Source organism: Corynebacterium sp., assembly GCF_043426755.1.
Classification (GTDB): Bacteria; Actinomycetota; Actinomycetes; order Mycobacteriales; family Mycobacteriaceae; genus Corynebacterium.
In genome coordinates, this window is record NZ_JBHWRP010000046.1 from 1 (window position 1) to 44,591 (window position 44,591).

General features: G+C 61.6%; 43 protein-coding genes and 1 pseudogene. 22 read left to right on the forward strand and 22 right to left on the reverse strand.

Annotated features, from left to right (window positions below):
* Positions 1–941: four-carbon acid sugar kinase family protein (locus tag ACHFGA_RS04560; RefSeq protein ID WP_394281244.1), on the reverse strand; the 941-nt coding region annotated here is incomplete at its 3' end.
* Positions 942–1,095: 154 nt separating this feature from the next.
* The gene (locus ACHFGA_RS04565; protein WP_394281245.1) at positions 1,096–1,818 is read right to left on the reverse strand and encodes a FadR/GntR family transcriptional regulator; all 723 of its coding nucleotides are present in this window, start codon (positions 1,816–1,818) and stop codon (positions 1,096–1,098) included.
* A 256-nt stretch (positions 1,819–2,074) separates the two neighbouring features.
* On the opposite strand from ACHFGA_RS04565, the gene ACHFGA_RS04570 reads away from it, so the two are divergent.
* Entirely contained in the window at positions 2,075–2,935 is an 861-nt protein-coding gene (locus ACHFGA_RS04570) for a hypothetical protein (RefSeq protein ID WP_394281246.1), read from the forward strand.
* Between the two features lie 173 nt (positions 2,936–3,108).
* A complete protein-coding gene (locus ACHFGA_RS04575; RefSeq protein WP_394281247.1) occupies positions 3,109–3,597 on the forward strand; it encodes a hypothetical protein in 489 nt (162 codons plus the stop codon).
* A 417-nt stretch (positions 3,598–4,014) separates the two neighbouring features.
* Here ACHFGA_RS04575 and ACHFGA_RS04580 read toward each other — a convergent pair whose 3' ends face one another.
* Together ACHFGA_RS04580 and ACHFGA_RS04585 are read right to left on the reverse strand one after the other, a co-directional pair.
* A complete protein-coding gene (locus tag ACHFGA_RS04580; protein ID WP_394281248.1) occupies positions 4,015–4,764 on the reverse strand; it encodes an SDR family oxidoreductase in 750 nt (249 codons plus the stop codon).
* Between the two features lie 124 nt (positions 4,765–4,888).
* Positions 4,889–5,092 carry a cold-shock protein gene (locus ACHFGA_RS04585; RefSeq protein WP_394281249.1) on the reverse strand — a complete coding sequence of 68 codons (204 nt, stop codon included), beginning with the start codon at positions 5,090–5,092 and terminating at the stop codon, positions 4,889–4,891.
* A 328-nt stretch (positions 5,093–5,420) separates the two neighbouring features.
* Between ACHFGA_RS04585 and ACHFGA_RS04590 the strand changes: the two genes are divergently transcribed.
* The gene (locus ACHFGA_RS04590) at positions 5,421–6,548 is read left to right on the forward strand and encodes a hypothetical protein (RefSeq protein ID WP_394281250.1); all 1,128 of its coding nucleotides are present in this window, start codon (positions 5,421–5,423) and stop codon (positions 6,546–6,548) included.
* Between the two features lie 71 nt (positions 6,549–6,619).
* The gene (gene leuS / locus ACHFGA_RS04595; RefSeq protein WP_394281251.1) at positions 6,620–9,463 is read left to right on the forward strand and encodes a leucine--tRNA ligase; all 2,844 of its coding nucleotides are present in this window, start codon (positions 6,620–6,622) and stop codon (positions 9,461–9,463) included.
* 7 nt (positions 9,464–9,470) lie between these two features.
* Here the strand turns inward: leuS and ACHFGA_RS04600 are convergent, their stop codons facing one another.
* From ACHFGA_RS04600 to ACHFGA_RS04615, 4 genes are all read right to left on the reverse strand, one after another.
* Positions 9,471–10,646, reverse strand: coding sequence for a YeiH family protein (locus ACHFGA_RS04600; protein WP_394281252.1), 1,176 nt, complete (start codon positions 10,644–10,646; stop codon positions 9,471–9,473).
* Positions 10,646–10,837 (reverse strand): hypothetical protein, encoded by a 192-nt coding sequence (locus tag ACHFGA_RS04605; RefSeq protein WP_394281253.1) that lies wholly within the window; start codon positions 10,835–10,837, stop codon positions 10,646–10,648. Before ACHFGA_RS04605 ends, ACHFGA_RS04600 begins: the two co-directional genes overlap by 1 nt.
* Positions 10,838–10,948: 111 nt before the next feature.
* Entirely contained in the window at positions 10,949–11,914 is a 966-nt protein-coding gene (locus ACHFGA_RS04610; protein ID WP_394281254.1) for an MDR family oxidoreductase, read from the reverse strand.
* A gap of 18 nt (positions 11,915–11,932) precedes the next feature.
* The gene (locus tag ACHFGA_RS04615) at positions 11,933–12,880 is read right to left on the reverse strand and encodes a hypothetical protein (protein ID WP_394281255.1); all 948 of its coding nucleotides are present in this window, start codon (positions 12,878–12,880) and stop codon (positions 11,933–11,935) included.
* A 58-nt stretch (positions 12,881–12,938) separates the two neighbouring features.
* On the opposite strand from ACHFGA_RS04615, the gene ACHFGA_RS04620 reads away from it, so the two are divergent.
* Genes ACHFGA_RS04620 through ACHFGA_RS04630 form a run of 3 tightly spaced genes read left to right on the forward strand, consistent with a single transcriptional unit; the run spans position 12,939 to position 14,217 of the window.
* The gene (locus ACHFGA_RS04620) at positions 12,939–13,478 is read left to right on the forward strand and encodes a VanZ family protein (RefSeq protein WP_394281256.1); all 540 of its coding nucleotides are present in this window, start codon (positions 12,939–12,941) and stop codon (positions 13,476–13,478) included.
* A 5-nt stretch (positions 13,479–13,483) separates the two neighbouring features.
* Entirely contained in the window at positions 13,484–13,858 is a 375-nt protein-coding gene (locus ACHFGA_RS04625) for a YidH family protein (RefSeq protein WP_394281257.1), read from the forward strand.
* On the forward strand, positions 13,855–14,217 hold the full coding sequence (locus ACHFGA_RS04630) for a DUF202 domain-containing protein (RefSeq protein ID WP_394281258.1): 363 nt from the start codon (positions 13,855–13,857) through the stop codon (positions 14,215–14,217). Before ACHFGA_RS04625 ends, ACHFGA_RS04630 begins: the two co-directional genes overlap by 4 nt.
* On the opposite strand, the gene ACHFGA_RS04635 is transcribed toward ACHFGA_RS04630, so the two are convergent.
* Positions 14,191–15,468, reverse strand: a complete 1,278-nt coding sequence (locus tag ACHFGA_RS04635; protein ID WP_394281259.1) for a hypothetical protein — start codon at positions 15,466–15,468, stop codon at positions 14,191–14,193. The two genes, ACHFGA_RS04630 and ACHFGA_RS04635, sit on opposite strands and share 27 nt — an antisense overlap.
* 129 nt (positions 15,469–15,597) lie before the next feature.
* Between ACHFGA_RS04635 and ACHFGA_RS04640 the strand changes: the two genes are divergently transcribed.
* The 6 genes and pseudogenes from ACHFGA_RS04640 (at position 15,598) to ACHFGA_RS04665 (ending at position 21,865) form a co-directional block, all read left to right on the forward strand.
* Positions 15,598–17,097: a gluconokinase gene (locus ACHFGA_RS04640; protein ID WP_026254287.1), complete on the forward strand. Its 1,500-nt coding sequence runs from the start codon at positions 15,598–15,600 to the stop codon at positions 17,095–17,097.
* Positions 17,098–17,381: 284 nt separating this feature from the next.
* A complete protein-coding gene (locus ACHFGA_RS04645) occupies positions 17,382–19,133 on the forward strand; it encodes a S8 family peptidase (protein ID WP_081618001.1) in 1,752 nt (583 codons plus the stop codon).
* 72 nt (positions 19,134–19,205) lie between these two features.
* Positions 19,206–20,021, forward strand: coding sequence for a 3-methyl-2-oxobutanoate hydroxymethyltransferase (gene panB, locus ACHFGA_RS04650; protein ID WP_394281260.1), 816 nt, complete (start codon positions 19,206–19,208; stop codon positions 20,019–20,021).
* 2 nt (positions 20,022–20,023) lie between these two features.
* Positions 20,024–20,911, forward strand: a complete 888-nt coding sequence (gene panC, locus ACHFGA_RS04655) for a pantoate--beta-alanine ligase (RefSeq protein WP_018581221.1) — start codon at positions 20,024–20,026, stop codon at positions 20,909–20,911.
* A gap of 13 nt (positions 20,912–20,924) precedes the next feature.
* Positions 20,925–21,199, forward strand: a pseudogene (locus tag ACHFGA_RS04660) (IS3 family transposase); the annotation flags it as partial.
* A 363-nt stretch (positions 21,200–21,562) separates the two neighbouring features.
* Positions 21,563–21,865, forward strand: a complete 303-nt coding sequence (locus ACHFGA_RS04665; RefSeq protein ID WP_394281261.1) for an IS3 family transposase — start codon at positions 21,563–21,565, stop codon at positions 21,863–21,865.
* A gap of 16 nt (positions 21,866–21,881) precedes the next feature.
* On the opposite strand, the gene ACHFGA_RS04670 is transcribed toward ACHFGA_RS04665, so the two are convergent.
* The 6 genes from ACHFGA_RS04670 to ACHFGA_RS04695 form a co-directional block, all read right to left on the reverse strand.
* Complete coding sequence (locus tag ACHFGA_RS04670; RefSeq protein WP_394281262.1) at positions 21,882–22,940, reverse strand: LLM class flavin-dependent oxidoreductase; 1,059 nt, start codon at positions 22,938–22,940, stop codon at positions 21,882–21,884.
* A gap of 1 nt (position 22,941) precedes the next feature.
* Positions 22,942–23,601, reverse strand: coding sequence for an NADPH-dependent F420 reductase (locus tag ACHFGA_RS04675; RefSeq protein ID WP_018581218.1), 660 nt, complete (start codon positions 23,599–23,601; stop codon positions 22,942–22,944).
* A 68-nt stretch (positions 23,602–23,669) separates the two neighbouring features.
* Positions 23,670–24,791, reverse strand: coding sequence for an MFS transporter (locus ACHFGA_RS04680; protein WP_394281280.1), 1,122 nt, complete (start codon positions 24,789–24,791; stop codon positions 23,670–23,672).
* Positions 24,792–24,882: 91 nt separating this feature from the next.
* Positions 24,883–25,884, reverse strand: coding sequence for an FAD-dependent oxidoreductase (locus tag ACHFGA_RS04685; RefSeq protein WP_394281263.1), 1,002 nt, complete (start codon positions 25,882–25,884; stop codon positions 24,883–24,885).
* A gap of 10 nt (positions 25,885–25,894) precedes the next feature.
* The gene (locus ACHFGA_RS04690; RefSeq protein ID WP_394281264.1) at positions 25,895–26,500 is read right to left on the reverse strand and encodes a response regulator; all 606 of its coding nucleotides are present in this window, start codon (positions 26,498–26,500) and stop codon (positions 25,895–25,897) included.
* Positions 26,497–27,621, reverse strand: a complete 1,125-nt coding sequence (locus ACHFGA_RS04695) for a sensor histidine kinase (protein WP_394281265.1) — start codon at positions 27,619–27,621, stop codon at positions 26,497–26,499. Before ACHFGA_RS04695 ends, ACHFGA_RS04690 begins: the two co-directional genes overlap by 4 nt.
* 110 nt (positions 27,622–27,731) lie before the next feature.
* On the opposite strand from ACHFGA_RS04695, the gene ACHFGA_RS04700 reads away from it, so the two are divergent.
* The 3 genes from ACHFGA_RS04700 (at position 27,732) to ACHFGA_RS04710 (ending at position 30,273) form a co-directional block, all read left to right on the forward strand.
* A complete protein-coding gene (locus ACHFGA_RS04700; protein ID WP_394281266.1) occupies positions 27,732–28,718 on the forward strand; it encodes an ABC transporter permease in 987 nt (328 codons plus the stop codon).
* Positions 28,715–29,395 carry an ABC transporter ATP-binding protein gene (locus ACHFGA_RS04705; protein WP_394281267.1) on the forward strand — a complete coding sequence of 227 codons (681 nt, stop codon included), beginning with the start codon at positions 28,715–28,717 and terminating at the stop codon, positions 29,393–29,395. Before ACHFGA_RS04700 ends, ACHFGA_RS04705 begins: the two co-directional genes overlap by 4 nt.
* 152 nt (positions 29,396–29,547) lie before the next feature.
* Complete coding sequence (locus tag ACHFGA_RS04710) at positions 29,548–30,273, forward strand: TIGR02206 family membrane protein (protein ID WP_394281268.1); 726 nt, start codon at positions 29,548–29,550, stop codon at positions 30,271–30,273.
* Here the strand turns inward: ACHFGA_RS04710 and ACHFGA_RS04715 are convergent.
* Together ACHFGA_RS04715 and ACHFGA_RS04720 are read right to left on the reverse strand one after the other, a co-directional pair.
* Entirely contained in the window at positions 30,270–31,781 is a 1,512-nt protein-coding gene (locus ACHFGA_RS04715) for a bifunctional ADP-dependent NAD(P)H-hydrate dehydratase/NAD(P)H-hydrate epimerase (RefSeq protein ID WP_394281269.1), read from the reverse strand. The two genes, ACHFGA_RS04710 and ACHFGA_RS04715, sit on opposite strands and share 4 nt — an antisense overlap.
* A gap of 43 nt (positions 31,782–31,824) precedes the next feature.
* Entirely contained in the window at positions 31,825–32,637 is an 813-nt protein-coding gene (locus tag ACHFGA_RS04720; RefSeq protein WP_394281270.1) for an Fpg/Nei family DNA glycosylase, read from the reverse strand.
* A gap of 70 nt (positions 32,638–32,707) precedes the next feature.
* On the opposite strand from ACHFGA_RS04720, the gene ACHFGA_RS04725 reads away from it, so the two are divergent.
* From ACHFGA_RS04725 to ACHFGA_RS04735, 3 genes are read left to right on the forward strand one after another with little or no spacing between them, the layout of a single operon-like run.
* Positions 32,708–34,201 carry a DUF1846 domain-containing protein gene (locus ACHFGA_RS04725; RefSeq protein ID WP_394281271.1) on the forward strand — a complete coding sequence of 498 codons (1,494 nt, stop codon included), beginning with the start codon at positions 32,708–32,710 and terminating at the stop codon, positions 34,199–34,201.
* Positions 34,202–34,210: 9 nt separating this feature from the next.
* On the forward strand, positions 34,211–34,543 hold the full coding sequence (locus tag ACHFGA_RS04730; protein ID WP_394281272.1) for an Imm51 family immunity protein: 333 nt from the start codon (positions 34,211–34,213) through the stop codon (positions 34,541–34,543).
* 43 nt (positions 34,544–34,586) lie between these two features.
* The gene (locus ACHFGA_RS04735) at positions 34,587–35,486 is read left to right on the forward strand and encodes a rhodanese-related sulfurtransferase (RefSeq protein WP_394281273.1); all 900 of its coding nucleotides are present in this window, start codon (positions 34,587–34,589) and stop codon (positions 35,484–35,486) included.
* Here the strand turns inward: ACHFGA_RS04735 and ACHFGA_RS04740 are convergent.
* The 5 genes from ACHFGA_RS04740 to ACHFGA_RS04760 all read right to left on the reverse strand — a co-directional run bounded on the left by ACHFGA_RS04740 (position 35,483) and on the right by ACHFGA_RS04760 (position 40,372).
* Entirely contained in the window at positions 35,483–37,126 is a 1,644-nt protein-coding gene (locus ACHFGA_RS04740) for an AbgT family transporter (protein WP_394281274.1), read from the reverse strand. The genes ACHFGA_RS04735 and ACHFGA_RS04740 overlap by 4 nt on opposite strands.
* A 114-nt stretch (positions 37,127–37,240) precedes the next feature.
* Entirely contained in the window at positions 37,241–37,708 is a 468-nt protein-coding gene (locus ACHFGA_RS04745; protein WP_394281275.1) for a hypothetical protein, read from the reverse strand.
* Between the two features lie 10 nt (positions 37,709–37,718).
* On the reverse strand, positions 37,719–38,696 hold the full coding sequence (locus tag ACHFGA_RS04750; protein ID WP_394281276.1) for a universal stress protein: 978 nt from the start codon (positions 38,694–38,696) through the stop codon (positions 37,719–37,721).
* 58 nt (positions 38,697–38,754) lie between these two features.
* Positions 38,755–39,225: a MarR family winged helix-turn-helix transcriptional regulator gene (locus ACHFGA_RS04755; protein ID WP_394281277.1), complete on the reverse strand. Its 471-nt coding sequence runs from the start codon at positions 39,223–39,225 to the stop codon at positions 38,755–38,757.
* 55 nt (positions 39,226–39,280) lie between these two features.
* Positions 39,281–40,372 (reverse strand): inositol-3-phosphate synthase, encoded by a 1,092-nt coding sequence (locus ACHFGA_RS04760; protein WP_018581201.1) that lies wholly within the window; start codon positions 40,370–40,372, stop codon positions 39,281–39,283.
* Between the two features lie 145 nt (positions 40,373–40,517).
* Here ACHFGA_RS04760 and ACHFGA_RS04765 point away from each other — a divergent pair, with 145 nt between their 5' ends.
* From ACHFGA_RS04765 to ACHFGA_RS04775, 3 genes are all read left to right on the forward strand, one after another.
* The gene (locus tag ACHFGA_RS04765) at positions 40,518–40,880 is read left to right on the forward strand and encodes a DUF5318 family protein (protein WP_394281278.1); all 363 of its coding nucleotides are present in this window, start codon (positions 40,518–40,520) and stop codon (positions 40,878–40,880) included.
* A gap of 86 nt (positions 40,881–40,966) precedes the next feature.
* Positions 40,967–43,312, forward strand: a complete 2,346-nt coding sequence (locus tag ACHFGA_RS04770; RefSeq protein ID WP_394281279.1) for a transglycosylase domain-containing protein — start codon at positions 40,967–40,969, stop codon at positions 43,310–43,312.
* 5 nt (positions 43,313–43,317) lie between these two features.
* On the forward strand, positions 43,318–44,591 hold a 1,274-nt coding region (locus ACHFGA_RS04775), incomplete at its 3' end, for a glycosyltransferase family 87 protein (RefSeq protein ID WP_394281281.1).

The following is a 44,591-nucleotide window of genomic DNA, read 5'->3' on the forward strand; positions in this document are numbered from 1 at the left end:
TCTAACAGGGCATTGAGCTGACGGGTGGTCGTCGGAACGTGCGAGCCAACGACGATCAACCCGCCCTTGACGTGGTCCTTTGTTACACCGGCGCTGGTCAGTGCAGCAGCGTCAACGACAGACGGGATATCTTGGCCGATGATGGCGCGGACGAATGGTGGTCCAACGCGGTAAATGAAATTCTTACCAGCTTCCTCTGCCTCGTGGAGGGCGATGGCGAGGAGGCGTAAATCATCTTCGGTGACGATATCGACGGCGATTGGTTGTCGGTTTCGTGCGGTTTGAAGTTTCTCTAGCGCAGTTCCACCTCGGAGATCATTCAAGGAAATCTCGATGACGTGGTCAGCGGGGGTTGCACCCTGGGTTTTCTCCTCCACCCAATCCGCGAGGCGGGAGTGCGAATAGCCAAACGTAGCGTCCTGGGCGAACTCGGTTTCTGCCACGGGGGTGAAGCCATCGGTTTCGTTGCCGGCATAGTGGACGCCATTGACTGTGATGCGCCCTGCATCGCCAAAGGCTGGGACGATCAGATAGCCATCAATATCTTGTCCGGCGGCGCTGGCGACATCGGCCAATGTGTCGGGTTCAAGTGGGAAATGTCCACGCAAAGTGGAATCGGACCGAGAGACGAAGGTAAGCGCTCGGTTGCCTGCGGCTTCTAATGCCGCGCGGGCTACGTCGCGGTTGATCTGCTCCGCATCAGCAGGGGACAGAGACCGCGAGTTGGTCATGATGTAGATCGCCGGTGCGTCTTGGTCTAGTGCCCAACGCAAATCTTCAGGTTCCCAGCGTGTGAGGACGGGAAGGTTCGCGACCGATTGAGTGCCAGTTGGGTCATCGTCGAGAACGATCAATGTGTCTGGTCGTTTCGGGACTTCGCTCGCAGCACAAGCAACTGGTGCAAGCATCCCTTCGGTTAGCTGTTCGAGAGAATATGGCATTTTCCATTCCCTTTCTGTCATATGTGTCGCCTAACCCCAGACCTCTGTTGCCAGACCTCTGAGGACCTAGGTTAAAGTTAACGATAAGGAAGTGGAAATGTAAATGGCGGGGGTATTAAAGCAGGTAAAAGCCCACTTAAAGCAACTGCCGGGGTTAGTGAAGTGGGGGACGATAAGGGTCTGAACCGTCGATGAACGCGCTGATGTCGTCGAAAGTCTGGCTCATATGTCCGCGCATCGCATTTTTTGCTCCCTCCGCGTCCCCGGTCTCGATTGCGCGAAGGATGTTGGTGTGGTGCTGAATCGCGCGAGCGCGAATTTCAGATATTGAGTTCGTCTCAATCCTGGAATGAGCAAGGGCACCTTTGAGAGGCATGACCATAGCGCGGACGAACGGATTGCCCGAAGCGTCCAGAATGGCATCGTGGAAATCTACGTCCGCAATGTTAGCCTTTTCTGCATCGTCGGCCGCATCTGCTTCGATGTAGCGGCGCAGGCTGTCTTGCATTATTTCGATTTCTTCTTGGGTTGCATTTTGTGCGGCTAGGCCCGCGGATCCGACCTCGATCATGCGTCGCAACTGGGTAAGGTACATGCCAACTTGTTTGTTATCTAGTTGCTGCGACAGGGCATACACCACGGTCTGCACATCGGTCCACCGATCCTGATCGGTGACAAAAGTCCCCCGGCCGTGAACGACCTCAAGAACGCCCCGGTTCGCTAGAGTGCGAACGATTTCTCGCATCGTTGGCCGGGATACGTTGAGATACTCTGCAAGTTTGATTTCGTTGGGGAGCGCGTTACCCGGCTGGAACTCACCGCTGATAATGGCGTCGAGAAGGTGCTGAACGCCTTCGGTTACTAGGTCTTTACGCATTTCCTGCCCTACAGTTCAAATATCAACGTATTTAGAGTAGCTGGTGCACAACCCCTATAGCGAGGCCACGACGGTTCTGGATAGGTCTTGACACTACCAAGGTCGCTCAAATTCTATCGAAAAGTAGAAGCGGCGCCGACCTGAGCCTTCGGCCCAACGTGCTGAACAGAGACTCGCTTTTCGACGATAGTTTCTGCGGTAATGTTTGCTGGGACGATAGTTTGAACTCTTCAACATCAAGGATGCTCGGAAAACCATGAAAAAGCTCATTGTTGCTCTGGCCGCGTTGGCCCTAGGCACCGCAGGCTGTACGAATTCGGAGAGCTCAACTGAGCCGACGGCTGAAGAGTCCTCGACATCCAGCGCGTCGTCGACTTCGGTTCGCGAGAATGTGGTGCTGGGCGAAGGAGATAGCTTCGAAGTCCCCTGTTCAACGTTGGGTTCGACGAGCTGCATGACAGTTGACATTGTCTCCATCAATGCACAAGCGACCTGCGCAACCTATGAGGGCGCCGAGCCTGGCCGCTTCGTCGCCCTTGAATTCACCGCGTCGATGCCAGAAGACGCAGACACAGATTTCACTTCGCCTTTCCGTTCAATGCCTTGGAGCGTGTCGACGACCGACGGTGAAATTAGTCGGGTCGACACAGAAATACAATGCGATGGAGCCGGTAGCTACCTCAATTTGATGGACGAATTCCCCGGCTATTCGGCCACCGGTACGGCATACCTGCCAGTGCCTGATAACGCTGACTTGGTCCATTTCGAGATCGCCGAGGGCGATAAGGTGAAGATTGCTGTACCGGCCGACGAAGGTGGTGCCCAAAACGACGAGGCTGGGCAACCTGCGGAAAGCATCGGCGAACCGGTGCCCGCGGCTCCGCAACCCCCTGTTCCTAGCCAAGCGCCCGCCCCAGCCCAAGCCCCTGCGCCAGCACCTGCCCCGCAACAAGAGCCGGTGATCGGCTTTACAGAAGCGCCCGGCCAAGTTGCACCGCACCCGCTGGACAAGCAGATCGCATCATGCGGTGACCCGAGCATCCACGAAATCGGCACCACGTTCTTTACTGATGGCACCTCTGGGTGGACGCAGCAGTGCTCGAACCAAATGATGTAGCAGCTAGCGGTGGCTCGTGTCTTCTAAGCATCATTGGGAAAGTTGGAATGGCTCATTGCAAGTTTCCAATGAGCGTTTTCCAATGAGGCCTTGTCATTGGAAATCCCATGCCCAGTTAAAAGCTTTTTACAGAAAGCTAACACTGCAGTGCTTTCCCAGTTAAAGTACAGCACATGAAACGACTTATCCTACCCGCTGCTTTAATTCTTCCCATGACCCTGGCTGCTTGTGGGGATGCGAGCGACGAGCCGGAAACGCTTGCAGAGCCCACCTTGGAAACTTCAACAGTTACCTCGGAGGAAACTGCCAGTTCAGAGAGTTCTTCCAGCGAAGAGAGCTCAGAGGAGCCGATGTCAGAAGAGCCTGCTCCTGAGGAGCCCGCCTCTGAAGAGCCTGAACCAAACTTGGGTCCATGTGATCCGGGCGCCTTCAACTTGGAGGGTCCGACCGAAACCGTGGTCCCTTACTGCGATGGGCAGTGGGCTCACGCGGCTAAAATGCAGACCGACTACTCGGTGAAGGTGAGGTGGGATGGCTCCCAGTGGGTCCGGATAGATCCTCAGGGCGAGCTCAATAGTGGTGCATGGTGCTATGACCATGGTTACTGGCTTGACCAGGGTGCACCGGCCGAGTTCGTCGCAGAATTGACGGAGTGCTACTAGTCTGACCGCTCAAATTCGCCGGTTTGGCTGGATCTGTCAAAGACGCGGCCATCTTGCACCAGGTGGGGTGCGCGACGACCTGCAGCTTTGTAGTGGATCGGTGCAAGATGGCGCCATCCTGCACCGGTCCATTTTAAAGTGCCTGGTCGTCGGGGAGGGGACCTGGTGCAAGATTGCCCTGTTATGCCCAAGTGTCGCCGTGGCGCGCGCTAGTCTCCTGCGGGACATGTGAAAGAAAGCCTTAATCCCAAACTCCCAATCATCATTGGGAAAGTTGGAATGGCTCATTGTAAATTCTCAATGAGGAGTTTCCAATGAACGCCTCTCATTGGAAATGTGCAGGTCAGAAAAGTGCAAATCATGTTGCCTTTTAAAGTATGACTTAAAATGACGTGGATTGCCGCCGGCCCAACCCCCTCACCCCGCCAGGATGCGGGTGACCAACCGGCGCAGCCGGTCCGGCGCGATCTTGCCGGCGACGTAGAGAATCTTGTCCAGCGCTGAAACCCCGTAGTGCAGTTTTCCGCGGTTCCACCGGCCGGTCGCGGTCGCGGCGGTGAAGACGGTGTCAGCGACCTGCTCCGGGGTGATGTTTACCCCGAGGCGGCGGACGCTGGCGGCGTCGACGTCGGCAAGCGATGTTTTCGCCCATAGCGGCCACACGTCGACGACGCGGATGCCGTCGCCCCGCCATTCCAGGCTCAGGGCCTCCGTCAGTGTCCCCACATAAGACTTGGTGGCTGAGTACACGGCGATTGAGGGCTGCCCAAAGATCGCCGACGCACTGGCGATGTTGATCAGCGTGCCGCGCGTGGCCGCGAGGTACGGGTGCGCGGCCCGTGCGCCGAGAGTGACCCCCACGGCGTTGACCTCGACGAGCGAACGAACACGGTCCGGATCGGTCTCAGCCAGCGGCCCAGAGGTGATGATGCCGGCGTTGTTGTCCACCACGTCGATGCCGCCGTCGGTGCGCCCGGCGAAGTCAGCCAGCGCGGCTTCCCACTGCGCAGAGTCGGTCACGTCTAGGCGGCCGGTGACCAGGTTCGGGTGCTCGAGCGGGACCTCGGCGATGTCGTAGGCGCCGACCAGCCAGCCCTCATCAAGAAATTTCCGGGCCGTGGCCAGGCCGATTCCGTTGGCAGCCCCTGTAATAAAAATCGATCGCATAAGGTCGATCTTAGGAGCTTGACCCACCTCGCGGCACCAACCACAGACAAAGGAAACTGCCCGCACAAACATTACGTCTGTGCGGGCAGTCTCGATTAAGCGGTTATGCGCTTACTGCAGCGAACTACAGTGCGCGGACCTGCTGTGCCTGTGGGCCTTTGGCGCCTTCGCCGACCTCGAACTCTACGCTCTGGCCTTCTTCCAGGTTGCGGAAGCCGCTGCCCTGGATTTCGGAGAAGTGCACGAACAGGTCGTCGGACCCGTCGTTAGGAGCGATGAAGCCGTAGCCCTTGTCGCCGTTGAACCATTTCACAGTACCCTGTGCCATACATATACCTATTTCTTGCGATGGTGTACGCACATCAGCATGCTTCACTGATGGGCGAGTCGTTTGAACTCCACTGGGACGACTCACTCGAATCATCAGTAGGGCCCGCGTAAAAATTTCCTGCGAGCGAGTAAACCAAATTAAACACTGTGCAATAAAACCGCGACTGGGGCCAATTGTGGCACACATTGGCACGTTCGTCGCATGCGGGTGTGAAAGGGATTCCTTTCGGCTACCCCCGACCGCCCATCGCTGCAGGCAAAAGCCGTGTCTCATCCCTGCACTTGTTTTAGTCTTGAGGCGGAAATCCCAACCAAAGGAGAAGCGAATGGCGGGCCTGGTTCTGGAAATTCAGCAGAATGGCGGGGGAGATCCGTGCGTGATCCTGGTCGATGCCTCCTGGACGATCGAAGATCTGCACGAAGCAGTTCAGATCGTCCATGATTGGCCCGGCGAGCTTCTCTTCGCGCCCGAGATTGAGCAGGATCCGTACGCTATCTTGGAAGATATTTTCGTCGAAAAGCACCAGATCACGGCCGCTTTTCAACCACCTCGCGCATCGCGGATCACGGTGACACTGCGCGAACGCATCGCCTCCGATGTCCAATTCCCCAGTCTGCTCAGCAGTAGTAACACCCTCCCGGTCCCGGCCGCTTTCATCCACAATGAGCTGGCAGGGCTCGCCGAGCCCATTTTAACCCCAGTCCCGCGTTCTTTCGTCGAGGCGATGTGTCATGTCAGCCCTACATTCCGCACGCTTTACGACGAGTCCCTCGTGGAACCACACCAGGTGGACGCCCCGGAGCTATCCGATGTTGTGACAGACGCGATCGCGCCCCGGCTACGCACAGCTCTGGCGGTCTTCGCGGACGGTGAGATTGAGGTGCCCGAAGTCCCCGAAGACGATATTGATCCGCGCTTAACGACGATGCTTCTGGACCTTGGGATGGACATTGTGGAATCCCCGGAGCTCGTCCTGATTAGTACTGCGGTGGACTGTTTGGAAAGCGCGGAGCTGATTCATGATCCCACCCATTACTCCGTATATAGCCTGACCAGGGACGGGGAGGAGGCCCTCGAGAATCCAGAACTGTTCTTGGATTATGTATTGAAAGAGCTGATCACGGGCTATTCGCCTGATGAGGTGACGGTGGCGTTGATGGACGCGATGGCGTCGTTGATTGGTCGGGAGACGGCCGCGGAACTGATCGATACGCCGGTGGGCATGCTCGACATTACGCTGAGCACGAATCCTGAACTGCCTCCGATGGGCACTGAGGCAGAAACCATTCCCGTGCGCGCTAACGCGTTGCGCGACATGTGGGGCCTGCAGGAGCCGAGTCAGGTCAATGGTGCGCCGCCGGAGCTCAACTACGCCGGGGCAGAAGCGCTGCGTTACGCAGTGGGCCGCGCGTTGGGGGCGATTGAGGAGCACATCCAAGATGACAGCGGATAATTACGCCAGCCCCTGCTAACTCAACGCCCTGCACCCGCTCATGTCCGGAGGGTCTACTACACTGTTCAACCATGACGAACGCGCAACAGGGACCCGCCTTCCGCTACTCGGCGGAGCTGGCGAATACGATCGAAACCAAGTGGCAAAAGTACTGGTCTGACCACGGCACTTTCCATGCCCCGAACCCGGTCGGCGATCTTGCCACCGCTGGTGAGCTGCCGAAGGAAAAGCTCAATGTGCAGGACATGTTCCCGTACCCCTCGGGCGCGGGCCTGCACGTGGGGCACCCGCTTGGATATATCGCCACGGACGTGTTCGCGCGCTACTACCGAATGCGGGGCAAGAATGTGCTGCACACGCTGGGTTATGACGCGTTCGGCCTGCCGGCGGAGCAGTACGCGATCCAGACGGGCACGCACCCGCGCACAACCACCATGGCCAATATTGAGAACATGGAGCGTCAGCTGGGCTCCCTGGGCCTGGGCCACGATAAGCGTCGTGCGGTGGCGACGACAGATCCAGAGTTCTACAAGTGGACCCAGTGGATCTTCCTGCAGATTTACAACGCCTGGTTCGATGAGGAGCAGCAGAAGGCACGCCCCATCGCGGAGCTTATCGACGAATTATCCTCCGGTGCTCGCACCACGAAAGATGGGCGCGAGTACTCGTCGTTAAGTGCCGATGAGCAACGCGCGGCTGTCGACGAGTTCCGCCTGGTGTACCTGAGTGAGTCGATGGTGAACTGGTGCCCGGGGCTGGGCACCGTGCTGGCGAATGAGGAGGTCACGGCGGATGGTAAGTCTGAGCGTGGCAATTTCCCGGTGTTTAGGAAGCGTCTGCGTCAGTGGATGATGCGGATTACGGCGTACTCGGATCGTCTGTTGGATGATCTGGAGCTGCTGGATTGGCCGGAGAAGGTCAAGGCGATGCAGCGTAATTGGATTGGCCGTTCGCGTGGCGCGGAGGTCGGTTTCACAGCTGTTTCCCCTGGTAACGGCGAGGAACACACCATCCACGTGTTCACTACTCGTGCCGATACCCTGTTCGGCGCCACCTATGTGTCCTTGGCGCCGGAGCACGCGCTTGTCGCGGCGCTGACCGCCAACGAATTCCCTGAGGGCACGAACCCGAAGTGGACCTACGGGTGTGACAACCCGGCGGAGGCGGTGCAGAAGTACCTGCGCGATATCGCGGCGAAGTCGGATCTGGAGCGCCAGGAGAACAAGGAAAAGACTGGCGTTTTCCTGGGCACGTACGCCACTAACCCGGTGTCGGGCGAGCAGGTGCCTATCTTCATCGCGGACTACGTGCTCACCGGCTACGGCACGGGCGCGATTATGGCGGTGCCGGCCCACGACGAGCGCGACTATGAGTTCGCCACGGAGTTTGAGCTGCCGATCGTCGCTGTGCTTGACGGCGACATCTCTGAGACCGCTTTCACCGAGGACGCGACCCACATCAACTCTGCCAATGACCGCGGCCTGGACCTCAACGGTCAGGGCAAGGAGGAGGCGATCTCCACCACCATCGACTGGTTGGTTGCCGAAGGCGCTGGTGAGGAGAAGATTCAGTACAAGCTGCGCGATTGGCTGTTCGCCCGCCAGCGTTACTGGGGCGAGCCTTTCCCGATCGTCTACGACGAGGATGGCCACGCCCACCCGCTGCCCGAGTCTATGCTGCCGGTCGAGCTGCCGGAGGTCGAGGACTACAAGCCAGTCAGCTTCGACCCGGACGACATTGATTCCGAACCTTCCCCGCCGCTGGCCAAGGCCACCGAGTGGGTCAACGTCACCCTGGATCTGGGCGATGGCCCGAAGGAGTACAAGCGCGACACGAACGTGATGCCGCAGTGGGCGGGTTCGTCCTGGTACCAGCTGCGTTATATCGATCCGACGAACAATGAGGCCTTCGTCGACATCGAGAATGAGCGCTACTGGACCGGCCCCCGCGGTGAGAACGATCCCGGCGGCGTCGACCTGTACGTCGGCGGTGTTGAGCACGCCGTGCTGCACCTGCTCTACTCCCGGTTCTGGCACAAGGTCCTCTATGACTTGGGTCATGTGACCTCGAAGGAGCCCTACCGCCGCCTGTACAACCAGGGCTATATCCAGGCCTATGCCTACACCGATGCCCGCGGCGTGTACGTGCCCGCCGCCGAGGTGGAGGAGCGCGACGGCAAGTTCTACTACCAGGGCGAGGAAGTCACCCAGGAGTACGGCAAGATGGGCAAGTCGCTGAAGAACTCGGTGAGCCCGGATGAGATCGCCGATGAGTTCGGCGCGGATACCCTGCGCGTCTATGAGATGTCGATGGGCCCGCTGGACACCTCACGCCCATGGGCGACGAAGGATGTCGTCGGCGCGTACCGCTTCCTGCAGCGCTTGTGGCGTTTGCTTATCGACGAAGAGACCGGCGAACTCTTGGCCTCCGACGATGAGCTGACCGATGATGACAATAAGCAGCTGCACCGCACCATCGCGGGCGTGATCGATGATTATGAGAACCTGCGCGATAATACGGTGGTGGCCAAGCTCATTGAGTACGTCAACTACCTGACTAAGACGTACCCGAATGCTGTGCCGAAGGCCGCGGTTGTTCCGCTGGTGCAGATGGTGTCCCCGCTGGCCCCGCACATCGCTGAGGAACTGTGGGAGCGTCTGGGCAACACGGACACGATTACGTTTGAGCCTTTCCCGACTTTTGAGGAGAAGTGGCTTGTCGACGATTCCGTGGAGCTTCCCGTCCAGATCAATGGCAAGGTGCGCTCCCACATTGAGGTAGCTACCGATGCCTCGAAGGATGAGGTTGAGGCGGCCGCGCGTGCCGACGAGAAGGTTGTCGAATTCGTCGGCGACGGCAACATCGTGAAGGTGATTGTAGTCCCAGGCCGGATGGTCAACCTGGTGGTGAAGTAGGCGCGGGCTAGTTAAATAGGCCAGCGAAGATCACGCCGAAGAGAACCCAGCTGAGCGCAAGGCCGACCAGCAGGTTCACGGCGGTGCCGAAGGTGAACACCAGCAGGGGCTTCCACCCGGCTTCGCGCAGGGAGCTGAAGCGGAATTCCAAACCGATGGACACGAACGCCAACGTGAACAGGAAGGTTTGCAGTGACTTCGCGGCGTCGAGGCCGGAGTCCAGCCAGCCACCATCAGCGGCTGCGGGGAATGCGGCCGCGAGGACGGTCACCAGCAGTGATGCTGCGATGAAGCCCAGGACGAACTTGGGGAAGCGGGTCCACACTTCACCCCAGCTTGGCTTGGCGGTCGTCGCACTGCGGTCCACCTTCAGGGTGAAGTAAAGGGACAGCGCGACGGCGACGAAGCCGATCAGCGCGTTCTGCGTCATCTTCACGATCGCGGCGTACTGTAGCACTTCCTCGCCAGCCACGGCGCCGGCGGCGGTGACAGCCGCCGTGGTGTCGATATTGCCGCCGATCCACGCGCCGGTCACCGGGGCGGAAAGTCCAAGCACCCCGGCAAGCCATGGCAAGAGGAAAATGGATGGTACTGCGAAAACGATGACCAAGCCCGCGGTATAGGCCAGCTGCTCCTTGCGCGCGTTCACAGCGCCTGCCGCGGCCACGGCGGCGGAGACGCCACAGATCGACAACGCGGAGGCAAGCAGTGCGCGAAGGTGGTTGTCCACCCCGAGCAGGCCCGCGAACCACCAAGTCAGCATGAAGACCGTGGCGATCAATAAGAGTGCCTGGATCACCGCAGGAGCTGCAGCAGACGCGATCACGCCTAGATTTACGGTTGAGCCCAGCAGGACTAGGCCTGTCTTAATGAACAGCTCGGTCCGGAAAGCGGCGGCCATCTTCTCGGACCAGCCGAGAAGCGAGAGGATGCCGTTGACGGCGAAGCCAAGGATGATGGCATAAATCGGGAACTCGATGCTCTTCGCAAAAGTGCCGAACCAGGTGTTCGCGGTCCATTCGGGCACGCGGGACACCAGCACCGAGACTAAAATCGCAAGGCCGAAGACAAGTACTAGGCCTGCCAGGGTCCACAGCGGGTGGGCCTTGGCTGATTCCTGGTCAGTTTGCTCGGTGGCCTGCGTTGTGTCGGGGGAGGTGTTCTGTGTTGTGACGTGTGACATTAGAACCACTCTCCGATGTTAGGGACGATCCCTGCGAGGCAAGCGATAAGAAGTACGAGGCCGGCGATCGTTGCCGTCCAGTCCTCGCTGAGTGAGAATTTGCCGTGCGAATCCGGTTGCGAAGTCGCAGGTGACGACGGAGTGGGGGCCGCGGGGGACCCAGGCGAATCCGTCGAGTGTGCTGTCGTCATGGTGCACCTTTCACGATACAAGTAGACTAAGGGGTCTACTGCCTTTTTGTTAATGGTAGACTTAGCGGTCTACGCTAAAGCTACGGCAGAGACCCAGCGCATTGCACTTTATTATTCAGACGCAACGTCCTGCACTTCAACGACGGTGCGGCCGCTACCAGTGCCGGACAGCAGCGCAGCACCAGTCTCGATCGCACCGTTCAGGTCCACCGTCCGGGTATGCGCGCGCAGCTTCGCCACGTCAAGGTCCTGGGCGAGTAGCTCCCACGCTTCTTCCCGCAGCTCGGCTGGTGCGTCCACCGAGTTCACCCCTGCCAGGTTCACGCCACGCAAGATGAAGGGCAGGACGCTGGCGGGGAGATCGGCACCCGCGGCCATGCCGCACGCCGCCACGGTGCCGCCCCAGGTCACCTGCGCCAACACATTCGCCAGCGGGGTAGAGGCCAGCGTGTCCACCGCTCCAGCAAACCGCGCCTTCTGCAGAGGCTTGCCGGCTTCCGTGAATTCGGTGCGGTCAATAATCTCGGCCGCGCCCAATTCGCGCAGCCAGTCACTGTGCTCGTCGATACGCCCAGTAGCCGCTACAACTTCAACCCCGCGGGAGGCCAGCAGTTGCACCGCGACCGAACCCACGCCGCCGGTAGCGCCGGTGACCAGCACGGGGCCGTCGACCTCGCCGAGGGCCAGCACGCACAGCGCAGCGGTGTAGCCTGCGGTGCCGATCGCGGCGGCGGTCCACGCATCGAAAACGTCGGGCACCGGGGTGACGTACTTCGCGTCGATTCTCATCTGCGGGGTATAACCGCCGTGGCGGCGCTCGCCGATGCCATGGCCGTTGACCGTGACTAGGGTGCCGGCCTCAAGCGCGGGGGAGTCCACCACGGTTCCCACTGCGTCGATTCCCGGCACCAGCGGCAGGGTGCGCACCACGCCCTTGTTGCCGGCCAGCGCCATGCCATCCTTATAGTTCACGGAGGAATGGGTGACGTTAATCAGGGTGTCGCCCTCGCCGGCGTGCTCCGCGGCGGTGTCGATCAGCTGTGGTCCGTTGTCAGTAACTAGGAGTGTCTGTGTCATGCCCCCACGATAGGGCACCTAGAGGCGAGTCAGCAGCCAACCAATCAGATGCTTGCCCACCTCAGTAGGCTGCACCGCCCCGGACAGCGCATTGAGCTTCTCCAAACCAAGCAGCCCACGCAGGTCCTTGTTCAAGGAGCTGGTGGGGGTGACGTGACCGCCGGTCATATCGTGGATCACCTGGGAGTAGGCATTATCAAAATCGCTGACACCCACACCCAAATGCCCCGCCACAACAGACGCGCTGACCAGCGCGAACAAGGCACTGATGACGGCCTCGATCTGGTGGGTGGAGTTAAAAGCGTACGGGAAGTTGCGGTCCACCCACTGCAAGTACTCAGAAGAGTCGGCCAGGCAGTCCTCGCCACGCTCGGTGAGATACAGCGCATCGGTGTCGAAGCGGGCCAGACGCATATCCGTAATCAGCTTCACTAACGACGAGGCCGCCCGCTCCGGCTCGCCCTCCTCAGTAAAGCCACGCTCCAGCGGCACGGTCTGCAACGTCGAACCCACCGGCACCTTCGGGTACTCAATGGGGCCCGCCTGGAGTTCCTCAAGAACAGGGCGCAGGGTTGTGTCGAGTTGCTCGTCGATACGCGCACGCATCTCAGGCGAAAGCTCGGCGTAACGGCTAAGGTCGGCGGCCTCAATGATGGGGGCCAGGCGCGGGTAACCCTGCGCGAGCACGTCGAAGAGGTTCATCTCGCCCTGCACGGCCACGGAGACACGCGCGTCGCCCTGCTCGAAGTAGAAGACCGCGCCGGGGCTTGTTAGCGCCTCGGTGAGCGAGTCCATCTCGTCGCCGCCGGGCTCGAGCGTGAAGCGGAAGTCTGCCGCGACGAGTTCGAAAAGCGGGCTAAGCACGCGCTGCAGCTGGCTTGGGCTGAGGTCGGTCGGGACGGTGATCGTTTGTTGGACGGGCGGTTCGGCGCCCTCGAGGTCAAGAAACAGGGTGGTCTCGGTCATTGTTCCGAGCCTAGTGACCCTAGCGGCTCTGTGCGAAATACGCGTACAGTGTGGGGCTGTGTCCACCAAAGCTCCCGCCCATCGTGTCCTTGCCCTGATCACGGGAGTGTTCTGGGCGCTTGTGGTGGCCAGTTTTACGCTGCTGAAGTCCAGCGTCTCCCTGCCCGGGCTGTGGGATGCGGACGTGCACCAGCGACGTGAAATTCGCTTGATCCCGCTGCAGGGTTTCGTGGATCCATATATTTGGTGGGGTCCGGTGCTTAACCTGGTGGGCAATATTGGTTTATTCGTCCCCGTGGGCTTCTTACTGGTCATCGCGCTGCGCCCGCGACGCCCTATCCTTACCGCCACGCTGACGGGTTTCGGGCTGAGCCTGGCCATCGAGGTCGCCCAGTTTGTGTTCGCGCGCGGCTATAGCGATATTGATGACCTCATCTTCAATACGTTGGGTGCGTTGCTCGGGGCCTGGATCGCGTCGCGCGTGCCGACGAAGGCTGTGACCATGTGTATTGGCTTCATCGTGGCGGTGGGCATGATCGCTGTGCTGCCCTTTGCTGTTGACATGGCGCAATGGGTGCGGGCGACGGTCATAGAATAGGGGCCATGAAGGATTCTCAGGACGAGCGCAGCGCATTAGCGCGTGCGGTGTTCCCGGACGGTGAGGAACCAGATCCGCGCTTCACCTTGGCGAATGAGCGGACGTTTTTGGCGTGGACGCGAACGTCATTGGCGTTCCTTGCTGGTGGTATCGCGCTGGAGGCGTTTGAGATGCCCAGTATCGACGAGGGACTGCGGCGCATCGCGGCCGTGGTGATCATCGTGATCGGGATGCTGATCGCCCTAGGTGCGGCGATCCGCTGGGTGCGTGTGGAGCGCGCGATGCGCCACGCCAAGCCGCTGCCGGTCCCGGCGATCGCCCCGGTGCTGGGCGTGGGGATTTTTGTCGCCGCCATCGTCGTGTTGGCGGCGTTACTGTGAGGCTGCCCCGCGAGTTCCCGTCCCGGGTGAAGGATGCGCAGATCCCCATTACGGACCTGGGCCTGCAGCCGGAGCGCACCAGCTTGTCATGGTCGCGCACCTCTCTTGCGATGTTGGTGTGCTCAGCAACGCTGCTGCGCTGGGCGTGGCACTACGCGGCCGTGGTCTACGTGGCTATCGGGCTGCTGGCGGTGTTGTCGCTGGTCATCGTCATCACGCAGCGCCGCCGCTACTTCGTCGAGGCTCAGGGGATCCAGCGCGAATCCACTGAACCGAACGTACGGCCCGTCTTCGCGATGACGGCGGGCATGGTCTTCCTCGGGGCGATCGGGCTATACCTCATCGGCATGCCGTTCTAGCAGCTGCGCGAGGAAGCGCTGCCCGGCACCCGTCATGGTCAGCCCGTTGGTCGGCTCAAGCACGCCCAAGCCGATGAAGACGTCGGCGGCGCGTTCCACATCCGTGGGCATCGGGGTAGAGGCGCGCAGCAGGGTTTGGGCGCCTGAGCTGGCGGTCAGCCACATCAGCACGCTGGGCCATTCGGCTTGTGGAAAGGCTTGGGGCAGCTCCTCCACCAGGTGGTCGACAAGGGCAGGGGTGTCGTCGATAAGCGCCTGGCCCAGCGGCGACAAGCGGACCTCATGCGCCTTTTCCTGGATCACCCCGGCGATGGTGAGCACCTGGCGCAAAGCGCGGACGGGGCCCGCGTGCTCCTCGATATGGTTACCGCGCAGGCCCAGGTTGGCGGCGATGGCGCGCACATCCTCCATGCGCAGTTGGCCGCGTTCGTCCAGCTGCACGCCGTCGGAAACATAGTCCAGGATCACGGTCAGGTTGTGCTGCATCGGGTCGTCGCCCTCGTCTTCGATCAGGGCGTCGGAGAAGAATTCGGCGATGGCCTGCACCAACGTCGGATTATGTTCCGGGTGCGGGTCCAGGTTGATGATCTGCTGCAGCTCAGGGCGGCTGTCCAGGAAGAGTTCGAACTCGTCGGCAAGCATGTTGGCGCGCGGGTCCTGGGCCGCACGCGAGAGGGAATCGATCTGCAATTCCTCGGCCACATAGGCGATGCGCTCAGAGATGGTCACGTGGTCGGCGCTGGTCAGCCTTTGCAGGATGCGTTCCGGGCTCATCACCGGCAGGAAGCTCAGCAGCAGCGGTGCTACTTCCATGTTGGGCACCAGCCCTGCGGTCAGCCGCCGGGCTTCGTGGTGGAAGCGCGTCATCATGGCGGGGCTGCCGCTGGCCTCCACCACGTCGGGGCCAAGCGCGTCCACGAGTAACGGCGTTGGCCCGTCGATTTCGGATTCCCCCAGCGGCTCGACGGCCATGTTCCAGTTCGCGCTCGTGTCATACACGAAGGTGGTTGGGCCAATATCGGCCACCGTGACGGTGTGTTCCGCGATTTCACCTTCCGCGGGTGAGGTCGCGTACACGTTGCGGGTGGGACCGGTGGAGTCCATGTACATGTGCGTGGCCATGCCCGAAAAACCGAAGGCAGCTTCAATAACGTTTGCTAGTTCCCCCAGGTGAATCGAGTCATCCACGTTAATCAGCCGTGACATTTCGGGCTTGGAGCCCTCCACGGTTATCAGTAGTGAGACGATCATGTGTCTTAGGGTACGACGGATCGTCGTCACGCGCGCGCCAAGTGCCCACGAGCGCGCCCGGAACCGTTTAAGGTAGGACTTAACAACAATTTCCTAATGTTTCCTGATCGCCTAGGGAGCGTGACCATCATGAAGGCACCCAAGACCCGCAAGATCCCTACCATGTCCGTCCCGCTGGACGAATCGCGCGGACCGTACGTACTGGCGATGGATGTTGGGTCGACCGCCTCGCGCGGTGGGCTTTACGACGCATCGGGCCGCCCCGTCAAAGGTTCCAAGGAGCGCATCTCCCACGAATTTGAAAGCGGCAATGACGGCAACTCCACCATCGATGGGGACCAGATCGCCGCGGAATGTCGTGAGATCGTCGACGGCATCGTCGCCTTCGCCCGCGACAAGGGCCTGCAGATCAAAGGCGTGGCTTTCGATTCCTTCGCCTCCTCATTCATGCTTGTCGACGAGGATGGCAACGCCTTGACCCAGTGCGCCACCTACGCGGACTCGCGGTGCGCCAAGTACGTGCCGCATTTGCGTTCGCTTGTCGACGAAGATGCCTACCACCAGCGCACCGGCGTACGCATTCACACCTCTTATCACCCCGCAAAATTCTTGTGGGCGCAGGAGGAGTGGACGGACCGCTGGGAGGCTGCCCGCTGGGTGATGACCATCGGCGAGTATGTCTATTTGAAGCTGGCGGACGTGATGGGCTTGGCCGTGTCCACAGGCGCGTGGTGCGGCATCGTGGACGCGCGCACCGGTGAGCTGGACACCGAGATCCTTGAGGCCTGCAACGTGGACCCCAAGATGATTGCCCCACTGCATTTCCCTGATGAGCCCGACTACCCGACGGGCACCGACTGGCCAGAGCTGGATGGGGTGCCCTGGTTCCACGGCATTCCCGACGGCTGGCCCTCCAACGTGGGCCCGGGCGCGGTGGACGAGGCCACCATCGCCGTGGCGGCCGCGACCTCGGGTGCGATGCGCGTGCTGCTGCCGGAGGTTCCCGAGGAGATCCCTTCTGGGCTGTGGTGTTACCGCGTGACCCGCGACCAGGCGATTCTGGGCGGCGCGCTGAATGATGTCGGCCGGGCTGTGAGCTGGATGGAGCGGGTAATCACGCCCGTGGATCCGGAAGATTTGGATGCCGTGCTGCGCGGTGACACCAGCGAGTACGCGCCCGCTGTGCTACCGTTCTTCTCCGGGGAGCGCGCCACCGGGTGGGCGGCCGATGCGTCGGCAAGCTTCGTGGGCATGTCCGACGACACGAGCCCCTTGGACCTGTGGCGCGGCCTTATCGAGGGCCTCGCCATCTCCTATGAGCGCGTCTATGAACAGCTCGACATTGCGGGTGCCAGTCCGGAGCGCATCATCGCCTCCGGGCGTGTGACCACCGAGCACGAAGGGTGGCTGGCCGTGCTCGCCGACGCCTTGGAGTGCGACGTGATCCCACTGGCCATGAAGCGCGCGACGCTGCGCGGCACCGCGATCATCGCGCTTGACGTGATCAACCCCGGTGGAGAGCGCGCCGTCCCACCATTCGGTGAGCCCATTAAGCCAGTGGAGGAGCACCTCGAATACTTCAGGGCCTTGCGGAAGCGTTTCGACGAGCTCTACGGCAGTCTGATCTAGATACTGGAGCGCTAGCCGCGACCCCTCTGCCCGGAGACGGGTGGAGGGGTTTCGTGCTGCTTGGTTGGAGGTGCGATAAAACCACATGACCATTGCGTTCAGATTAGGCTAAGAAAGAATTAAGTTATGGGCCGGGTGAAGGTCTCGTCGTAAAGCATTCTGCGGGAATAAGTATCGTTTGACGTGGAAAAAGTGTCTATGTGGCAAAAGTTTTCGGGCTATGTAACAATGTGTTTCGATTCTAAGAAATCATTAAGATACACCCACAAGAGGAAAGGCCCTTCATGGTTGATAGAAGAGGGACAGCGCGCGCTTTCGCCGTCGCAGGCGTGATCGCGTTGGGAACCACCATGGCCATGCCCGCGGCACACGCACAAGACACTGAAGGCGTGGAGGACCGGGAACAATCGGAAAGCCGCCTAGCCACCACAGAGCTCACGATTGATCAGAAACAGACGGACCGATTCATCGTCCGCTACAAAGACAACTCCGAAACCCCGCAGGACCGCCAGACTGCCACTAACTCCGCCGGCGATCAGGTGGGGGTGGACGTGGACGAAGTGCGCTCCCGCCCTGACGGCACCGTCGTGGTTTCCGTGGACAAGGTCTTGGAACCTGCTGAATCCCAGGAATTCATGGACCAGATGACCGCCACCGGCAACGTGGACTACATCGAACCGGACACCATCATGACGGCGTTTGCCGCCAACGACGAATTCTACAACCTGCAGTGGCCCTTCCACGGCCCCAACGGTGGCCGCGTGGAGGAAGCGTGGGAAGCAAGCCCAACCAGGGGCGACGGCGTGACCGTTGCCGTGGTGGATTCCGGCTACGCTGCCCACCCGGACCTGGATGCGAATGTGGTTGCCGGATATGACTTTGTGTCCGATCCTCAAGCTGCCCGCGATGGCAACGGCCGCGACAACAACCCCACCGACGAAGGCGACTGGTACGCCGCCTACCAGTGCGGGAACAATCCACATGCTGCTGTCTCCTCGTGGCACGGTACCCACGTGGCTGGCACCATTGCCGCCCAGGCCGACAACGGCATGGGGGTTGCCGGTGTCGCACCCAACGCCAAGGTGCAGCCACTGCGTGCCCTCGCTGCCTGCGGTGGGTATACCTCCGATATTGCGGACGCCATCATGTGGGCATCCGGTGCCAACATCCAGCAGGTGCCACGAAACAACACCCCAGCGCAGGTGATCAACCTGTCCCTGGGCGGTAATGGTCGCTGCTCCCGCACCTACCAATCCGCGATCGACACGGCCCGCCAGAACGGCGCCACGGTCGTCGTCGCCGCAGGCAATGAGCGCCAAAACGCCGCGAACGTCCAGCCCGCTAACTGTGAAGGCGTCATCACCGTGGGCGCTTCTGGTGAAACCGGCAACGTGGCTTCCTACTCCAACTTCGGCGACCGAGTCGACGTGACGGCGCCGGGTGGTGACTTCCAGCGTGACAGGGGCGTGCTGTCTACTCTGAACTCTGGCGAAACCCGCCAGGGGCGCCCCAACTATGCCTACTACCAGGGCACGTCCATGGCCACCCCATTTGTCTCCGGGGTCATCGCGAACATGCTCGCGGTTGATCCGAGCCTTTCTCCTGACCGCATCGAGCGGATCATCAAGGACACCGCCCGCCCGATGAACTGCCAGTACGGTTGCGGCGCTGGCCTGATCGACGGTGGCGCAGCAGTTCGTAGTGTCGCCGGCAATGCTCCCGCGCCCGTGCAGCCGGCTCCGGAACCTGAGCCTGTCGAGGCACCGTTGCCGAACGACGAGCAGCGGGAGATTGGCCTACCTGTTCCTCCGGAGGAGAGCGAACGGGATGCGGACGACGATCGCCCACGCCGCTGGACCCCATGGGATCTGCTCGGCGGCAACCCAGACGGTGAAGAGGAAGCAGCACCTGCCCCGCGCGAAGCCCCCGAGCGCCGGTGGAGCCCATATGACCTCCTTAATGGCTACAACCAGACCGCTAACCAGACAGAATCAGAGCCAACCGCCCGCTGGTGGAAGCCCTGGACCTGGTTATAAATCGCATTGCGCGGTGAATGAATATCTAAAAGTGGCTGCACCAGCCAAGGGTGAGTTCTAGGCTTAAGGCTTATGACTCAGCCAATTCGGCGGCTCCGCACCGGCTACTTCGCGAAAGCGAAAGCCGAGCGGCGCCGCTTTTCTATGCTCACCTCCTATGACGCGTTGACGGCGCGCATTTTCGACGACGCCGGCATCGACATACTGCTGGTCGGTGATTCGGCCGCCAATGTGGTCTATGGGATGGAGACCACCCTGCCAATCACGCTTAACGAGATGATCGCCATGGGTGCCGCTGTGGTCCGCGGGTCCCGCCGCGCCTTTGTGGTGGTGGACTTACCCTTCGGCACCTATGAAGTTGGCCCTGAGCAAGCGCTGGCAAACGCGGTGCGCGTCATGCAGGACACCGGTGCGCACGCCGTGAAGCTGGAGGGTGGGGTCGCGCGCGCAGAGACGATTCGCACCCTGGTGGGCGCAGGAATCCCTGTGTGCGCGCACATCGGATACACCCCTCAGTCTGAGCACGCGCTCGGCGGCTATGTCGTCCAGGGGCGCGGTGACTCTGCCCAGGCTGTGCTTGCCGACGCCCACGCGGTCGCCGAAGCCGGCGCGTTCGCGGTGGTACTCGAGATGGTTCCAGAGAAGGTCGCTGCCCAGGTCACCAAGGAGGTGGGCATCCCTACCATCGGTATTGGTGCAGGTAAGAACACTGATGGGCAGGTGCTCGTGTGGACGGATGCCTTCGGAATGGATCCGCACGGCAAAGCACCACGCTTCGTTCGTCGATACGCGAGCCTCGGCGAGGAACTCACCCGCGCCGCCCGGGCCTACCATGACGACGTGATCGCTGGGGACTTCCCCGGCGCGGACGAAACTTTCAAGGAGTGACCATGCTGGTGGTGAGTACCCGCGCCGAGCTGTCCCGTGTGCTGGCCAACATCAAGGGCAAAGACGGCGGGGCAGGCACGGTGGGGCTGGTGCCGACGATGGGCGCGCTGCACTCTGGGCACGCGGCACTGATGCGGGCGGCGCGTGCCGAGTGCGACGTGGTCGTCGTGAGTGACTTTGTGAACCCGTTGCAGTTCACTGACCTTGGCGATTGTGATGACTACCGCCTGTATCCTCGCGATCTTGAGGGCGATGCTGACGTGTGCCGTCGCGCCGGGGTAGATATTCTTTTCGCTCCCAGCGTTGAGGAAATGTATCCCAGTGGTGTGCCTGCAGTGTGGGTGCGTGCCGGGGAGCTGGGGGAGGTGTATGAGGGCGCGTCACGTCCGGGGCATTTCGACGGGGTGGCCACCGTGGTATCCATCCTGTTTCACCTGGTTGGTCCGGACCGCGCGTATTTCGGGCAGAAGGACGCCCAGCAAGTGGTTGTGCTGCGCCGCATGGTGGCTGATCTACATTTTCCGGTTGAGATCGTCGCCGTGCCCATCCAGCGCACCAGTGAGGGCCTGGCGGAATCCAGCCGGAATCAGCGACTGAGCGCCCAGGGAAAAGCGGACGCGCTGGCGTTATCGCGTGCCCTGCGGGAGGTAGAGACGCGGCCGGTGGACGAAGTGCGCGCTGAGCTGGCTGCCGCGCAGGGTGTTGTGCTGGACTACTTCGAACTAGTAGACCCAGCGACTATGCGTCTGCTGCAGGATCCCGCGCAGCGGCCTGCTTTGGCGATCGTCGCTGCCGAGGTTGAGGGCGTGCGTCTGCTGGACAACGCGATTCTGGGAATCACTACCGCGAAGGAAAGTGCTTCAACTAGCGCACGAACGCAGCAGAGATGACGAAAGAGGGAGATATGACCGCACAATCCTGGCATACGAACTATCGAGATCACCCTCGACAGCGATGAGTCAACCTCGTTGAAAAACGCGATTGACTCACATACGCCAGCAGAAGGCCTTATGGTGCACACAGATCAAGGTATTCATTATCAACATTCCAGCTGGAGCGAGCTTATTGCCTCTGTCGATGACTACATCGTCTGGTACAACAACCGACTCCAACAACGACTCAAGGGCCTGACCCCGATGCAATATCGGAATCAGACCCTTGATGCCCTCATCGCCTAGAATTAAACCAGTCCAACTTTTAGGGGCTAGTTCAACCTATAAACCGATAGGATTCGCAGATGCTTACTTGGTTAGGGATAAAAAGAGAAGTCAACACCCCCAGGCTCGACAGTTTTTTAGTGGTGTTTCGAAGAGAACAGTCGTCATAACACTGGCAAGTGCATTAGCAGTCATGATAGGCGTCCGGATGAGTTTAGTAACACTTTTACCTGATGTTGTATTGAACGACCCGGTGGGGGCAGTAATGCCAGGGGTCATAGGGCTTTTGATGACCTTGATACTAGTAGGAGTGGTAGAGCGATTGGTTACAGACCAGAACCCGTAGCACTCTGATGAAAATCTAGGAGCTTTTTATAACAGCCATTGCAAGTAGCCTTTACCCGTTCAGAGGCTAGTTCAGCAACTTTTCGTTCTTACAACAAAACCCGGGACACTTCATTTTGGTCAACATTGAAAACCGAGTTCTACGACCGTCGGACATGGCAGAACCGTGATCAAGCGCGTCGAGCCGTAGCACATTGGATTGAAGCGTTCTACAACCGGCAGCGGCGTCACTCTTCACTCCGCTACGTCAGCCCCTGCGACCTCGAGAAAGCGAAGGTCGAAGGCGCACTGATTCATGGATGTATGTGTGCGCCCTTCAACTTTCACCACCGAGAATTCTGAGCGTCCGCCTAGACTCCTACTGATACTTCTGCGCCAGCAGGTGGTCCACGCGGGGCTTGACCTCTTCAGCCAGCAGGCGGATCGAGTCCAGTACGTACTCGTGCGGGGTGGCGCCCACGTCCATCTGGAAGAAGTGGCGCATGTGCCCCAAATGCTCGTGCAGGTTGACGATACGACGAGCAATCTCGTCGGGGCTGCCAATGAAGTAAGCCCCGTGCTCGCCGGCCTGGGCGTAATACGCGCGGGTATCTGGTTCCTGCCAGCCGCGCAGCTGCCCCATCTCAATGTTCAGGTTGATCCAGCCCGGCAGCATTTTCTCAAGAGCCTCATCCTTGGTCTCCGCGATGAGTCCCCAGGTAGCTACGGACACCTTAAGTTGTTCGTCGGAATGCCCTGCCTGGCGCCCGGCCTGCCGGTAGAGCTGGGTCAGGGGTGCGAAGCGGGCGGGCTGGCCACCGATGATGCCATAGCTGACGGGCAGCCCGAGTTGCCCGGCGCGCATGGAGGAACCAGGGTTGCCGCCGGTGCCCAACCAGATGGGCAGCTTTCCTGAGACCGGGCGTGGAACGACGGCTAGGTTATCGATCTCCGGTCGGGTTGTGCCTGACCAGGTGACCTTTTCTGTCTCTGAGTTGTTGAGGGTCAGGAGGAGGTCGAGGCGGTCGGCGAAGAGCTCGTCGTACTGTTGCAGCGAGTAGCCGAATAGGGGAAAGGTTTCTGTCGAGGAGCCGCGCCCTGCGGTGATTTCGACGCGGCCGGGCGCGATGGCATCGGCGATGGCGAACTGTTGGAAGACGCGGACCGGGTCATCCGTGGAGATGATGGAGGCGCCAGAGCCGAGTGTGATCTGTTTGGTGGCGGCTGCCGCGGCGGCGATCATGGTGCCCGGCGAGCTCATGGGCATGGTTTCGGTGTGGTGTTCGCCGATGCCGAAGTAGTCGAGGCCCAGTTCGTCGGCAAGCGTGATTGCTTCGAAGAGGTTCTGGATGGTGGTGCCGGTGTGGGTGAGGTTGCCGTCGGCGTCGCGTTGGGTGTCGCCGAAGGAGTAGACGCCGATTTCGATGGAGGGGATCATGTTATGCCTGCGCTTTCGCTAGTTGGAGAAGGTGGGTGAGCTCGCGGGAGTTGTGGGAGCCGTTGAAAATTTCGGTGCCGTTGGCCATCGCGCGGGCGTCGTTGAGGGTGCCGGCGTCGACAGGGTCGAAGCCGACAGTGTCGATGAAGTTCATGACCAGCTGTTTTGCCTCTTCGTCGTCGGCGGCGACGGCGAGCGCTCTGCGGTCGGGTGCGCCAGCGGGGCGGTGGTCCTCATCCATGTCGTGGTAGCCGATGTGATTGAGGGTGCGGACCACGGTGGATTGGGCTAAGTGCTTAGCGACGATCTCTGAGCTGGATAATTCTGGGTCCTCGAAGGCATCGATGGTGCCGTCGGTGGGTGCCCAATAATTCATGGTGTCGATCACCACCTTGCCGTCGAGCAGGTCGGGGTCGAGCTCCTGGTATTTGCGCAGGGGGATCGACACGACGACAAGGTCTGCTGTGGCGATCTCGTGCGTATCGACGGCGCGAGCCCCGGGAACCATGAACTCGGTGAGCATCTGGATCTCTTCTTTGGGCTTCGCGGTGGCAATGAGCGTGGTGTATCCGGCGTTAGTGGCTAAACGCCCGATGGCGGTGCCTACTTTGCCGGCGCCCAGGATGCCGACGGTGGTGATCTGTGGTGGGGTTTTCGTCATAATGGCCCCAGCCTATCTAGTGATGGTGACTTGTCAACAACCTAGTGTGGGCGTGGCCGGATGCGCCCTTAACGCAGCAGCGGGCGCGACCACAATGCCAACGTCAGCCCGGCCGCCGTTGCGAGCACGCCCAACAGAACAACGGTGCCGGGCAAAAAGCCACCGTCCACAGCGACTGACCCCAGGGCGGAACCCGACGCGATACCTACCTGATATGTGACCACGTAGATGGAGCTCGCGCGGTCCTGATTCTCCTTACCCGCGTGCAGGAAAATGGTCGTGGCCACGGTGGGCAGCGCACCATAACCGGTGCCGAAGATCGCGATCATGAGGAAGATCAGCGCCACAGTGGTCGTGCCCGTCGATGCGAAACCAAGCAGGCCCAGGACGGCGGCGAGCACCATGGAACCAGCCGTCAGAGTATTCAGGCGGATCATGCGCGTATCCACCATGCGGGTCGCCAGCAAGACGCCGACCACCCCGAAACCGCCGAAAGCCGCAAGCCCAATGGCCACCAGCTCGGGGCCGGATGTGACCTCCACGATTAGACCCAAATAGGTATAGGCGGAAAAGGCGGCGGTGACGGCCAGCAACAAGTACACGATCAACGAGGGCAGCGCTGAACGCTGACGCACCTGCTCGGTGGCAGGTGGGGGAGTGCGGGCAGGCATCGTCGGCAAGCTGAAAAACAAAGCGATAAAGGCGAGCACAACGAGCCCGCCCAAAAGCCAGGTGGCGGTGCGCCAACCCAACAACGTGCCGAAGAAGGTGGCCAGTGGGGAGCCAACCACAAGCGCCATCGTCGAACCGATCGAGACCACGCCAATCGCCCGGCCCGCATGGCCCGCCGGTGCCAGGCGCGCTGCCATCGGATTCACCGCGGACCAGAACAAGCCGTGGGTCAGAGCGGCTGCGACACGGCCGGCCACCAACACCCAATAATTTGTGGCGATGCCTTGCAACACGATGCCCAGGATCAAAAATAACAGCGTGGACATGAACAGCGGCTTGCGGTTCAGGTTGCGCGTGAAATACATCAGCGGGAGCGTGACCACGGCCACGATGCCCGCATAGACCGTCATCAGCAGACCGATCTGCCCCTCCGTCACGCCGAGGTCGCGCGACATCGGGGTGATCAGGCCCACGGCGAACATCTCGAAAGTGACGTAGATGAACGCCGCGAAACTCATCGCGGAAAGGGGCAGATACGGAAACTTTTGTGGCAAACCGTGCACCCTAGTCCTTCACCGCACACGTGTGCTCGGCGGCGCCCCGCACTAATCAGCGCTGCGCGATCGCCGCCGCCGTCTGCTTCGCAAAGGGGCTGACCCCCATGATCGTGTCCGCGCCGGGCCCATTCGCCTCCGCAAAGCCCACCAGGTAGAGGCCCTCCACGGTCGGCTCCGTACTATCCAGCAGGTGCTGGACCGGGCCCCAGGCGGGCCGGAAGCCAGTACACCAAATGAGGTGGTTGAGGCCCTCAAGCTCGTCGAGGTCATCGACCATGGGCTGCGCCTGCAATCGGCCCTCGTCGCGGGCCCTCTTAACCCCGGGGACCATGACAATATCGCCCAAGTTCTCCACGTCACCTGGATCTTCCTCGCCCTTAGCGGCGGCCAGGTAGCGCTCCCGGTTGCGGCGGAACAAGTCAGCGCCGTCGATTTCGTCGGGCATCCATCGCGGTTCGCTCCGGGTCAGCCACACGACCTCCGCGACCTCGGAGAGTTCGGCCGCGATCTGCGCGCCTGAGTTCCCGCCGCCGACAACGGCCACCTTCGTGTCCCGGAAAGTCTCCTTTCCGGGGTAGTTCGCCGCGTGCCAGAACTGGCCTTCCAGGGTGCCCGGCACCGAGGGGACAAAAGGTGCGGTCCAGATGCCGGTGCACACCACCACGTTATCGGTGGTGAATTCGAGTGGTTCGGCGGTAGAGAAATCGTCGGCAGGCGCTGCGCGAACGATGAAGCGCTCGCCGTCATGTTCCACCTTGCCCACCACGTAGGGCCTGCGGATATCGAAGTCATAGCGCTCTTCCCACGCGGTGAAGTAGTCCACCACATGGTCCCGCGGCGGGTAGCCCTCATAGCTGGGCATGGGCATGCCGGGCAGGTTAGAAAAACCCGCATTAGAAAACAAGGTGAGTGAGTCCCAGTACTGCTGCCACGCACCGCCGGGGCCGGGTTGGGCGTCGATAAGCACGGGCTCAATCCCGTTGCGGCGGAGGTAGTAGGCGGTGGCGAGGCCGGCTTGGCCTGCGCCGATGATGATAACGGGAACGTGCTGCATGCAACCCACCCTAAAGCAAGCGCCGCTGGCGTGCCTGATCCACCGCCGCCGTACAATTGTCCACGCCCAACTTCGAATAGATGTGGATCAGGTGGGTTTTCACCGTCGCCTCAGAAATGAACAGCGCGGCGGCGATCTCCCGGTTCGACTTGCCGGTCTGCAGCGCCTCAAGGATCTCCATCTCGCGCGCGCTCAAGGCCTCGTCGGGGCGCATCATCCGGTCCGCAAGCACCTCAGCAACCTCCGACGACAGGGTGCGCCGGCCGGCCGCCGTGGCCACCACCGCCGCGTGCAGCTCCGACTCGGGCGCGTCTTTCAGCAGGAAACCCATCGCGCCGGCCTCCACCGCGGCCAGGATATTAGCCTGGGTGTCATAGGTGGTCAGGATCAACACCGGTGGCCCGCCTTCGGCCCGCAGACGCCGGGTGACCTCAATCCCGTCCACCCCCGGCATCTGGATATCGGTGATCACCACGCCCACGCCCTCCGGCATCTCGGCGATCGCTGCGCCGTCAGAACCTTCGGCCACCACTTCCACATCGGGGAAGTTGTTCAAAATGGCGCGCAGGCCCGCGCGGACGACCGGGTGATCGTCGATAAGCATCACATGAATCATGGCTGCACCTCCCGCGGCAGGCTCGCTGCCAGCACCGTTCCGCTTGACGACGACTCTACCGTGAATGTTCCTCCCGCTTCCTCCACGCGGCGGCGCAGCTGGGTTAGCCCATAACCCGGGGCCGTGTGCATGCCGCCGCCGTTGTCGAAGACGTCCACGGTGAGCTGCCCCGGCAACGCATCCACCGTGATCACCGCCTGGGTGGCATGCGCGTGGCGGGCAATATTACTTAAGCCCTCGCGCACTACCGCGGCCGCCACATCGGCGGCCGGGCCGGTAATGTTTGGGGCCACGCTGGTGCGGATGTCCAGGGGTGTGCCCAGCGCGTCTTGGCGGCGGCGCACCTTCTGGGCCTCGTGCTCAACGCGCTGGTCAAGCGGAAGATCGGTGTTCGTTTCGCCGCGGATCAGGGCGCGGGCCTGGGCCAGATTGTCCTGCGCGGTCTCCTCAATCGAGTCCAACGCTTCCACCACTGCCTCGCCCTGGCTGCCCCGCCCGGCGCGCGCCAGCAGCACAATCGATGAGAAACCCTGCGCCAACGTGTCATGGATCTCGCGAGACAGGCGGGTGCGCTCCTCCATCACGCCGGCCTGGTGCTGAGCCTCCGCCAGATCCTCCTGCGTGTGCGCCAGCCGGGTGGCAAGCTTGCGGTAGTGCTCCGTTTCGCGCTTCAAGGCCTGGTAGGAGTAGTAAATCACCACCGCAAGCACGGTGCCGATCCCCGGGCCTACCGCCCCCGCAACACCTGAGGCCGGCACGGAGACCACCACGGCCACCACCCACGCCAGAAAAGTTGCCACCACACCCCACGGGGCCGGCGCCACATACAGCAGCAAAAACACCAGCGGGAACAAGAGCCACACAAAGCTTGGGGAGGCCCACACCAGCACCACCCACAGCGCGCTGATCACCACCAGCCAAACCACCGCGGTGGTCGTCGAAAAGCGTCCGCCCCGGTTATGCCACACCGTGCCCACCACATACACCGCGGCAAACACGGCGGCCACGCCCACCACCCACGGCTGATCCCACACCTGGATCACGCCCAGCAGCAACAAAAACGCCACCAGCACGTGCAAAGCAATGCGTAAGGATAACAAAATACGGTGCGTGGTTTTCACCCCATCCACGCTAGCGCCGGTTGGTGGAACCGGGCTCAACCGATCGGTTGATTTCAGAATCCACCCTGCAGGCGATGTATATAGTGCCTGGTCGGACGCATGATGAAAGCATGTTCGTAGGAATGAGAGAATTACGCCGCGCCCCCGGTCGCATCGGCCTGATCACCGCAGTGGTGGGACTGATCACCATGCTGCTGGTCCTGCTGACCGGGCTGACCGCCGGCCTTGGCAAACAAAACACATCCGCGCTTGAAGCGCTCAACCCCGCCGGAGTGATCTTCGAGGACCCCGAGGACCCCTCCTTTACTACCTCGCGTATCGACGATGCCCCTGCCGGCACCACGCCCTTGGGCACTGCCCAGACACTGTTGCAGGACGCGCAGGGTAATGAGCAGTCTGTCGCCGTGCTGGGCCTGCCCGAAGGTACGCAGCTGCCCGGGGGAGAACAGGTGGGCGACGGGGCGGTGGCTTCTTCGTCGCTAGGCCTTGCGCTTGACGACGAGGTCACCCTTGGTGCTGCCACCACCAGCGTCGATGCCGTGGTTGAGGACACCCACTACTCCCACACGCCCGTGATCTGGGTGCCCACGCAGGTGTGGCAGCAGGTCGCGCACACCGATGCTGTAGGAACCGTGGCGCTGACCGATGACGCCGACGCGCCGGGTGCCGTCACCCTGAAGGAATCCTTCCAGGGGCTGAGCGCCTACCAGTCTGAGCAGGGCTCACTGCTGACGATGCAGGGCTTCCTCTACGCTATCTCCGCACTTGTCACGGTCGCGTTCTTGTCCGTGTGGACGATCCAGCGCACCCGCGACCTCTCCATCCTCAAGGCCATCGGCGCGACCAATGGGTATCTGCTGCGCGATGCCCTAGGCCAGGCGGCAGTCATCCTCGCTATCGGCGTGGTCGCAGGCACGCTGCTCGCCGCCGCCATTGGTCTGGCCGCTGCCACCGTGGTGCCTTTCTCGCTGGGCTGGCTGTCCATCCTCGGTCCGGCTGCCGGCATCTGGGTGCTCGGCATGATTGGTGCCGCCCTGACCACCCGCACCATTACCCGCATCAACCCCAACGACGCACTCGCAGGAGCAACAGCATGACACCTTCCAACACGCCTTTGAGCATTTCTAACGCCACAGTCACCTACCCCGACGGCCTCACCCGCTTCACCGCCTTGGACAGCGTATCCCTGGAACTGGACGCCGGCGAGCTGGGCTTCGTCGTCGGCGAATCCGGCTCCGGCAAATCCACCCTCCTGTCCGTGGCCGGCGGGCTGATTAGCCCGGATTCCGGCACCGTGCACGTCGCCGGTGAAAAGCTGACCGACGATAACCGTGCCGCCGTACGCCGCGACCACATCGGCATCATCTTCCAGCAGGCCAACCTCATCGGATCGCTCACCGCCGCCGAACAACTGCTGGTCACCGACCACATCCGCGGTGTGCGCCCCCGCCGCGATCGCGCCGACGAACTCCTGGAACGCGTCAGCCTTGAAGGCCTTGGCGATCGCCCCATCGGTCAACTCTCCGGCGGGCAACGCCAGCGCGTCGGCATCGCCCGCGCCCTGATGGGCGAACCTGAGCTGGTGCTTGCCGACGAACCCACCTCGGCTCTTGACAGCCGTTCCACCGCGGAAGTGGTGACGCTCATCCGCGACTTGGTCCAGGACACCGGTGTGGCCTGCATGTTTGTCACCCACGACCGCTCCCTGCTGCGCGAGGATGACCGCGTGATCACCGTCGCCGATGGCCAGGTGCTGGAGCCGCAGCTGATCTAGTCCACATCTTGCAAACCGATATAGTCCTCGCCCCATAGTACGTGATGCCATTTCGTTTTCATTAAGCCACTCGCACTATGCACGGAGGACTATATCGCTTTGCGGGTGGTCAGCCACGTGTTGAGGTGGGACGCGCGTTAGAATCGCTCACCATGGCCTATCAACCGCCTCCGTGGACTTCACTACACACTGGCAGGTCGCACCAGACCATTAAACAGTTCGACCGCACGCACCTCACCGTGCTTGTTTTAATCATCATTATCTCTGGGATCCTCGTCGTCGCAGTGCGCCAACTGCCAAAGAACGTGGTCAAAGCCGCACGCAAGGTAGCGGGCGTCCTCCTTGGGGTGATGGTCTTTTCCTACTACGCCTACGTGCTGCACCCGCAGCGCATCGTGTGGGATGAGACGGCACCTTTCCACGTGTCCGATTTCCTGCGCGTGATCACCCCATTCGCCGTGCTGTCCGATAACCCCACCGCCACCGCCCTGAGTTTCTACTGGGGCACGCTGCTCAACTCCATGGCGCTGCTCACCCCAGACATGGCATACGTGTTGGACCGGCCCCGTCTCCAGGAGTTGGCGTACTGGTTCTTCCACGCGGTAGCGCTGGTGGTCCCGGTCGTGCTCACCTTCGGCCTGGGTTACCGTCCGAGCTGGCGCGATTGGCGCGTGACCACCGGAATCACCGCGGGCTGGGCCGTCTTCGCCGCGCAGATGAACAAGCTGACCGGCGGGAACTACGGCTTCTTGGCCCGCCCATCGCGCGGGTGGTCGGTGCTGCACATCCTCGGCGGGTGGCCCACCTATATCTTTATTCTGGTCCCGGCAATCCCCACGATCTGGGCGGGCATGACCTGGTGGGCTAATCGTCGTTAAGCGCGTGTGAGCTGTGCCGATGCTGCAGGGACGGCGTCGGCGATTTTCGTGGCGCTCGTCGGGCCCTCACCGTAGGGGGTGGTTGCGCTGAGCTTGGCGGCCGCCGCGTGGATGGCCACGGCCTGGACCACCGCGTCCGGGGTGCCGGCGGCCAGGTGCGCGCCGGCGATGCCCGAAAGCACGTCCCCGGAGCCGGGGGTTGCCGCCCAGGAATTGCCGGCGTCGATGATGTGGGTGCGGCTGCCACCTGCGATGATCGTCGAGCGTCCCTTGCGCACCACCATCGCCTGGAGGTGCCGCGCCAACGCCTCGGTTTCTGCGAGGCGCCCGGCGGAATCGAGCCCGCAGGCCTCCCGCAGGCGCGTGAACTCGCCATCGTGCGGCGTGAGAACAGTGGACGCTTCGCGCTTGACGACGAGGCCCCTTAAGTTCTCGTGTTCTGCCAGGAGGGTGAGCCCGTCCGCATCAATGAGGACTGGCAGGTCTGTTTCTAGGAGGTGCTGGAGTTCCGCCGCGGCCTCCTCGTCGGTGCCGGCGCCGGGGCCGAATACCCACGCTTGGACGCGGCCGGCATCCTGGATGGTCTCGGTGACCACGACCTCTGGGTGGGCGCGCACCACCTCTAAAGCTTGGGGGCCGGCATAACGCACCATGGCCGGGGTCGCGTTGACAGCCCCGCGCACAGAGAGCAGCGCCGCTCCCGGATAGGTGCCGCTGCCAGCGCGGATGCCCACGACGCCGCCGCTGTACTTGTCGTCGGTAGCGCTCGGTTCCACGCTGGTGATGGCAGGCGGGCGCAGGGTCTGCAGAGCCTGCAGCGGCTCAAGCCAGGAGGATTCTGGCAGAGTGGCGCGGTGTAGAACATAGGGGGAATTCTGCCGCTGCAGAATGCTGGACAGGGATGGGGTGCCGATTTCCGCGAGTACCTGCAGCCCGCACTCCGGCGCCAATCCGTGAGCCAGGCGGAAGCCACCAAAGGTGACGGTCACATCGGCGGTGACGTGCTGGGGGTGGGCTAGGCCGGTATCGGCATCCACGCCGCTGGGCACATCAACCGCCAGAACGGGCACCTGCCCGGCGCGCGCGGCCTCGATGATGCGGTAGGGTTCGTCGTCAATCCCGCCCGACCCGCCGATGCCGGTCATCGCATCGATCACTAGCTGGTAGCGGGCGCACTCCTCGTCTGTCGGCGCTTCCTTAAGTACCGTGCCGCCCGCCTGTTCAAAGACCGTCAGCGCGGGTTGGTGCGCCTCACCCGCGGTGAGAAAGGCTGAGACTGCTACGCCCTGCATCGCTAATTGGGCGCCGGCATATAAACCGTCGCCACCATTGCCCCCTTTGCCGGCCAGGATCAGAACCGCGGGGTGATCGTCGTCAAGCACCAGTGCCCGCGCCACCTCAAAGACAGCCGAGGCGGCCTGCTGCATCAGCTGATCCGGGAAATCCTGCGCCTCAAGCAGGGGTTCTTCGGCGGTACGGATCTGGTCGGCGGTATAGGCGTAGCTCATGGTGCCCAGGGTAGCGCCACACCGCAGACGCGGGGCGAGGCGGCTAATTCGGCTGGCAGTGCGAACACCAGAACAGGTTGCGGCCCTGCATCACCTCGAAGGACACGGGCGTGCCGCACACATAACAGGGCTCGCCTTCGCGGCGGTAGACGTAGACTTCGCCGCCGTGCTCGTCGTCACGCGCGGCGCGCCCCATCGTCTCGGGCATGTGCTCATCGCGCACAGTATTAATCTCCCCGTCGCGTACGCCCAGGCGCATCAGCAGAACAAGGTCCTCCCAGAGCGCGTCGAACTCGGCGCGGTCTAGCTGGGTGCCGGTGAGGAAAGGGGAGATGCCCTGGCGAAACAGCACCTCGGCGCGGTAGATATTGCCCACGCCGGCGAACATGGACTGGTCCATCAGCATCGCGCCGATCGTGCGGCGGGAGCGGTGCACGCGCTCCCACAGGCGGTTCGGGTCCGCGTCGTCGCGGATCGGGTCCTCGCCCACCCGCGCCAGAATCGTCTCGCGTTCCTCTTCCGTGATCAGGCGGCAGAACTGGGGCCCGCGCAGGTTAGCGGACTGGTTTTCCGTTTCGATGCGCAGGCGCATTTGGCCCCAGTGGGCGTCGGCAGGCTCGAAGCGCAGATGCCCGATCAGGCCCAGGTGGATGTAGACGATGTGGGCGGGGGCCTCCACGTCGAAGTCGATGAAGAGGTGCTTGCCGAAGGTCTCTGCCTGGGCGATCTGTGAGCCGTCGAGCACCGCCGCTTCCTGCGTGAATCGGCCCTGGGGGCTGCTCACGGAAAGGGCTTGGCCGCGGAAATCTTCGTTCAGGCGGCCGGCGAGGCGATGGATAATGTGACCTTCAGGCATGAAGATCAGTATAGGGAGGCATGCGGTAACATTGGCCCGTACGTCGTTCATGCGATTCGGAGGACAGGCAGTGCCCCACACCATTGGTTTTGACCGCGAAAAATATATTCAGCTGCAGTCAGAGCACATCAATAAGAGGCGGGCAGAAATCGGGGGCAAGCTCTACCTCGAAATGGGCGGCAAGCTTTTCGACGACATGCACGCCGCCCGCGTCCTGCCCGGCTTCACCCCGGACAATAAAATTGCGATGCTGGAGCGCATCAAGGACGACGTGGAAATCATGGTGTGCATCAACGCCAAGGATCTCACCCGCCAGAAGCGGCGCGCCGACCTAGACATCCCCTACGAAGAAGACGTGCTCCGGCTGATCGACGAATTCCGCAGCGCCGGGTTCCTCGTCGAACATGTGGTGATGACGCAGCTCGAAGACGGAAACACACCAGCCGAAGCGTTCATCGCGCGCCTGGAACGCCTGGGACTGAAGACCGCGCGCCACCGCATGATCCCCGGCTACCCAAATAACACGGAGCTGATCGTCTCCGAGGAAGGCTTCGGCCTCAACGACTACGTGGAAACATCGCGCGACGTGATCGTGATGACCGCGCCGGGCCCAGGGTCCGGCAAGCTAGCCACCTGCCTCTCGCAGGTCTACCACGAGCACAAACGCGGCATCAATGCAGGTTATGCGAAGTTTGAGACGTTCCCGATCTGGAACCTGCCCCTCGAGCACCCCGTGAACCTGGCCTATGAGGCCGCCACCGCGGACCTGGACGACATGAACCTGATCGACCCCTTCCACATGAGCGCCTACGGCGAGCAGGTGACCAGCTATAACCGCGATGTCGAGGTATTCCCGCTGCTCAAGGCGCTGCTGAAGCAGGTGCTGGGGGAGTCGCCCTACCAGTCGCCCACGGACATGGGCGTGAATATGGCCGGCTATTGCATTTCCGACGACGAGGCCTGCCGCGCCGCATCCCGCCAGGAAATCATCCGCCGTTACTTCAAGGCGCTTGTCGACGAACGCCGCGAGGACCGGGACGAAGATGAATCCACCCGCATCTCCATGATCATGCGGAAAGCTGAGATCACCGTCGCCGAGCGCACCGTGGTTGCCGCCGCCCAGAAGGTGGCCGCTGATACCGGCAGCCCGGGTGCCGCACTAGAGCTGCCCGACGGCACCATCGTGACGGGCAAGACCTCCGAACTGTTAGGCCCGTCTGCCGCCGTTGTGCTCAACGCACTGAAGCACCTGGCCGGCATCCCCGACGAGGCCCTGCTACTGTCGCCGGAATCCATCGAGCCGATCCAGACACTGAAGACCGAGCACCTGGGCTCCTCCAACCCGCGCCTGCACACCGACGAGGTACTCATTGCCCTAAGCGTGTCCGCCGCCGACAATGAGGAATCCCGCCGGGCGCTCGCCGAACTCCAAAACCTGTCCGGCTGCGACGCCCACACCACCACCATCCTGGGCAGTGTCGACGAGGGCATCTTCCGCAACCTCGGCGTGCTGGTCACCTGCGACCCGCAGTATTGGAAGAAACGGCTCTATTACAAGCGGTAGGCTTGGGCCATGTCTGTTGACTTCAATCATGTGGAATACATCGGCGGCTACTCCCTGATCTTCGAGGCCTTCACCACGGACGTGGATCAGACAATCGCAGACCGCGGCTTCTCACCCATGGGCTACTTCTGGGAGCGAGTGGTGGTCTACCTCTGGGAATGCGACCGCCTCGACGGCCCCTTCTCTTTTGACTGCTCAGCCGACTTCTTCTCCGCATCCTCCGCGGAGGCCGAACCGATCGAACAGCTCAAGGCCACGCTTGAGGAACTCACCTCCCAGCCCGCCGCCATCACCTCGCTTATCGACGAGGCCCTCGCCGACGATTTCGAGCTCGAGTTCTAGGGGGCTTTTAGGCACCTAGGCGGCCTGCGATTATTCTGGGGTTATGTCGCAGAGCAAAATCCTTCTTTATTACCAGTTCCGCCCTATCGCCGACCCAGAGGCGATCCGGTTGTGGCAACGCGACCTGTGCGAATCCCTCGACCTCCACGGACGGATCCTGATTTCCGAGCACGGCATCAATGGCACCGTGGGCGGCGACATGGACGCCTGCAAGAAGTATGCGAAGAAAACCAAAGAGTACTTCAAGGGCATGGAGTACAAGTGGTCCGAGGGTGGCAAGGAAGATTTCCCGAAACTGTCGGTAAAGGTGCGCGATGAGATCGTGGCCTTCGGCGCGCCGGGCGAGCTCAAGGTGGATGAGCACGGTGTGATCGGCGGCGGCGAGCACCTGAAACCGCACGAGGTCAATGAGCTCGTCGAAAAGTACGGCGATGATGTCGTATTTTTCGATGGGCGTAATGCGCGTGAAGCGGAGATCGGCAAGTTCAAGGGTGCGGTGGTGCCCGATGTGGAGACGACGCATGACTTCATCGACGAGCTGGAGTCCGGCAAGTATGACTGGATGAAAGACAAGAAGGTCATCAGTTACTGCACGGGCGGTATTCGCTGCGAGATCCTCTCGTCGTTAATGAAAAACCGCGGGTTCAACGAGGTCTACCAAATCGACGGGGGCATCGTCCGCTACGGCGAAAAGTACGCGAACTCGGGCCTGTGGGAGGGCTCGCTCTTCGTCTTCGACGCGCGCCAGCACACCCAGTTCGGTGATCCGGATGACCCGAACTACATCCAACTGGGGCACTGCGTTCATTGTGGCGCGCCGACGAATCAGTTCCAGAACTGCACCAATGAGCCCCACCATCGCCAGCAGTACCTGACCTGCGATGAGTGCTGGGAGTCCAACCCGTTCTGCGCGGAGTGCACGGCGGCGAAACAGCCGAACTAGACCGCCGGGTACTCCATCGGGGAGCCCGGCCCCAGCGGAATGCCCATGTAGTACCAGGCGAGGAAGAAGAGGAACCAGCCGCCCATCATCGTCATTGAGTAAGGCAGGGCCAGCGACATCAGAGTGCCCACCCCGGCCTTGGAGTAGTAGCGCTGCAGGAAGGTCAGGGCGAGGGCGAAGTAGGGCGACATCGGGGTGATGATGTTGGTTGGCGAATCACCAATGCGGTAGAGCATCTGCGTGACTTCCGGCGAGACACCGAGATACATCATGATGGGCACGACCACCGGTGCCATCAACGCCCACTGAGCGGAACCCGAGGTGATGAGCAGGTTGAGCATGGCGACCAGCAGCACGAATACGGCAAACAGCGCCCAGTGCGGCAGGTCCAAGGCTTGGAGCAGTTCGGCGCCGCGGATGGAGGTCCACTGGCCCAGGTTGGACCATTCGAACCAGGCCAGGAACTGGGAGACAGCGAAGAACAGCACGATCATCGGCAGCATCGTCTTCAAGCCTTCGGCCATCATCTCCGGCACGTCTGCAGCAGAGGTGATGGAGCGCGCCACCAAGCCGTAGGTGATGCCGCACAGCAGGAAGAAGGCGGTGATCGGCACCGCAATCGAGCGGATCAGCGGCGAATCCATCACCTGCCCATCGTTGACAAACGGCGAACCCGGCACGAACAGCAGCGCGAAGTACACCGCGAGCAAAATCGCCAGCACCACGCCGGTGACTTTCAGCGCCTTCTTCTCATGTTCGTCGAGCTTCAGCTGCTCCAGGCGCTCCTCCTCCGTCTTGGGTACCTCGTCGCCGAAGGAGACTTCCTCTTCGTTGATCTCGTCGTGGTTGATCATCTGATGTGCTTTCTTATCGACGAAAAACTCCGTCACCACTGTGATGATCAAAGACAGCACGATGGCCGATGGGATCACGAAGAAGATATTGGCCAGCCCGGAAACTTCGTAGGTGTCGTCGACAAGCTGCGCGGCCGAGGTGGAGATGCCGGCGAGCAGCAGGTCGGTGATATTCAGGACGAGGGAGGCATTGAAGCCCGCCGACGATGCCGCGAACGCGACCATCGCGCCGACGATCGGGGAACGCCCCAGCGCGTAGAAAGCCATCGCGCCCAGCGGAATCACGATCACGTAAACGGCGTCAGAGGCCACTGAACCCGTCACGCCGGCCAGCGCCACCACAAAAGTCAGAGTGCGTGGCCCTGTTTTGGAGACCATCCCGCGCACGGCCGCCGAGAGCAGGCCCGAATGCTCAGCTACGGCCACACCCAGCATCGCCACCAGGATGACACCAAGCGGCGGGAAGGTGACAAAGTTATTCACCGCATCGGAAACCATTTGCTGCAGCCCGTCACGGGTGAGCAGGTTCACCACGTCCACCGTCTCACCGGTGTCGGGTTGGGTGGCGCTCATCCCGATCTGTGAGCCGATCCACGAAGCGACCAGCGTAACGCCGCCCAGGATCACGAAGAGCCAGAATGGGTGCGGGAGCTTGTTGCCTATTCTTTCGACATACCCCAGGAAGCCTTTGGGTTTGGCTTGTGTTTCGCTTGTCGAGCTTGTCGACGAGTCGTCGTGTTCAACAGTTGTGCTACCCGAAGTGCGGGCCTCATGGTCTTTAGTCATGGGTGTCCATTCATAGGCTGCGATGTAGGTGACAGGTTATTGTGATCTACCTATCAGTGCACAACTGCACCCCCATCAGGTGGGGGTGTTGCTGAGCAAGCTCAGCAACACGGCCTAGATAAAGTCGGTGGCCAGGATACCCACGGTGATGGTCAGCCACCACATGGTGAAGGGGAGCAGCGGCAACCACAACACACCCATCCAGGGCATCCAGCGTTCATAGCGGTTGAGCTTGCGCACCATAATCACCGCGCAGCCAATCAACGCCGCCACCGGTGGGATCGAACTCAAGATTGCCCACCACGTGCGCTGCGACTGGGAGCACAGCCACACGGCTTCGCCGGCTTCGCACAGTGGTCCGCCGATTAGCCGGAAGATCAGGGCGAGGGCGCCGGAGATAGCGAGCGTGACGACGATCGACGACACCATATATAAGATGGCCTGCCGCGTCGAGGCCTTGTTCCGCGCGGCAACCTCGAGCGGGTCCGGCTGGTCGGCGAGCTCATCAAAAGACTCTGCATCTGGCCGGGCCCGGTTCGAATAGTCATAATCGGAGGTCAGATCATTTTCGGGGTGAGTCATACTCCCTACCCTAGGCGCTGCGGTACGGGTGGATCACTACGGGTACGGTCACATGCCGTAAAAATTCATTGGCCGTCGAGCCGACAAACACCCGCTCCAAAGTCCCCATCGGGTGGGAGTCCATGCAGATCAAGTCGCCCTTCTTCCACTTCAGGGAATCGACGGCATTGCCCCAACCACGGCCCGAACCAACCTCCGTTTCCACCTCGATGAAGTCCCGGTGTTCAATAACGCGGTCCCGGGCAAGATCCAACATTCCGAGGGATTGCTCGTTCCACTCGTCGATAAGCTCACTGCCCATCCCCTTTGGCTTGCTCAACGTCACATCGGACAAACCGGTGGGGGAGAAGGTGATGATGCGCAGCGGCACCTCGAGCTCGGCCGCCAGCTCAGCGGCGAAGAGCAGGCCGGGGCTATTTTCGTCGGCACGGTCATCGATATAGGCGAAATTGACGCGGGTCACGCCCTTCTTGGACAGCTTCACCGCACGCGGGGCCAAACCGAGCGCGGTCGGTGAAGAGTGCATCAGGGCATCGGTGGTTGAGCCGGCTAGGAAGCGGCCTTTCGACGCGGCCGCATTGGAGCCGAAGAGGATGAGGTCCGCTTCGAAATGCTCCGCCTCGTCGGTAAGCAACTGGGCCTCATTCTGGCCATCGGCGAAAGTAGAGAACTGAGAATCCCACTGGGCGCGGGGCAGCTCGACGTCTGTCAGCGCTTCCTCGACGGCCTTGGCGCAGGCTTCGGCTTCATTCTTGCGCCACTTCTTGTATTTCTTCCCGGTCTTGTTCAACGATGCAGGCCACGGGCGCAACAGTGTGGAAGCGACGCGAACGGTGACCGGCATGCTGCGACCCAGCCAGGCGGCAAATTCGAGGGCTTCAGTGCCGCCGGTATCGTCGTTCGCGGGGTCCCAAGCAACGAGAATGCGGAGCGGTCTCTCACCCAGGAGGGCGGCGACGGTGGCAGGCGATGATTGATCAGTCGGCATAAAGAAGTCGTGAGTAATGCTCTGGTAGTAGTAACTATGTAGCTACCATTATCGCAGGCTACTCAGACTTATTGGAAATCTGCTCCGTGCTGTAGGTCTCTGCCAGCACATTAATCACATCAGCCAGCTCCGCGGCCTTCGCCCGATGTTCGTCGTCAAGCGTTGCGATCATGTCCGCCAGGTAACGGGTGCGCTCATCGCCAACCCGCTCCAATTCCTGCTCCCCGAGGGGAGTGAGCTCCACCAGCACGCCACGACGGTCCGATGTTTCGCGGATGCGACGCACCAAATCACGCTGCTCAAGCTGGTGCAGGGCGTTGGAAGCGGTGGGCATGCGGATGCCTTCTGCCTGGGCGACATGGCTGATGCGCGAAGCGCCATTTTCCTTCAGCCGAGTCATGATTGACAGCTGCGGGCCCGTCAGATCCGACTGGTCAGCAATACGGAAATAGGTCACGTACAGCTTGGTCAGTGACGGGCGGATGCGTGCCGCAATGTCTAAGGGGTCAAGAGAATCAGTTGAAGCCATGACCCCATTGTAGACATAGTTGCGTGGACGAAATTGTCTAGCCAGCCTGAATTATCTAATCTTCAGACCCTGCGATATAGCTTTCCAGCTGAGCGCGGGCGTCCTCGTCGCCGAGCTGCACTGGAGGAGACTTCATCAGGTAGGCGCTGGCCGGCAGGATCGGGCCCGCATCACCACGGTCGAGGGCGATCTTCGCAGCTCGTACCGCATCGATGATGATGCCAGCAGAGTTCGGCGAGTCCCACACCTCCAGCTTGTATTCCAGGTTCAGTGGCACCTCACCGAACGCCGTGCCCTCGAGGCGGACGTAGGCCCATTTGCGGTCATCCAACCACGCCACGTAGTCGGACGGGCCGATGTGGACGTTTCGGTCTTCCTTCTTGCCGGCGATCGGCGATTCCTTCAGGTTGGACGTGACGGCCTGGGTCTTGGAGATCTTCTTGGACTCCAGACGGTTGCGGTCCAGCATGTTCATGAAGTCCATGTTGCCGCCCACGTTCAGCTGCATGGTGCGCTCCAGGCGCACGCCGCGGTCCTCGAAGAGCTTTGCCATCACGCGGTGGGTGATGGTGGCGCCCACCTGGCTCTTGATGTCATCGCCGACAATCGGCACGCCGGCCTCTTCGAACTTCTTCGCCCACTCTGGGTCCGAAGCGATGAAGACAGGTAGGGCGTTGACGAAGGCCACACCCGCATCGATTGCCGCTTGCGCGTAGAACTTGTCGGCCTCTTCAGAGCCCACTGGCAGGTAGGAGACCAGCACGTCCACCTTTCGCTCGCGCAGCACGGCGGCCACGTCGACCGGTTCCTCCGCGGATTCCTCGATGGTGTCCAGGTAGTGCGTGCCCAGGCCGTCGAGGGTGGGGCCGCGCTGGACGGTCACGCCCAGTGGCTCCAGGTCAGTGATTTTGATGGTGTTGTTCTGGCTGGAGCGTGTGGCGTCGGCAAGATCCTTGCCCACTTTGTCCGCGTCCACGTCGAAGGCAGCGACGAACTCGAGGTCCCCCACGTGGTAATCGCCGAATTGGACGTGCATCAGGCCCGGCACCTTGGTTGCGGGGTCGGCGTTGCGGTAGAACTCCACACCCTCGATCAAGGAAGTGGCGCAGTTGCCAATTCCGGCGATGGCTACTCGGATTGTGCTCATGAGATGTGTCTAGCCCTTTCGTTGAGACTGACCTGCAATTGTTGAAATTTCAGGTATATCTCCATCAGACTAGAAAGGATTGGCCCAAAATGCCCCATCCAGAACACGAAAACTGCAGGTTGATCGATCAAGTAGGATAGTTAGCGTGATCAAATTTAGTCAGCAAATTTCGCATGAGTGGGAGCGCAGAAACCTCCTGCGCCACGTTCATGCTGGGCGCGTACCTCGCGACAACGTGTGTGACGCTGACTTCCTCCTCATCACAGCTGCACAATTCCACGGGCGGTCGTCGTCACGCGCCTGCCCCATCTGCGAGGGCGAGATGCGGAATGTGAAGTGGATCTACAGCGAAAAGCTTGGTCGGCGTTCGGGCACGGCGCGTAACGACGAAGAGATCGCCGAAATCACCGCTGAGATCGGGGAACTCACTGTGCACACGGTGGAGGTATGCCCCACGTGCCATTGGAATCATCTGCTTGTTGAAGAGCAGGCGCACGTGAGCGCGTGATTAATTCACGTATCGCTACAAAACGAAGTAACCTGCACTAAGAGCAATAATCGCAAATTCATAAGTGAACCGGTAGGACAAACTGCGTGGCTACAGACTCTGAGAATGGTGGCAACACCAACAACGGTGGAGGCGCGAAATCCTCGCGCGCCGAAAAATCGACCAGCACGGGCTCGTCTTCAGCGAAGAGCTCTTCGTCGAAAAAGAAAAACTCGAAGGGGCGTCGCAAAGGCAAAAGGCGCCAGACAATTTTGGCGACCCTCGCCGTCGTCATGGCGCTGATCATCGCGATCCCTCTTGGCGCGTTCGGCGTGGCCTACCTCAAGGCCGACGTGCCGGAGCCGCAAGAACTGCAGGCCGCTCAGGTCTCCTCGATTTTCGCGGCGGACTCCACGACGGAACTTGCGCGCATCGTGCCCCCTGAGGGCAACCGTGAGCAGATCTCGCTGGACCAGATCCCGGAACACGTCCAAAACGCGGTGCTTGCCGCGGAGGACCGCGAGTTCTGGACGAACCAAGGTTTCTCCTTCACCGGCTTCGCCCGTGCTGTCATCGGGCAGTTGACGGGCAATGACTCCGCCGGCGGCGGTTCCACGATTACGCAGCAGTACGTGAAGAACGCCCTGGTCGGTAATGAGCACTCCTACGTGCGCAAGGCGCGTGAGCTGGTCTATTCGGTGAAGATGACCAATCAGTGGGAGAAGGAAGACATCCTTGCCGCCTACCTGAACACGATTTACTTCGGGCGCAACGCCTACGGCATCGAGGCTGCGGCGCACGCGTACTACTCCAAGCCCGCATCAGAGCTGACTGTTGAGGAAGGCGCGATGCTGGCCGCCCTGATCCAGCTGCCAAGCCAGCTCGATCCGTGGACCAACCGCGAAGGCGCAGAGTCCCGCTGGAACTACGTCATGGACGGCCTTGTCGAGATGGAGCAGCTGTCGCCGGCACAGCGTCAGGCGGCCCAGTTCCCAGAAGTCCGTGACCCGGCCGAGTACTCCGCCTATACCGAGGCCTCTGGCGCCAACGGCATGATCAAGAATCAGGTGATCAGGGAACTCGAGCTGATCGGTATCACCGAGCAGGACGTGACGAACCGTGGCCTGCAGATCACCACGACGATCGACAACGATGTGCAGCAAGCCGCCCTAGACGCGGTGGATCAGAACCTGGCCACGCTGCAGGATGACGCTCGGGCGGCAGTGGTCGTCGTTGAGCCCGGCACCGGCGCCGTGCGTGGCTACTACGGCGGCGACGATGCGTCCGGCTGGGACTACGCAGATGCGGCGCTGCAGACCGGTTCCACCTTCAAAATTTTCGGCTTGGCCGCTGCACTGCAGCAGGGCATCCCGCTGAGCGCGACCTATGATTCTTCGCCAGTGACGCTGCCTGGCGGGATCACGGTGACCAACGCTGGCGGTGTGTCCGCGGGCTATACGACGATCGCTAACGCACTGACTCACTCCTACAACACCTCCTTCATCCGCCTCCAAGACGACTTGGCTGACACCACCCAGGACACCGCCGACATCGCCCACGCACTGGGAATCGCGCGTTCGCTGCCTGGGATCCCGGAGACCCTGACGGAGAACGGGAATAAGCCTTATGAGGGCATCGTGCTGGGCCAGTACCAGTCCCGCGCTCTAGACATGGCGACCGCGGTGGCAACCTTGGCCAACCACGGTGTGTGGCACCCAACCCACTTCGTGGAACGCGTAGAAACCGTCGACGGTGAAGTGCTGTACCAGTTCGATCCCGAATACTCTGAGCGCCGCGTGTCCGCCCAAGTTGCGGATGCCACTATTAACGCCATGGAGCCCGTGGCCGCTTACTCCAATGGCGCGCTGGCCGGTGGCCGCCCCTCCGCATCCAAGACCGGTACCTCCCAGTTGGGAGACACCGGCCTGAACAAGGACACCTGGATGGTGGGCACAACACCACAGCTGACCGCCGCAGTGTGGGTGGGCACCGCCGATAACACCTCCCCCATCTTCAACCAATGGGGTGGCAACATGTACGGTTCCGGTGCCGCTACCGACATCTGGAAGCAGGTGCTGGACACCTCGCTGCAGGGCCAGGACTTCCAGTCATTCCCCACCGCTGACCCGATCTTCTGGGGTGTGAACGGCGCCGGATACACCGGTGGCGGTTATTCCTCCGGCTCCGGCTCCGGCTCGACGGATTCCAGTTATTCCTCGGATTCTGGCTACACCTCTGAGTCCACCGGTACGTCAGGTGGTGGCGGTGGCAGCGCCTCCAGCGCTGTCCAAGCACCAGCGCCGGAGCCCGAGCCCGCCCCAGAGCCGGTGCCTGTCCCGCCGTCCGCGCCGGCACCGACCCCCGCACCGGCACCGGCTCCGGACGCAGAACTTGTGCCGCCACCGGTACCGGACGTCGGCGAAATCCTCGACGGCCTCGACATCGGGTTGTGATAGTAGTGTCCAACGGCGGCACGAAGGCTCCTTCCCGCACCGCCCCGCACCCGCGGCACCGCGTCCAACCCGCGCACACAGAACCCCTGGCGGCAGGCGTCGTCGACAAGCTGGGCGGGCCGATGGGACGATTCTCCCGCATCGGCCGGGCCCGCTGGTGGACACCTCTGCGCGCCCTGATCGCCGTCGCCTGGGTGTTCCTGGGGTTCGGCTTGCTGGCGAAGGCGAACTGCGCCGGCGGGGTGCGTGCCGACGACGGCAGCATCGTGCTCAACTGGTCGGGCAACCGCCAGTACACCTCTTTTTGTTATAACGACATCACCCCGCTCTACGGCGGGCGCGGCCTGGACCAGCCCGGTTTCGTCTACGCCTACTCCTGGGTGGATGGTGATCTGACCCGCTACATGGAATATCCCGTGCTCGCGGGGCTGTTCCAGGGCTTCATGGGCTGGATTGCCCGCAATACGTATTGGCTTGTCGACGACTTCCTGCCCGATGCCGGCTGGTACTTCTATCTCACCGCGCTGGTCTTGTCGATTATTTGGGTGTGCACCATCCGCATCGTGGCGGAGCTTGCGGGCAACCGGGTCTGGGACACCATCTTGGTGGCCGCATCGCCGCTGTTGATCATGCACGCCTTCACCAATTGGGATATCCCCTCCATCTTTTTCGTCGCCGCAGCACTGCTGCTCGCCCGCAACAAGAGGTTCATCTGGGCCGGCGTGATGATCGGGGCGGGTACCGCCTTCAAGATGTGGCCACTCTTCCTGCTGGGCGCGTACCTGGTGGTGGCGATCCGCCGGCGTTCCTTCATTCCCTTCGGGACGATGACGCTTTCCGCAGTTGCCACGTGGCTGGTGGTTAACGTTCCCATCATGATGGCGTACCCACAGGCGTGGGCGGAATTTACCCGCCTGAACTCGGAGCGCTCCTGGGAATGGACCACCATCTATGCGGTGATCTCACGCATGACCGGTTGGGCAGGTTTCGACCAGGGCGAGGGTGCCCCGGAGATCCTGAACACGGTCACTCTCGTTCTGTTCATCGTCGCCTGTGCAGCCATCTTGATCCTCGGCCTGAAGGCGCCACGCACACCCCGGATCGCGGAACTGCTCTTCCTGATCGTCGCCTGCTTCCTACTGATCAACAAGGTGTGGAGCCCGCAGTACTCCCTCTGGCTGGTCGTTCCAGCTGTTTTGGCACTGCCGCAGTGGCGGCTGCTGCTCAGTTGGATGACCGTCGACATGCTCGTGTGGCCCATCCTGATGTGGCACATGCT

What these genes read in the sequence shown, in the direction of transcription:
- ACHFGA_RS04565 (WP_394281245.1), bottom strand. Translation starts at nt 1,818, where the DNA reads ATGCGTAAAGACCTAGTAACCGAAGGCGTTCAGCACCTTCTCGACGCC.
- ACHFGA_RS04570 (WP_394281246.1), top strand. Translation starts at nt 2,075, where the DNA reads ATGAAAAAGCTCATTGTTGCTCTGGCCGCGTTGGCCCTAGGCACCGCA.
- ACHFGA_RS04575 (WP_394281247.1), top strand. Translation starts at nt 3,109, where the DNA reads ATGAAACGACTTATCCTACCCGCTGCTTTAATTCTTCCCATGACCCTG.
- ACHFGA_RS04580 (WP_394281248.1), bottom strand. Translation starts at nt 4,764, where the DNA reads ATGCGATCGATTTTTATTACAGGGGCTGCCAACGGAATCGGCCTGGCC.
- ACHFGA_RS04585 (WP_394281249.1), bottom strand. Translation starts at nt 5,092, where the DNA reads ATGGCACAGGGTACTGTGAAATGGTTCAACGGCGACAAGGGCTACGGC.
- ACHFGA_RS04590 (WP_394281250.1), top strand. Translation starts at nt 5,421, where the DNA reads ATGGCGGGCCTGGTTCTGGAAATTCAGCAGAATGGCGGGGGAGATCCG.
- leuS (WP_394281251.1), top strand. Translation starts at nt 6,620, where the DNA reads ATGACGAACGCGCAACAGGGACCCGCCTTCCGCTACTCGGCGGAGCTG.
- ACHFGA_RS04600 (WP_394281252.1), bottom strand. Translation starts at nt 10,646, where the DNA reads ATGTCACACGTCACAACACAGAACACCTCCCCCGACACAACGCAGGCC.
- ACHFGA_RS04605 (WP_394281253.1), bottom strand. Translation starts at nt 10,837, where the DNA reads ATGACGACAGCACACTCGACGGATTCGCCTGGGTCCCCCGCGGCCCCC.
- ACHFGA_RS04610 (WP_394281254.1), bottom strand. Translation starts at nt 11,914, where the DNA reads ATGACACAGACACTCCTAGTTACTGACAACGGACCACAGCTGATCGAC.
- ACHFGA_RS04615 (WP_394281255.1), bottom strand. Translation starts at nt 12,880, where the DNA reads ATGACCGAGACCACCCTGTTTCTTGACCTCGAGGGCGCCGAACCGCCC.
- ACHFGA_RS04625 (WP_394281257.1), top strand. Translation starts at nt 13,484, where the DNA reads ATGAAGGATTCTCAGGACGAGCGCAGCGCATTAGCGCGTGCGGTGTTC.
- ACHFGA_RS04635 (WP_394281259.1), bottom strand. Translation starts at nt 15,468, where the DNA reads ATGATCGTCTCACTACTGATAACCGTGGAGGGCTCCAAGCCCGAAATG.
- ACHFGA_RS04640 (WP_026254287.1), top strand. Translation starts at nt 15,598, where the DNA reads ATGAAGGCACCCAAGACCCGCAAGATCCCTACCATGTCCGTCCCGCTG.
- ACHFGA_RS04645 (WP_081618001.1), top strand. Translation starts at nt 17,382, where the DNA reads ATGGTTGATAGAAGAGGGACAGCGCGCGCTTTCGCCGTCGCAGGCGTG.
- panB (WP_394281260.1), top strand. Translation starts at nt 19,206, where the DNA reads ATGACTCAGCCAATTCGGCGGCTCCGCACCGGCTACTTCGCGAAAGCG.
- panC (WP_018581221.1), top strand. Translation starts at nt 20,024, where the DNA reads ATGCTGGTGGTGAGTACCCGCGCCGAGCTGTCCCGTGTGCTGGCCAAC.
- ACHFGA_RS04670 (WP_394281262.1), bottom strand. Translation starts at nt 22,940, where the DNA reads ATGATCCCCTCCATCGAAATCGGCGTCTACTCCTTCGGCGACACCCAA.
- ACHFGA_RS04675 (WP_018581218.1), bottom strand. Translation starts at nt 23,601, where the DNA reads ATGACGAAAACCCCACCACAGATCACCACCGTCGGCATCCTGGGCGCC.
- ACHFGA_RS04680 (WP_394281280.1), bottom strand. Translation starts at nt 24,791, where the DNA reads ATGAGTTTCGCGGCGTTCATCTACGTCACTTTCGAGATGTTCGCCGTG.
- ACHFGA_RS04685 (WP_394281263.1), bottom strand. Translation starts at nt 25,884, where the DNA reads ATGCAGCACGTTCCCGTTATCATCATCGGCGCAGGCCAAGCCGGCCTC.
- ACHFGA_RS04690 (WP_394281264.1), bottom strand. Translation starts at nt 26,500, where the DNA reads ATGATTCATGTGATGCTTATCGACGATCACCCGGTCGTCCGCGCGGGC.
- ACHFGA_RS04700 (WP_394281266.1), top strand. Translation starts at nt 27,732, where the DNA reads ATGTTCGTAGGAATGAGAGAATTACGCCGCGCCCCCGGTCGCATCGGC.
- ACHFGA_RS04705 (WP_394281267.1), top strand. Translation starts at nt 28,715, where the DNA reads ATGACACCTTCCAACACGCCTTTGAGCATTTCTAACGCCACAGTCACC.
- ACHFGA_RS04710 (WP_394281268.1), top strand. Translation starts at nt 29,548, where the DNA reads ATGGCCTATCAACCGCCTCCGTGGACTTCACTACACACTGGCAGGTCG.
- ACHFGA_RS04715 (WP_394281269.1), bottom strand. Translation starts at nt 31,781, where the DNA reads ATGAGCTACGCCTATACCGCCGACCAGATCCGTACCGCCGAAGAACCC.
- ACHFGA_RS04720 (WP_394281270.1), bottom strand. Translation starts at nt 32,637, where the DNA reads ATGCCTGAAGGTCACATTATCCATCGCCTCGCCGGCCGCCTGAACGAA.
- ACHFGA_RS04730 (WP_394281272.1), top strand. Translation starts at nt 34,211, where the DNA reads ATGTCTGTTGACTTCAATCATGTGGAATACATCGGCGGCTACTCCCTG.
- ACHFGA_RS04735 (WP_394281273.1), top strand. Translation starts at nt 34,587, where the DNA reads ATGTCGCAGAGCAAAATCCTTCTTTATTACCAGTTCCGCCCTATCGCC.
- ACHFGA_RS04740 (WP_394281274.1), bottom strand. Translation starts at nt 37,126, where the DNA reads ATGACTAAAGACCATGAGGCCCGCACTTCGGGTAGCACAACTGTTGAA.
- ACHFGA_RS04745 (WP_394281275.1), bottom strand. Translation starts at nt 37,708, where the DNA reads ATGACTCACCCCGAAAATGATCTGACCTCCGATTATGACTATTCGAAC.
- ACHFGA_RS04750 (WP_394281276.1), bottom strand. Translation starts at nt 38,696, where the DNA reads ATGCCGACTGATCAATCATCGCCTGCCACCGTCGCCGCCCTCCTGGGT.
- ACHFGA_RS04755 (WP_394281277.1), bottom strand. Translation starts at nt 39,225, where the DNA reads ATGGCTTCAACTGATTCTCTTGACCCCTTAGACATTGCGGCACGCATC.
- ACHFGA_RS04760 (WP_018581201.1), bottom strand. Translation starts at nt 40,372, where the DNA reads ATGAGCACAATCCGAGTAGCCATCGCCGGAATTGGCAACTGCGCCACT.